The organism is Aquamicrobium terrae (assembly GCF_052978165.1).
This window is the reverse complement of sequence record NZ_JBRKLZ010000002.1, coordinates 393,549-450,786: the sequence shown is the minus strand read 5'-3', so window position 1 is coordinate 450,786 and position 57,238 is coordinate 393,549. Positions and strand designations below refer to the sequence as shown.

51 protein-coding genes and 1 pseudogene (2 of these 52 only partly in view) are annotated in these 57,238 nt (G+C 63.3%); 37 read left to right on the top strand and 15 right to left on the bottom strand.

Annotation, left to right across the window (positions count from 1 at the left end):
* Positions 1-9: the final stretch of a dimethylarginine dimethylaminohydrolase family protein gene (locus tag ACVCNR_RS19370; protein ID WP_447076119.1), read on the top strand. It extends 780 nt beyond the left edge of the window; 9 of the gene's 789 nt are visible here — the last part of the coding sequence; its start codon lies beyond the left edge, outside the window; it ends in the stop codon at positions 7-9.
* Positions 10-72: 63 nt separating this feature from the next.
* On the opposite strand, the gene ACVCNR_RS19365 is transcribed toward ACVCNR_RS19370, so the two are convergent.
* From ACVCNR_RS19365 to ACVCNR_RS19355, 3 genes are read right to left on the bottom strand one after another with little or no spacing between them, the layout of a single operon-like run.
* Complete coding sequence (locus tag ACVCNR_RS19365) at positions 73-1,449, bottom strand: FAD-binding oxidoreductase (protein ID WP_447076118.1); 1,377 nt, start codon at positions 1,447-1,449, stop codon at positions 73-75.
* A 1-nt stretch (position 1,450) separates the two neighbouring features.
* Positions 1,451-2,377, bottom strand: coding sequence for a dimethylarginine dimethylaminohydrolase family protein (locus ACVCNR_RS19360; RefSeq protein WP_447076116.1), 927 nt, complete (start codon positions 2,375-2,377; stop codon positions 1,451-1,453).
* 13 nt (positions 2,378-2,390) lie between these two features.
* Positions 2,391-3,971 (bottom strand): zinc-binding metallopeptidase family protein, encoded by a 1,581-nt coding sequence (locus ACVCNR_RS19355; RefSeq protein ID WP_447076115.1) that lies wholly within the window; start codon positions 3,969-3,971, stop codon positions 2,391-2,393.
* 95 nt (positions 3,972-4,066) lie between these two features.
* Here ACVCNR_RS19355 and ACVCNR_RS19350 point away from each other — a divergent pair, with 95 nt between their 5' ends.
* From ACVCNR_RS19350 to ACVCNR_RS19330, 5 genes are all read left to right on the top strand, one after another.
* The gene (locus tag ACVCNR_RS19350) at positions 4,067-4,966 is read left to right on the top strand and encodes a LysR substrate-binding domain-containing protein (RefSeq protein ID WP_447076113.1); all 900 of its coding nucleotides are present in this window, start codon (positions 4,067-4,069) and stop codon (positions 4,964-4,966) included.
* Positions 4,967-5,071: 105 nt separating this feature from the next.
* Positions 5,072-6,157 carry an ABC transporter ATP-binding protein gene (locus ACVCNR_RS19345; RefSeq protein WP_447076111.1) on the top strand — a complete coding sequence of 362 codons (1,086 nt, stop codon included), beginning with the start codon at positions 5,072-5,074 and terminating at the stop codon, positions 6,155-6,157.
* Positions 6,158-6,194: 37 nt separating this feature from the next.
* On the top strand, positions 6,195-7,298 hold the full coding sequence (locus ACVCNR_RS19340) for an ABC transporter substrate-binding protein (protein WP_354193785.1): 1,104 nt from the start codon (positions 6,195-6,197) through the stop codon (positions 7,296-7,298).
* 20 nt (positions 7,299-7,318) lie between these two features.
* Positions 7,319-8,152, top strand: a complete 834-nt coding sequence (locus ACVCNR_RS19335; RefSeq protein WP_447076109.1) for an ABC transporter permease — start codon at positions 7,319-7,321, stop codon at positions 8,150-8,152.
* Positions 8,149-8,961: an ABC transporter permease gene (locus tag ACVCNR_RS19330; RefSeq protein WP_354193787.1), complete on the top strand. Its 813-nt coding sequence runs from the start codon at positions 8,149-8,151 to the stop codon at positions 8,959-8,961. The genes ACVCNR_RS19335 and ACVCNR_RS19330 overlap by 4 nt, the downstream gene beginning before the upstream one ends.
* Here ACVCNR_RS19330 and ACVCNR_RS19325 read toward each other — a convergent pair.
* The 4 genes from ACVCNR_RS19325 to ACVCNR_RS19310 all read right to left on the bottom strand — a co-directional run bounded on the left by ACVCNR_RS19325 (position 8,950) and on the right by ACVCNR_RS19310 (position 15,058).
* Entirely contained in the window at positions 8,950-10,896 is a 1,947-nt protein-coding gene (locus ACVCNR_RS19325) for an oxidoreductase (RefSeq protein WP_447076107.1), read from the bottom strand. The two genes, ACVCNR_RS19330 and ACVCNR_RS19325, sit on opposite strands and share 12 nt — an antisense overlap.
* Positions 10,897-11,176: 280 nt before the next feature.
* Entirely contained in the window at positions 11,177-11,962 is a 786-nt protein-coding gene (locus ACVCNR_RS19320; protein ID WP_354193789.1) for an IclR family transcriptional regulator, read from the bottom strand.
* Between the two features lie 4 nt (positions 11,963-11,966).
* The gene (locus tag ACVCNR_RS19315) at positions 11,967-13,412 is read right to left on the bottom strand and encodes an FAD-binding oxidoreductase (protein ID WP_447076106.1); all 1,446 of its coding nucleotides are present in this window, start codon (positions 13,410-13,412) and stop codon (positions 11,967-11,969) included.
* Positions 13,409-15,058 (bottom strand): 5-guanidino-2-oxopentanoate decarboxylase, encoded by a 1,650-nt coding sequence (locus ACVCNR_RS19310; protein WP_447076105.1) that lies wholly within the window; start codon positions 15,056-15,058, stop codon positions 13,409-13,411. Before ACVCNR_RS19310 ends, ACVCNR_RS19315 begins: the two co-directional genes overlap by 4 nt.
* Positions 15,059-15,212: 154 nt before the next feature.
* On the opposite strand from ACVCNR_RS19310, the gene ACVCNR_RS19305 reads away from it, so the two are divergent.
* The 19 genes and pseudogenes from ACVCNR_RS19305 to ACVCNR_RS19215 all read left to right on the top strand — a co-directional run bounded on the left by ACVCNR_RS19305 (position 15,213) and on the right by ACVCNR_RS19215 (position 35,368).
* The gene (locus ACVCNR_RS19305; protein WP_447076103.1) at positions 15,213-16,292 is read left to right on the top strand and encodes an ABC transporter substrate-binding protein; all 1,080 of its coding nucleotides are present in this window, start codon (positions 15,213-15,215) and stop codon (positions 16,290-16,292) included.
* Between the two features lie 84 nt (positions 16,293-16,376).
* Positions 16,377-17,486: an ABC transporter ATP-binding protein gene (locus ACVCNR_RS19300; RefSeq protein ID WP_447076102.1), complete on the top strand. Its 1,110-nt coding sequence runs from the start codon at positions 16,377-16,379 to the stop codon at positions 17,484-17,486.
* A pseudogene (locus ACVCNR_RS19295) lies at positions 17,483-18,758 on the top strand (ABC transporter permease). Before ACVCNR_RS19300 ends, ACVCNR_RS19295 begins: the two are co-directional and overlap by 4 nt.
* Positions 18,759-18,767: 9 nt before the next feature.
* Positions 18,768-19,676: an ABC transporter permease gene (locus ACVCNR_RS19290; protein WP_447076101.1), complete on the top strand. Its 909-nt coding sequence runs from the start codon at positions 18,768-18,770 to the stop codon at positions 19,674-19,676.
* A 36-nt stretch (positions 19,677-19,712) separates the two neighbouring features.
* Positions 19,713-20,669, top strand: a complete 957-nt coding sequence (speB, locus tag ACVCNR_RS19285) for an agmatinase (protein ID WP_447076100.1) — start codon at positions 19,713-19,715, stop codon at positions 20,667-20,669.
* A gap of 102 nt (positions 20,670-20,771) precedes the next feature.
* Complete coding sequence (locus tag ACVCNR_RS19280) at positions 20,772-21,971, top strand: M20 family metallopeptidase (protein WP_447076099.1); 1,200 nt, start codon at positions 20,772-20,774, stop codon at positions 21,969-21,971.
* 40 nt (positions 21,972-22,011) lie between these two features.
* Positions 22,012-23,316 carry an aminotransferase class III-fold pyridoxal phosphate-dependent enzyme gene (locus tag ACVCNR_RS19275; protein WP_447076098.1) on the top strand — a complete coding sequence of 435 codons (1,305 nt, stop codon included), beginning with the start codon at positions 22,012-22,014 and terminating at the stop codon, positions 23,314-23,316.
* Between the two features lie 14 nt (positions 23,317-23,330).
* Positions 23,331-23,708, top strand: coding sequence for a nuclear transport factor 2 family protein (locus tag ACVCNR_RS19270; protein WP_447076097.1), 378 nt, complete (start codon positions 23,331-23,333; stop codon positions 23,706-23,708).
* 136 nt (positions 23,709-23,844) lie between these two features.
* The gene (locus ACVCNR_RS19265) at positions 23,845-25,359 is read left to right on the top strand and encodes an aldehyde dehydrogenase family protein (RefSeq protein ID WP_354193800.1); all 1,515 of its coding nucleotides are present in this window, start codon (positions 23,845-23,847) and stop codon (positions 25,357-25,359) included.
* A gap of 36 nt (positions 25,360-25,395) precedes the next feature.
* The gene (locus tag ACVCNR_RS19260; RefSeq protein WP_447076096.1) at positions 25,396-26,610 is read left to right on the top strand and encodes a pyridoxal phosphate-dependent aminotransferase; all 1,215 of its coding nucleotides are present in this window, start codon (positions 25,396-25,398) and stop codon (positions 26,608-26,610) included.
* A gap of 350 nt (positions 26,611-26,960) precedes the next feature.
* Complete coding sequence (locus ACVCNR_RS19255) at positions 26,961-27,818, top strand: ABC transporter substrate-binding protein (RefSeq protein WP_354193802.1); 858 nt, start codon at positions 26,961-26,963, stop codon at positions 27,816-27,818.
* Positions 27,819-27,906: 88 nt separating this feature from the next.
* Entirely contained in the window at positions 27,907-28,596 is a 690-nt protein-coding gene (locus ACVCNR_RS19250) for an amino acid ABC transporter permease (RefSeq protein WP_447076095.1), read from the top strand.
* A 37-nt stretch (positions 28,597-28,633) separates the two neighbouring features.
* Positions 28,634-29,356 (top strand): amino acid ABC transporter ATP-binding protein, encoded by a 723-nt coding sequence (locus ACVCNR_RS19245; RefSeq protein ID WP_447076663.1) that lies wholly within the window; start codon positions 28,634-28,636, stop codon positions 29,354-29,356.
* 10 nt (positions 29,357-29,366) lie between these two features.
* On the top strand, positions 29,367-30,572 hold the full coding sequence (locus ACVCNR_RS19240; protein WP_354193804.1) for an iron-containing alcohol dehydrogenase: 1,206 nt from the start codon (positions 29,367-29,369) through the stop codon (positions 30,570-30,572).
* 59 nt (positions 30,573-30,631) lie between these two features.
* A complete protein-coding gene (locus ACVCNR_RS19235; protein ID WP_354193805.1) occupies positions 30,632-31,234 on the top strand; it encodes an amino acid synthesis family protein in 603 nt (200 codons plus the stop codon).
* A 13-nt stretch (positions 31,235-31,247) separates the two neighbouring features.
* Positions 31,248-32,084 carry an alpha/beta fold hydrolase gene (locus ACVCNR_RS19230; RefSeq protein WP_447076094.1) on the top strand — a complete coding sequence of 279 codons (837 nt, stop codon included), beginning with the start codon at positions 31,248-31,250 and terminating at the stop codon, positions 32,082-32,084.
* Positions 32,085-32,140: 56 nt separating this feature from the next.
* Positions 32,141-33,604, top strand: a complete 1,464-nt coding sequence (locus tag ACVCNR_RS19225; RefSeq protein ID WP_354193807.1) for an aldehyde dehydrogenase — start codon at positions 32,141-32,143, stop codon at positions 33,602-33,604.
* 107 nt (positions 33,605-33,711) lie between these two features.
* Positions 33,712-34,413 carry a GntR family transcriptional regulator gene (locus ACVCNR_RS19220; protein WP_354193808.1) on the top strand — a complete coding sequence of 234 codons (702 nt, stop codon included), beginning with the start codon at positions 33,712-33,714 and terminating at the stop codon, positions 34,411-34,413.
* A gap of 52 nt (positions 34,414-34,465) precedes the next feature.
* Positions 34,466-35,368, top strand: a complete 903-nt coding sequence (locus ACVCNR_RS19215) for a dihydrodipicolinate synthase family protein (RefSeq protein ID WP_447076093.1) — start codon at positions 34,466-34,468, stop codon at positions 35,366-35,368.
* A 25-nt stretch (positions 35,369-35,393) separates the two neighbouring features.
* Here ACVCNR_RS19215 and ACVCNR_RS19210 read toward each other — a convergent pair whose 3' ends face one another.
* Entirely contained in the window at positions 35,394-35,855 is a 462-nt protein-coding gene (locus ACVCNR_RS19210) for a MarR family winged helix-turn-helix transcriptional regulator (RefSeq protein WP_354193810.1), read from the bottom strand.
* Between the two features lie 130 nt (positions 35,856-35,985).
* Here ACVCNR_RS19210 and ACVCNR_RS19205 point away from each other — a divergent pair, with 130 nt between their 5' ends.
* Together ACVCNR_RS19205 and ACVCNR_RS19200 are read left to right on the top strand one after the other, a co-directional pair.
* A complete protein-coding gene (locus tag ACVCNR_RS19205; protein WP_447076092.1) occupies positions 35,986-36,432 on the top strand; it encodes a VOC family protein in 447 nt (148 codons plus the stop codon).
* Between the two features lie 137 nt (positions 36,433-36,569).
* A complete protein-coding gene (locus ACVCNR_RS19200) occupies positions 36,570-37,802 on the top strand; it encodes an MFS transporter (protein WP_447076091.1) in 1,233 nt (410 codons plus the stop codon).
* Between the two features lie 68 nt (positions 37,803-37,870).
* On the opposite strand, the gene ACVCNR_RS19195 is transcribed toward ACVCNR_RS19200, so the two are convergent.
* On the bottom strand, positions 37,871-39,319 hold the full coding sequence (locus ACVCNR_RS19195) for a pyridoxal phosphate-dependent decarboxylase family protein (protein WP_447076090.1): 1,449 nt from the start codon (positions 39,317-39,319) through the stop codon (positions 37,871-37,873).
* Between the two features lie 53 nt (positions 39,320-39,372).
* The gene (locus ACVCNR_RS19190) at positions 39,373-40,461 is read right to left on the bottom strand and encodes a PLP-dependent cysteine synthase family protein (RefSeq protein WP_447076089.1); all 1,089 of its coding nucleotides are present in this window, start codon (positions 40,459-40,461) and stop codon (positions 39,373-39,375) included.
* A gap of 125 nt (positions 40,462-40,586) precedes the next feature.
* Here ACVCNR_RS19190 and ACVCNR_RS19185 point away from each other — a divergent pair, with 125 nt between their 5' ends.
* Positions 40,587-42,590, top strand: a complete 2,004-nt coding sequence (locus ACVCNR_RS19185) for a transcriptional regulator (protein WP_447076088.1) — start codon at positions 40,587-40,589, stop codon at positions 42,588-42,590.
* Positions 42,591-42,601: 11 nt separating this feature from the next.
* Here ACVCNR_RS19185 and ACVCNR_RS19180 read toward each other — a convergent pair whose 3' ends face one another.
* Positions 42,602-43,219: a LysE family translocator gene (locus tag ACVCNR_RS19180; RefSeq protein WP_447076087.1), complete on the bottom strand. Its 618-nt coding sequence runs from the start codon at positions 43,217-43,219 to the stop codon at positions 42,602-42,604.
* 102 nt (positions 43,220-43,321) lie between these two features.
* Between ACVCNR_RS19180 and ACVCNR_RS19175 the strand changes: the two genes are divergently transcribed.
* Positions 43,322-44,206, top strand: coding sequence for a LysR family transcriptional regulator (locus ACVCNR_RS19175; protein WP_354193817.1), 885 nt, complete (start codon positions 43,322-43,324; stop codon positions 44,204-44,206).
* A gap of 102 nt (positions 44,207-44,308) precedes the next feature.
* On the opposite strand, the gene phnY is transcribed toward ACVCNR_RS19175, so the two are convergent.
* The 3 genes from phnY to ACVCNR_RS19160 form a co-directional block, all read right to left on the bottom strand.
* Positions 44,309-45,766, bottom strand: a complete 1,458-nt coding sequence (gene phnY, locus ACVCNR_RS19170; protein ID WP_447076086.1) for a phosphonoacetaldehyde dehydrogenase — start codon at positions 45,764-45,766, stop codon at positions 44,309-44,311.
* A gap of 139 nt (positions 45,767-45,905) precedes the next feature.
* Positions 45,906-47,165 carry a phosphonoacetate hydrolase gene (gene phnA, locus ACVCNR_RS19165; RefSeq protein ID WP_447076084.1) on the bottom strand — a complete coding sequence of 420 codons (1,260 nt, stop codon included), beginning with the start codon at positions 47,163-47,165 and terminating at the stop codon, positions 45,906-45,908.
* Positions 47,166-47,266: 101 nt separating this feature from the next.
* The gene (locus tag ACVCNR_RS19160; RefSeq protein WP_354193820.1) at positions 47,267-48,169 is read right to left on the bottom strand and encodes a LysR substrate-binding domain-containing protein; all 903 of its coding nucleotides are present in this window, start codon (positions 48,167-48,169) and stop codon (positions 47,267-47,269) included.
* Between the two features lie 92 nt (positions 48,170-48,261).
* Here ACVCNR_RS19160 and psrA point away from each other — a divergent pair, with 92 nt between their 5' ends.
* The 5 genes from psrA (at position 48,262) to phnE (ACVCNR_RS19135) (ending at position 52,842) form a co-directional block, all read left to right on the top strand.
* Complete coding sequence (gene psrA, locus ACVCNR_RS19155) at positions 48,262-49,383, top strand: iron-containing alcohol dehydrogenase PsrA (protein ID WP_447076082.1); 1,122 nt, start codon at positions 48,262-48,264, stop codon at positions 49,381-49,383.
* Positions 49,384-49,433: 50 nt separating this feature from the next.
* The gene (locus tag ACVCNR_RS19150) at positions 49,434-50,348 is read left to right on the top strand and encodes a phosphate/phosphite/phosphonate ABC transporter substrate-binding protein (protein ID WP_447076080.1); all 915 of its coding nucleotides are present in this window, start codon (positions 49,434-49,436) and stop codon (positions 50,346-50,348) included.
* Between the two features lie 65 nt (positions 50,349-50,413).
* Positions 50,414-51,166, top strand: a complete 753-nt coding sequence (gene phnC, locus ACVCNR_RS19145) for a phosphonate ABC transporter ATP-binding protein (protein WP_354193823.1) — start codon at positions 50,414-50,416, stop codon at positions 51,164-51,166.
* Positions 51,166-51,993 carry a phosphonate ABC transporter, permease protein PhnE gene (gene phnE, locus ACVCNR_RS19140; protein WP_447076078.1) on the top strand — a complete coding sequence of 276 codons (828 nt, stop codon included), beginning with the start codon at positions 51,166-51,168 and terminating at the stop codon, positions 51,991-51,993. Before phnC ends, phnE (ACVCNR_RS19140) begins: the two co-directional genes overlap by 1 nt.
* A gap of 9 nt (positions 51,994-52,002) precedes the next feature.
* A complete protein-coding gene (phnE, locus tag ACVCNR_RS19135) occupies positions 52,003-52,842 on the top strand; it encodes a phosphonate ABC transporter, permease protein PhnE (protein WP_447076076.1) in 840 nt (279 codons plus the stop codon).
* A gap of 26 nt (positions 52,843-52,868) precedes the next feature.
* Here phnE (ACVCNR_RS19135) and ACVCNR_RS19130 read toward each other — a convergent pair whose 3' ends face one another.
* Entirely contained in the window at positions 52,869-53,243 is a 375-nt protein-coding gene (locus ACVCNR_RS19130) for a hypothetical protein (protein ID WP_447076074.1), read from the bottom strand.
* A gap of 339 nt (positions 53,244-53,582) precedes the next feature.
* On the opposite strand from ACVCNR_RS19130, the gene ACVCNR_RS19125 reads away from it, so the two are divergent.
* From ACVCNR_RS19125 to nosZ, 3 genes are all read left to right on the top strand, one after another.
* Positions 53,583-54,413 carry a DMT family transporter gene (locus tag ACVCNR_RS19125; RefSeq protein WP_447076662.1) on the top strand — a complete coding sequence of 277 codons (831 nt, stop codon included), beginning with the start codon at positions 53,583-53,585 and terminating at the stop codon, positions 54,411-54,413.
* Between the two features lie 399 nt (positions 54,414-54,812).
* A complete protein-coding gene (locus tag ACVCNR_RS19120) occupies positions 54,813-57,011 on the top strand; it encodes a 4Fe-4S binding protein (protein ID WP_447076072.1) in 2,199 nt (732 codons plus the stop codon).
* Positions 57,012-57,028: 17 nt separating this feature from the next.
* A protein-coding gene (nosZ, locus tag ACVCNR_RS19115) for a TAT-dependent nitrous-oxide reductase (RefSeq protein ID WP_447076070.1) crosses the window boundary here: on the top strand, positions 57,029-57,238 show its beginning. Its footprint extends 1,746 nt past the window's final position; only the first 210 of its 1,956 coding nucleotides appear in the window; the start codon lies at positions 57,029-57,031; its stop codon lies beyond the right edge, outside the window.

Sequence of the window (57,238 nt, the reverse complement as noted above, 5' to 3'; positions counted from 1 at the left end):
TGGCAGTGAGGACCCTGGAGACAGTCCCACCCTCAAAGCCGGTCGGCGCGGCAGCATTGCCTTCTTCCTGCTTCAGATGACCTTGCCGGGGTTGAGGATGCCGTTCGGATCGAGAGCCGTCTTCATCCGTCGCATCAGCTCGATCTCGGCAGCGCTGCGCGAATAGCCAAGATAGGGCCGCTTGAGCGTGCCGATCCCGTGCTCGGCCGAAATGGAGCCGCCACGCTGCCTCACCAGTTCGTAGGTGATGCGGCTGACCTCGGCGGCAGCTTGGTCGGTGCATGTCGGCACCGAGACGGCGACATGCAGATTGCCGTCGGCCAGATGACCGTAAAAGGAGATGTGGGCGTCGGGGAAGCGCCGTGCGAGACGCTGGCCGCAGGTTTCGGCGAAATCGCCCAGCCGGCCGATCGCCATGCTGACATCGAGGTTGATCAGCCCGGGAAGCAGGCGGTCCATCTGATGGCCCTCGCGTACTGCCCAAAAACTGTCCCGCTCCTTTTGCGACTGCGCGATGAGGGCGTCTCCGATCAGTTCTTCCTCCAGCGCATCGGCAAGGAACGCCTCGAACCGATGGGCGTCCTCTTCCGCTCCCTGCTGTTCGAGGAGGACGGTGAGGGAAGGGCGGTCAACGAAGTGGCGGATGCGTTCCGCCTCCTCGTTGAAACGGACATAGCTCTCCCACATCACCTCGAAGGCGGACAAGCCCGGCAGCGCAGCCTGCGCCCGCTTGAGCAGTTCGACGACATGGCCATAGCTGCGCAGCGCACAAAGCGCGGTATGGCACGCCGCGGGGGCAGGGCGAAGCCGCAGCACGGCGCGCGTCACCACGCCCAGCGTGCCTTCCGAACCGATGAAAAGCTGGCGCAGGTCGTAGCCGGTGTTGTTCTTAACGGCCTTGTTGAGGGAGGTAATCACGGTGCCGTCGGCCAGCACCACTTCCAGGCCCAGCACATTCTCGCGCGTCTGGCCATGGCGCAGCACACGGATGCCGCCGGCATTGGTGGCGACGATCCCGCCGATCTGGCACGATCCGCGCGCGCCGAGGTCGATCGGCAGCAGGAAACCGGCCGCCGCCGCGACCGACTGGGCGGATTCCAGAACGGTGCCGGCACCCACCGTCATCGTGCCCGACGCCTCGTCGATCTCTTCCACGCCTGCAAACCGCTCCAGCGACAGCGCGATGTCGTCTGCGCGCGGATTGGCGCCGCCCGCCAGCCCCGTCAGGCCACCCTGCGGCACCACGGACTGGCCGGCCGCGTTGCAGATGCGCAAGGCGGCGGCAACCGCCTCCACCGTGTCCGGCCGCAGGACGGCCCTCGGCAGGCATGAGCCGGTGAGACTGGCGTCGGAGCGGTAGCGCGCGCCGACCGCATCGCCCGACAGCAAGGCGCGAGGGCCGAGCGCGTCGCGCAGCGCAGCGATCACGGCATCGCCACCGCCTGTCAAGTCAGGCCTTCTCGCGCCGCAGCGCCTGCGCCATGCAGTGGATGCCGCCGCCGGTCTTGGAGATCTCGTCCGTGTCGACCGCCATCACGTCGAAGCCGCGCGCCTTCAACTGGGCGATCAACGTCTTGCTGGAGGTCGGTGCGATCACGCGGTCCCTGCCCAAGGACATGAAGTTGCAGCCGAGCGCCATCGTATCCTGGAACGGAACGTCGATGATCTCATGGCCCTTGCCCTTCAGCCAGTCGACGATGCCCGGTTCGGTGCAGGCAAGGCATACGGCCGTGAGCTTCTCGGCAATCGGTACCACCATCAGGTCGATATGGACATAATATTCATCGATGAAGGCGAGGCGGGTTTCCCAGCCCTCCTTCTCGAACCACTCCTGCACCTGGCGCGCGCCTTCCTCCTGCGTGCGGGCGCCGCCGCAGCCGATCAGCACGCACCCTTCCTCGATGACGTTGAAATCGCCGCCCTCGAAAGTGCCGGCGGTCACCATGTCGTAGATCGGGATGCCCAGCTTCTCGTAGGTGCGGATCGCGGCAAAGTTCTCGCCGCGCCGCCACCAGTTGGCCATGGCGGTGATGATGGCGCCATAGGGCGTCATGACGCTGGAGTCGCGCGCATAGACCTGCATCGGCAGTTCCGGTGTCGGTTCATGCCAGTGCACGCGCACGCCGAAATGCTCATAGGCGGCGACAAGGTCCTTGTGCTGCGCCTGCGCCGTCTGGATGTTGCAGGGGGCCTCGCGCAAATGCTTGCGCGACAGCGAACTGGTGGCCAGGTGCCGCAGATAGGCGGGCGATCCGAGCAGGACGTCGGTCAGCACGTCGGTTTCATTGGTGAAGCCCCATTTCTCCAGCGGCGGCGTGCCGCCCTGCGGATTGCGGCGCTGGAGCGTGAAAGCCTCGTTGGGCGCATGCACGTTCATGGCTGTCTCCTCTTCAGTTCGAAGCTGTAGGTATCCACCAGTCGCGACCTCGCACGGTCTCGACATATTCGGGCCAGCGGAAATGAATGGGCGGATCGTAGTCGCACAGCGGCGCGATCCACTCCGAGCCGCCGATGCCGCCGCCGGTACGGCGCACGAACTCGTCCATTGCCGCCTCGCGTGTCGCATCGTCTTCCAGCAGACGCAGCGCCGACAGCGCCAGTGTCTTTGCGGCGCATAAAACCGTCGGATCGATGGTTTCGGGAATGCCGCCGAGCGCGTTCATCGCCCAGGCCGAAGGCAATGTGCCTTCCACGTGCCGCAGGGCCGGACGCGCCACATAGAAACGTGCCGTCGGCGCATGCCAGCACATATCGGTGTAGTCGTCGGAAGTGGAATGCGTTTGCGAAGGCGGCAGATCACGGCGCAGGATCGCCTCCGCTTCCTGCGGTGTGATCAACCGCCCGCATTCGGGCAGGAAGGGTACGTCGCTGGTGCGGCCGACATCGTTGGTCTGGATCTCGCGGGCGATGGCTATGGCGCGTTCATCCCAGCGCGGCGGGCCGACCTGCGACAGAGCCTCGAAGACGGTGTTGGCCATGACGTGGTTGGCAAGGCCCGGCCGCGACTTGCAGACCCAGTGGCGCTCGAACCTGCAACCGGTCATGGCTGCGGCCGCCGCGGCGTTGCGGTCCAGCATGGCCATCGCCTGCTCGGCCATGGCAATGGTCGGCACGCGAAGCATGTACTGGATCTCGGCAATTCCGGCCGGCAGATTGTCGGCAGTCGCCTGCCCGGCGGTCAGGATCGCCTCGGAGAGCGACCAGCCGCCCTGATGCGGCAGCATCGAATCCCTGAGCGCCTTGGACGACATGTACATGGTCATCAGCGCATCGTTCGCGCCGGGCGCGCGGACGGCCGAGTGGGATTGCGGGATGGGCGTGCCGCCCGCCCCGGCTTGCAGCCAGCGCTGCGGCTCGTCGCAGACGAAGCGGTAGATCATCGACCAGGCGGCGCCGCAATGCGTATCCCAGCGTGCCGTGTTGCACAGCGGCAGCATGTAGAAGGGATGGAAGGACAGCATCGCCGCAAGGCTATCATAGTAGCCCTTGGCGGCATGGATGGGCTTCGATCCGCGCACCTTCTCGGCCGGTTCTCCGGTGAAGCGCAGCGTGCCGCCGATGCCGTGCCGCTCCATGGCCGCCTTGGTGGCCAGAAGGCCGCCCAGGCCGGCCATCCCCAGCGCGGAATGGGGATCGGTGTGGCCGCCGGCATGTTCCGACAGCCCTGGGCGCGGCCGTTTCACGGTGGCCGCGTCCTGGCAGTTGCCGGGCACCGCGTCATATTCCGCATACATGCCGATGGTCGGTCCGGAGCCGTTGGACCAGTGGGCGCAGAAGGCGGTGGGCATGCCGCCCGAGCCTTCCTCCACCGAGAACCCCTCGGCTTTCAGCCGCTCGACATACCAGGCGCTGGATCGATACTCGCGCCAGGCCGTCTCGCCAAAATCGAAGATCGTCCTCGTCCAGACCGACAGGTTCCGGCGATTGGCCTCCACATGGTCGAGCGCTGTCTGCTGGGCTGAGCTGATCACGGCATATCCCTCCGCTTCAGAAAAGCAGTGAACGCCGTCGTCAAAAAGTGATATGTTTTTCCTGTTTTTACAAATTCCATTCACCTGAGGCGTATGTGCGAATTCCTTCGACCCAGGCTCTGAGGGCTCTCGACAGCTTTGCCCGCCATGGCAGCGTGTGGCGGGCGGCCGATGAGCTGAACCTGACGCGCAGTGCGGTCAGCCACCAATTGCGCCTGCTCGAACGCGATCTGGGCTTCGATCTTCTGGAGCGCGTCGGCAAGCGGGTGGCGCTGACGCCGCGTGGCCGCCACTACGCCAACGACGTGCGCAAGGCGCTCACGGTGCTGGGCGATGCCACGGGCCGCCACGCCGGCAAGGGTGTGGGCGGAACGTTCACGGTAAGCTGCACACCGGGTTTCGCCTCGCTTTGGCTCTGCACGCATATCGGCGATTTCCAGAGGACCTATCCGGACGTATCCTTGCGCATCGTCACGCCGCGACGGCTGGACGAGGTGAGCAATCCGGAAGTGGACCTGTTCATCGCCTTCGGTGACGGAAACTGGCCGAACCGCGCGGTCGAGCTGTTGTGCGAGGTCGAGTTCGCGCCGCTGTGCAGCCCGGCGCTCGTCAATCGGATGGGGGGGTTCTCCAGACCGGTCGACCTGTTGCGCGCAACGCTCCTGCATCTGGGTGATACGGAGGACTGGTCGCGCTGGCTGGCGATGCACAAGATCGAGAACCCTAATCCGGATGCGGGAATTATCTTCTCCGATATGAACCTGGTCATGTCGGCGGCGATAGCCGGGCAGGGCATAGCGCTGGGTGACGAACTGACCGGCCGCAGGGCCCTGATCGACGGCCGGCTGGCCCGACCGTTCGACCGGTCCATCAAGTCGCCGCGCTCCTATTTCCTGGTGCATGAGCACACCAAGACAGGACATCCGGTGCTCGGCGCCTTTGCGACCTGGATCACGACTCAACTGAACGATGCGGAGCAGACGCCCTATGGCTGAAACGCCGTGAAAGGTGAATGGAATTTGCCGATCGGACGAAAATAATTCTGTTGTGGAAGGGCGGTGCACTGGCTTACGCTTTTTTGTGCAGCGCAAGGAGGCAGGATGCAAAAGTCTCGCCGAGCAGCGGAAATAAAAGCCTCGGGAATTGGCAAGAGCTTCGGCTCTTTCCAGGCGTTGAAAGATGTCGCCATCGACATCGGCCGGGGGGAGTTTCTGACCCTGCTGGGGCCTTCCGGTTCGGGCAAGACGACCTTTCTCATGATCCTCGCCGGCTTCGAGAAACCCACCACGGGCAGGCTTGTCAGCGACGGCGTGGACATCACCAACCAGCCGGCCGAGAAACGCGCTGCCGGCATGGTGTTCCAGGGTTACGCCCTGTTTCCTCACATGACGGTTCGGCAGAATGTCGCCTTTCCGCTGAAGGTGCGCAAATGTCCGGCAGAGGAGATGAAGCGCCGCGTCGACGAGATGATCAACCGGGTCGGCCTGACGGCGCATGCCCACAAGCATCCGGCCCAGCTTTCCGGTGGCCAGCAGCAGCGCGTGGCGCTGGCCAGGGCCCTGGTGTTCGAGCCGGGCGTGCTGCTGCTCGACGAGCCGTTTTCGGCCCTGGACAAGAGCCTGCGCACCCAGATGCAGGACGAGATGAAGCGGCTTCACAAGGAAACCGGAACCACCTTCGTCTTCGTCACGCATGACCAGAGCGAGGCGCTGGCACTGTCGTCGCGCGTGGCGATCTTCAATCATGGCGAGTTGCTGCAGGTCGGTGCACCGCAGGAGGTCTATGACCGCCCGGCAAACCGCTTCGTCGCCGAGTTCCTCGGCGAAATAAACCTGCTCAAGCTCAAGGACGTGCGTCACGACGGCGGAAAGGCTGTCGGGACATGCGAGGACCGGACGATCCAGCTCGACGGCACCGCCTACCGACAGAGGGGCGATGCCCTTCTGGCGATCCGGCCCGAATATATGTCGATCGCCAGCGAAGCGCCCGGGACCGGGAACGCGATTGCCGCCACGGCGACCATGTCGACCTATCTCGGGTCGGCCACCAAGCTCGATCTTGCCACGCGCGACGGTTCGAAGCTTTCGGTTTCCGTACCCAACGAGATCGCTGCCGCCGCCCTCGGCAGCGGCAATTCCGTCTGGCTGACCTGGCCTTCGGAGAAAGGTTTCCTTTTGGCAGGATAGGACCGGCTTTCAACAACAACGATAAAAGGGGAATACGATGGAAAAGGAACTGACCACACTGCAAGCGCTGACCGCCCGCGCAAGGCGTGGCGAGATATCGCGGCGTGACTTCACCATACTCGTCGCGGGTCTCGTGGCCAGTGCGCCGCTGCTGCGTTCGACGCAGGCCTATGCGCAGGCGAGCGAGCTTGTCCTGGTCAACTGGGGCGGCGACGCCATCACGGCTTACGGCGAAGCCTATGGCGAGCCCTTCACCGCAGAAACCGGGATCGTGGTGAAGATGGACGGCTCCGGCCCGACCGAAGGCGCCGTCGCCACCCAATTCAAGAGCGGCAAGCCGACCTGGGACCTCGTCGACATCGATCCGTTCTCGGCCATCGCGCTCGGCAAGCAGGGCATGCTGGAGCCGATCGATTATGCGGTCGTCGACAAGTCGAAGTTCCGTCCGGGTTTCGGCTGGGAGCACGCCGCCTCGACCTATTTCTTCTCCTATGTCATCGCCTACGATTCGGCGCAGTTCGAAACGGCGCCGACCGGCATGGCCGACTTCTTCGATGTCGAGAAGTTCCCCGGCAAGCGCTCGCTCTACAAATGGGGCGCGGCGATGTGGGAGGCCGCACTGATGGCCGACGGCGTTGCGCCGGATCAGCTCTACCCGCTCGACCTGAAGCGCGCCCATGACAAGATCGCCGCGTTCAAGGACAACGTCATTTCCTATTGGGGCGGCGGCGCCGAAAGCCAGAGCGTGCTTCTGAACGGCGAGGCCTCCATGGCCATCATCTGGTCGACGCGCGGATCGCTGATCGAGCAGGACTCCGGCGGACAGATCAAGTTCATCTGGGACCAGGGCATCATTTCGCCGGGCGCGCTCTCGGTCATCAAGGGCAATCCGGGCGGCAAGGAAGCCGCGATGAAGTTCATTGCCAGTACGCAGGACCCGAAAAAGCAGCTTGTCATGTTCGAGAAGCTGGGCCAGGGACCAGCCAATCCCGAGGCGGACGGGCTGATCGCGGAAGATCGCAAGCGCTTCAATCCGGTCGATCCGGCCAACATGGAAAAGCAGGTGGCCATGAACATGGACTGGTACGCCGAGAACTACGGCAAGGCGCTCGACGAATACACCAAGATCATATCCGCCTGAACAGCGCCTGAGGGACCAGGATGAGGGGGATCGGAAACAACTGGAAGGGCGCGGCGCTGATGATGGCGCCGCTGCTCCTCTTCCTTGGCCTTTGCTATGCCATCCCCTTCTTCGGCGTGGCGCGCTGGAGCGTGACCCTGCCCGAGCCCGGCCTTGGCCAGTATGCGGTGCTGGTTTCCGATCCGCTGGTGCAATCGGTGTTCATGCGCACCTTTCGCATCTGCATTGCCGTGACGGTCGTTTCGGTCGCCGCGGCCTATGCCATTTCGGTTGTCTGGGTGCGCGGCACGCCCTCACAGCGCATCTTCGTGGAATTCTGCATTCTCATCCCGTTCTGGATCTCGGTGCTGACCCGCGCCTTCGGCTGGGTTGCGCTGTTGTCCAATCGCGGTCTCATCAACACCTGGCTACAGGCGATCGGCGTGATCTCGCAGCCGCTTGCGCTGGTGCGCAACGAATTCGGCGTCATCGTCGGCATGTCGCATTTCCTCATCCCGTTCGCGGTATTCCCGATCGCGTCCGCCATCCGCTCGCTCGACGAGCGCGTGCTTCTTGCCGCGCGCGGCATGGGCGCCAGCCGTACGCGCATCTTCTGGACCGTCTTCCTGCCGATGACACGGGCCGGCATCGTCGGGGCGGCCCTGATTGTCTTCGTCTTCGCCCTCGGCTTCTTCGTGACGCCGGCCATTCTCGGCGGCGGCCGCAGCGTGATGATCGCCGAACTCATCTACCTGCGCATCTTCCAGAGCCCTGATTGGGGGCTTGGCGCGGCGATCAGTGTCGTTCTGGTCGTTGCCGTGGGCGCGCTCATGGCTGTGGTGATGCGTTTCGTCAACCCGAGGCGGATGGTATGATCAGCTATCGTCCCGGTCCCGTATCGCTGCTTCTGGCGCTGCTTGTCGCAGCCTTCCTGCTGCTGCCGCTGTTTGCGGTGGTGCCGGTTTCCTTCACGCCCGGGCGCATGCTTGCCATGCCGACCGGGCAGTGGTCGCTGCGCCACTACCAGACCCTGATCAACGATCCGCGGTGGCTGGAAAGCATCCTGCTTTCCCTGCGCATCGGTATCGTGACCAGCCTTCTGTCCACGGTGCTTGCCGTCACTTTCGGCTTGGCCATCTGGATGTTCCAGCCGCGCTTCACGGCACTGCTTGTCGGCTTCGTCATCCTGCCGATGATCGTGCCGCCGGTCGTCTCGGCCATCACGCTCTATTTCCTGCTGACGACTCTGTCCGGGCTGGTGCCGGCAATCGGCTACGACACATGGCTGGGCGTCGCGCTGGCGCATACGGTCATGGCCGTGCCTTTCGCCGCCGTGATGATACTGGTGGCGCTGAGCCAGGTGGATCGGAACATCGATCTCGCCGCCCGCGGGCTTGGCGCCAGCGTCTGGGAGCGCGCAACCAGGGTGATCCTTCCCAACATCAGGTTCGGGGTGGTGACGGCGGCTCTGCTGTCCTTCATCCTGTCGTGGGAGGAAATCGGCGTCACCCTGTTCGTCACCAGCGTCAACGCCATCACCTTGCCGAGGCTGATGTGGATGGGCCTGCGCGACAACATCGATCCGGCGGTGGCGGCACTGTCGGTCATCCTGATCCTGATCACGCTTGCCGTGCTCATCCTGCGTGCCGTGGTGCAGTATCGCCGCGCTCCGTCAGATCGCTGAGGCCACCTTTACCGCTTCGTAGATCGCTTCCTCGGCCGTGCGGGGGATGAAGCAGTCGCCGATGATGTGCTGCTCGCCCCGAAGGCCTGCGAGCGCATCCGAAAGCGTCATGTCCGGCGCATGGCCCTGGCAAAGCACGAGCGTGTCGATGTCCTCGATGATGAACGGTTCTCCGCTGGCGGTATGCTGGAGGTAGACCGTTCCCGTATCGCAACCGTAGAGGCGCGCATAGTCGATGACCTCGACGCCGAAGCGATGCAACGTCGCCATCGATAAGAAGCGCACATAGGACGGGATCGACTTGCCGGCCATCTCGCTCGACACCGCCAGCTTGACGACACTGCCCTGCCGCGCCAGCAATTCGGCGATGCCGATGCCGATCCAGTCGCACCGCCAGTCGGACACCAGCACCGAACGCCCGACCGTGACCTCACCCTTGAGCACCTGCCAGGCGTCGACGACCTGGATTTCGCCTTCCTGCACGAAATCCGGCCGATAGGGCGTGGCGCCGGTTGCCATGATCACCACATCGGGTGCCTCGCGCTCTACCAGGGCACGGTCGACCCTTGTGCCCTTGACGACACGCACCTGCGACAGTTCGAGTTCGCGCAACAAATTGGTCACCAGCCCTCCGAATTCGGATCGACCCGGTAGCAGCTGGGCCAGCAGTGCCTGGCCGCCGAGCCTCGGGCTGGCCTCGTGGAGCGTGACGTCATGACCACGCTGCGCGGCGATGATCGCCGCCTTCATGCCGGCCGGCCCGCCGCCGGCGATGAGGATGCGCTTCGGCCGCGCGGCAGGTATCAGAGTGCCGAATTGCAGCTCCCGGCCGGTCGCCGGATGCTGGATACAGGAGATCGGCACGCCTTTCTGGAAATGGCCGATGCACGCCTGGTTGCAGCCGATGCAGGCGCGGATATCGTCCACGCGGCCCTCCAGCGCCTTGTTCGGCATTTCCGGATCGGAAATCATGGCGCGCGTCATGCCGCACATATCCGCCTGTCCGGCCGTAAGCACAGCCTCGGCCTCCTGCGGCTGGTTGATCCGCCCGGCAACGAACACCGGTATGTCGACCCGGCTTTTGACCAGCCCGGCAAAAGGGGCCAGATAGGCGTTCCTGACACTCATCGGCGGCACGATATGCACCGCGCCGCCGGCCGTCGCACTGGTTCCGGCAATGACGTTGAGATAATCCAGCTCGGGCGCCAGCGCCTCGATGACGGCCAACGTGTCCGTTTCCGTCATCCCGTCCGGGTCCATCTCGTTGCCGGATATGCGCAGGCCCAGGACAAAGCCTTGCGGTGTCTTGGCGCGAATGTCGGCGATCACCTCACGGGTGAAGCGCAGGCGGTTGTCGAACGAGCCACCATAGTCGTCCTCGCGCTTGTTCACCCGTTCGCTGAAGAACTGGGCCGGCAGATAACCGTGGCTGGCGACGATCTCGACACCGTCCAGCCCGGCTTCGGCCATGCGCCGGGCCGCATCGCCGAAGCCGGAGACGATGTCGCGGATCATGGCATGGCTGAGCGGACGCGGGATGACGAGGAACCGCTCGCTCGGCGACACCGAGGGCGCGTAGGCGATCGGCGCCATGCCGCCCGCCGCCTCGACGATTTCGCGGCCCGGATGGAAGAGCTGGCCGAACACGGCGGTGCCGTGGGCATGCAGCCTGTCGGCAAGCCTGCGATAGCCGGCGATCGCATGATCTTCCGTCGCCATCAGCATATGCGTGGTGTAATGCGCGGTTTCGTGCACGCCCGAGACCTGCAGCACGATCAGGCCGGCGCCACCGGCCGCACGGGCCTCGTGATAGGCGATGAGTTCCTCATTCACCGTGCCGTCCGTCGGCAGCATCGTATCGTGCCCAGTGGACAGGATGCGGTTGCGGATGGTGACGTTGCCGATGGTGATCGGCTCGAACAGATGCGTGAACATTCTTCATCCTCCCGACGCATCTAAACAAAGGTGGGGCGTGGATTGAAGCGGCCAGTTGCCGAATACGGTTTGGGACATCGAATTCGTGGAAGGCCGGACGCCGGTCTCAGCCACCCCTATCTGCATATCGACGGCCCTGGATATCGGTCCGGCATGCGTTTGACCGGATCGCCCGAGATGCAGCCGACGGGGTCTTTCAGATTCGCTCCTTACGCTTTAACTCATTATTTTCATGCATACCGTTGTCCTGAAAGCACTTCTGACTTTCGGGCAGCATGATTTAGCGATGGTTTGAGAGCAGGTGCGACAATCTGCTGGCCGTCGCCTTCAGCAACTTCACCATGAACGCCTCATCGAAACGCGCGTGCATTCTGGCGCCCATTCCGACGATGCCCACCGTCAGGAAGACGCTCCCATGCTCGAAGGTTACCGGTGCTGCGAGGGCGAACACCCCGGGATCGAATTCCATGTTGTTGACCGCGAACCCCTTGAGGCGCACCTCCGCAAGCTGTTCCCGGATCGCTGCCTTGTCGACCATTGTCTCGGCCTGGTAGCGGGGAATATCGTGGCTCAGTATTTCCTCGATGAAGTCCTCGGTCTGGAACGCCAGGATCGCCTTGCCGCTCGCCGTCGCGTGAAAGGGAAACTCGTACCCCGGATGGATCAATGCGAACGGCGCCTCCTGCGGAAGCGCAAATGCTTCCAGCTTTATCTTTCCGCCCACCAGACGGCAGATGAAGGCGACCTCCTGGAGCTTGTCGGCCAGTTCCGAAAGCAGCGGCGAGGCGACCTTCTCGATGGGAGCATCGCCGAAACTCAGGTTCAGAAGCCGTCTCAGACGCGGTCCGATAAGGTAGACCTTCTTGTTCGGCGCGGCTTCAAGATAGCCGACATCGAGAAGGGTGTTGGTGATCCGGTGCGCGGAAGAAACCGGGATCTGCGCCGCGTTCGCAATGTCCTGAAGCGTCATGCCGGACGATGAGAATGCGACGGCATCAAGGACGGTCGCAATTCGCCGCAGCGGATTTGATCCTTTTTCAGAGCCGTTTTCGTTCAATTTGGCCATTTTCTCATTCCGGGGTGTCATCTATAGGACCGCGATCTTCGAAGCCAATGGGCGCGGGCAGAAAGATCTTGCCCGGGTTCATGATGTCCCGGGGATCGAGTGCCCGCTTGATCGTCTTCATTACGGTGAGGCCGGATCCATGCTCACCTTCGAGATACTGCCTCTTGCCCAGTCCAATGCCATGTTCGCCGCTCACTGTTCCTCCGAAACCGACGGCTCGGTCAACTAGCCTTGCGTGAAGACGTTCCGCTTCCTCAATCTCTGATTGAGATTCCGGATCGATCAAAATCGCCAAATGAAAATTTCCGTCGCCGATATGGCCCACAATGGGAGCGCATAACCCGGTCTCCGCCAGATCGCGTTGCGTTTCGGTGATGCAGTCCGCCAGGCGGGACAGGGGCACGCAGACATCGGTCACCATCGCCTTTGCACCGGGCCGCAGCAATGGCTCGGCATGGGCCGCATTGTGGCGAGCCTTCCAGATTTCGGCGCGCTGTTCGGCATCCTCGGCAAAGTGCACCGCATCCACGCCACAATGCTCGAGAAGTTCCTGGATTGCCTGGCGGATGTCTTCAAGCGGCGTCACGCTGGAATGGAACTCGAGGAAGATCGTGGGACGAAGCTCGTATTCCAGTTTTTCATATTTGCACACAGCCTCGAGCGCGCGCTCGTCCATGAACTCCGCACGGGCGACCGGATAACCCATCTGCATCAGCAGGACGACAAAATCTATCGCCGCACCCGTGTTCTCGAACACGGCGCGAAGCGCCAGCACATGTTCGGGTATCGGATGAAGCCGCAAGGTCAGTTGGGTGATGATGCCGAGCGTGCCCTCCGAACCGACGAACAGTTTCGTGAGGTCATAACCGGAAGAGGACTTTCTGGCGCGCCCCCCCGTTCGCACGACCGTGCCGTCGGCCAGCACGACCTCTAGGCCAATGACATTGTCGCGCATGGAACCGTATTTCACGGTCATCGTCCCGGATGCGCGCGTCGCAGCCATTCCTCCAAGCGTCGCATCGGCGCCGGGGTCGACAGGAAAATTAAGCCCGGTGTCGCGAAGAAACGAGTTGAGCATGGAGCGGGTACACCCGGCTTCGACCGTACAATCCATGTCGGTCGCATTGACGGCAACGACCGCGTTCATGCCGGACAGGTCGATCGTCAGGCCACCCTGGACAGCATTCACGCTTCCTTCCATGGCGCTTCCGGTACCGTAAGCGATGACGGGAACGCCGAATCTGGCGCAGATGCGCACCGCATCGATGACATCCTCGGTCGTCGCGGCAAAGAGCACCCCGTCTGGCCTGGCAGGTGCGTGCCAGCCTTCGTCATGGCCATGGTGGTCCCGGACGCCTGGCGCGATGGTGAATTTCGACGCAAACCGCGCTTCCAGAGCGCCGCCGGCACTTTTGAAATCGAAAGTCCTGGAACGGATATCATCGCTCATCGCAGATATTCCGAGCTCTGCCTGACAATGATCAGCGTGGGGCGGTCGGCCGACAAGGCGGCGCGCACCTCACGCTCGATATCCTCCAGAGACTGCGGTTCGGCGGTGAGGCATCCAAACGATTCGGCAAGCGCCTTGAAGTTCGGATTGAGCGGCCGGACGCTGACTTCGGGAATGCCGCGAGCCCGCATGAAATCGGCAATCTCGCCAAGTCCGTCATTGTCCCACAGGACGATAGGAAGCGGCAATCGCTGCTCGACCGCCGTCGCCAGTTCCTGCACCGTAAAAAGAAGGCCGCCGTCGCCGACGATGGCCACGCAGGCCCGGCCGGAAGCGCCGAGCGCGCCTCCGATCGATGCGGGCAGGGCGTAGCCCAGCGTGCCGTAACCCATCGGAAAGTGCCAGGTTCCGGGCACATCGACGGGAAAATAGACGCAGCCGGTATAGGCGATCTGTGTCATGTCGCCATAGACGAGGGCATCGGCGGGCAACGCGTTTCGAACCGCGGTCAGCACCGCGATGTGCTGACGTTCGAGCGGCGAAACATCGTTCCTGACATGATGTCGGATCGCCTCAATGTCGGTGAGCCACGGGACGGAACGAGGAAATTCCGCGCGCGCCAACTCCTCGGCAAGGGCGTCGGCGGCGAGGGCCGCATCGGACACCATCGCCGCATCCGGCGCGTAGGTCCTGACCGTCGTGGCGGGATCGATGTCGATTCTCACGAATTTCCCGGCGATGGAAAGGCGGGTCGCATCGGCAACCGGTGGCGCATCGCCGGCAGCTTCGCTGTCGGCGGTCACGTAGAGGTCAGGCTCGGCGATTTCGGTCCCAATTGCCAGCACGAGGTCGGCCTCGACCTCGACCAGCCTTCGGATCCTGGCCCTTTGCAGCGTCGAGCCGAGGGAAAGCGGATGAGATTCGGGCACCACGCCCTTGCCCGCGACGGTCGTCACGACGGGCGCCTGGAGCATTTCGGCAAGGCGGGTCAATTCGGAACCGGCATTGCGGCAGCCGCCGCCTGCCAGGATGACCGGGCGCGCCGCCTTGCGGATCAGATCCGCGGCGGCCCTGACATCGGCCAGATTCGGGCCGGGTGGCTGGGGAAGGAATTTTCGGCTGCGCCTTGCCTCGACCTCTTCGTCGAGGACATCGAGCGGGATCGACAAATGGGCCGGGCGGGGGCGTTCGGTCTGGAACGATGTCATGGCCTGGGCCAGGTGTTCGCCGATCTGCTGACCGGTCAGTGCCGTTGCGCTAAAGCCTGTGATCGGCGCGCTCACCGCCTGCTGATTGGTGATCTCGTGCAACATGCCGCGGCCGAGGCCGATGTCGTCGCGAGCGATCGCGCTCGTGACGGCAAGAAGGGGGATGGAGTCCGAATAGGCCTGGCCGATGGGCGTGGCAACATTGGTCACACCCGGGCCACTGATGATCAGGCAAACGCCCGGCTTCCCGGTGGCGCGGGCATAGCCGTCCGCCATGAAGCCGGCGCCTTGCTCGTGGCGTGCGCCGACATGCCGGATGCCGCTGGCAGCCAGCGGCTCGAAGAAAGCCAGCGTATGCACGCCCGGCATGCCGAACACCGTGTCGACGCCGTAGCCTTCCAGTTGCGCTATCAGTTCTGCCCCACCGGTATGCTTCATTTTCCTCCCCTTCCGTTTTTCGGAAACAGTTTCTGTTATTTTGAATAGATCGTTGACAAGGCGCCGACAACCCCCTAATCATCCTGAAAAATGAAAATAGTTTCCGAAATACGGAAATCGTGAAAACCGCAAACAACAATGGGGAGCCCAGCTCATGAAGCGTTTCTTGACGTCTGTCGCCGTCCTGGCAATCGCCGCAGGCGGCCTGTCCGCGCCGGTCTTTGCAGCAGATGCGATCACGGTCGTATCCTGGGGAGGAGCTTATACCGAGGCCCAGAGGCAGGCTTTCTACGAACCTTTCACGAAGGCGACCGGTATCACTATCAACTCGGTGGACTACAATGGTGGCCTCGGCCAGATCAAAGCCCAGGTTGAAGCCAAGAACGTAACCTGGGATGTCGTCGTCGGCGAGAAGGCGCTCGCCGAAATCGGCTGCTTCGACAACATCCTCGAAAAGCAGGACCCGGCATTGCTTCCGGCCGCAAAGGACGGCACACCGGCCGACCAAGACTTCATCGAGGGCACGATCAGCGACTGCGGCATCGGATCGGTGATCTGGTCGACAGCCATAGCCTACAACACCTCCAAGCTGGCGGACGGCCCGAAGACGATCGCCGACTTCTTCGATCTGAAGAAGTTCCCGGGCAAGCGCGGCCTTCGCAAATCCGCCGACGTCAACCTCGAATGGGCGCTGCTGGCCGATGGCGTCCCCGCGGCCGACATATACAAGGTGCTGGCGACCAAGGAGGGCGTCGACCGGGCCTTCGCCAAGCTCGACACGATCAAGTCGTCAGTGGTCTGGTGGGAGGCGGGATCGCAACCGCCGCAGCTTCTGGCCGATGGCGAAGTCGTCATGACCTCTGCGTACAGCAGCCGCATCTTCAACGCTATCAACGACGAGAAGCAGCCGTTCACAATCGTATGGGACGGACAGGTCTGGGATCGCGATGTGTGGATGATCCCAAGGGGCACCCGCAATCTCGATGCAGCGAAGCAGTTCGTCAATTTCTCCAGCGAGACCGAGCAGCAGGCGGCGATCACGAACTCCAGCTCCTATGGACCGGTGCGCAAATCCGCCATCGCGCTGATCGGCAAGAATGCAAAGACGGGTGTCGAAATGAAGGATTTCGTCCCGACGGCGCATCTCGACAATGCCGTGGAATCCGACAGCGAATTCTGGTCGACCTATCGCGACGAGCTTTTTGCGCGGTTCAATTCCTGGCTGGCCAAATAAGCGGCTACCCGGTTCGCCTCGAACGAATGACTGCTGGCAACGCGCGTTGCCAGCAGGGTGAATACTTTGCCTGGAGGAGAAACATTGGCGTCGGTTTCCTTTGCAAACGTTAGCAAGACCTACGATGGCAAGACATCGGTCGTCGACAACCTGAACCTGGACGTCAAGGAAGGTGAATTCCTCAGCATGCTGGGGCCTTCGGGGTCCGGCAAGACGACGTGCCTCATGATGCTTGCCGGGTTCGAGACGGCTACGTCGGGCGAGATCTATCTGGACGGACGCCCGATCAACCGGGTCGCTCCGCAGCGGCGCAACATCGGCATGGTCTTCCAGAACTATGCCCTTTTCCCCCACATGACGGTCGCCGAGAATCTGGCGTTTCCGTTGCAGGTCAGAAACATCTCCAAGGCGGATATTGCCCAGAAAGTGAACCGGGCGCTGGAAATGGTCGAGCTTCCCCATCTGGGAAACCGTCGGCCGGCCCAGCTTTCGGGCGGGCAGCAGCAGCGCGTGGCCGTCGCCCGGGCGCTCGTCTTCGATCCGAAACTCGTATTGATGGACGAGCCGCTCGGCGCTCTCGACAAGCAACTCCGAGAGCAGATGCAATATGAAATCAAGCGCATCCATGAGCGGCTGGGCGTGACGATCGTCTATGTGACCCACGATCAGGCCGAAGCCCTGACCATGTCCGACACGATCGCGGTCTTCAACTTCGGCAAGATCCAGCAACTGGCCAAGCCGGCGGAGGTCTACGAGACGCCGAGCAACAGCTTCGTTGCCCAGTTCATCGGTGAGAACAACATGCTGCCCGGCACGATTGTCGAACGCAGCGGCAACCTTTGCAAGGTCATGCTCGCCAATGGCGACACGATAGCCGCGATGGCCGTAACCGATGCGCAGGCCGGGGGAGCGACGCAATTGTCCCTGCGACCCGAGCGCATCGTCGTCGATCCGGCACCGGACGGCGGCGATCGCACCTTGGTGACAGGCAAAATCGTCGACCAGATCTATGTCGGCGACCATTCCCGGATTCAGGTGCGCGTGTTCGGCGGACATGAATTCATCGTCAAGGTTCAGAATGCATCGCTGCGCCGGACCTTTAGCAAGGGCGAGGCCATCACGCTTGGATGGCACGCCACCGATTGCCGGGCCCTTGATGCCGCAGCCGGCCATTCCTCGGGGCCGGTTCAATGAGGGGAAGCGTGGCGGCCTCTTGGCTCCAGACCGCCGGCACGGATGCGTCCCGGAAAAACCTCATCCTGCGGCAGCACCGCCGCTCGCGGAGGCAGACCCGACTCAGGGCGCTGGCCCTTGTCGCCCCGCTTTGCATCTTTCTGGCGGTGATGTTCGCCTGGCCCCTGGCCACGATGCTGACGAGAGCGGTCAGCAATGACGAATTCGGCGCGGTCCTGTACCGGACGTCCGCCTCCCTGGCCGATTGGGACGGCAAGGAGACGCCGCCGGAGGAGACCTATGCGAACCTGGCCGCTGACCTGAAGCAGGCCGGCGAAGAGCAAAAGCTCGGCCAGGTCACCTCCGCGCTCAACTTCGACTGGACCGGCGCGCGGCCGCTGATCATGAGAACGGCGAGGCAGCTCTCTTCCGAGCCCGAGAATGGCTGGAAGGAGAAGCTGATCGAAATTGCGCCCGACTGGGGAAATCCGGATCCTCTGGGCCCTGATCAAGCGGCTGAGCCAGCCCTACACGTCGCGGCATTTCCTGGCGGCCCTGGACCTTCAGCAGGCGGCCGACGGGTCGATCCACGGCGTCGACGCGAACAAGGCGATCTACGTGACGCTCTTTTGGCGCACGCTATGGGTCAGCGCCGCGGTTGCCGGGCTCTGCCTGCTGCTGGGTTATCCGGTCGCCGCATTGTTGGCACGGCTTCCTCTCAAAACGTCCAATCTCCTGATGATGCTCGTGCTGCTTCCCTTCTGGACCTCATTGCTGGTGCGCACCACCTCCTGGATCGTCCTTTTGCAGGGGAACGGGGTCGTCAACGACCTGCTCGTCTGGCTCGGGATCGTCGGTGAGGGCGGCCGGCTGTCGCTGATCTTCAACGTCACGGGCACACTCATCGCGATGACGCACGTCCTGCTGCCGTTCATGATTCTTCCGCTCTACAGCGTGATGAAGGCCATCCCGCCATCCTATGTGCGCGCCGCGCTTTCGCTGGGCGCCTCTCCGGTCACCGCATTCCGGCGGGTGTACCTTCCCCAGACGATCCCGGGCGTGCTTGCCGGCACGCTGCTCGTCTTCGTTCTCGCCGTTGGCTACTACATCACGCCCGCCCTGGTCGGCGGTCAAAGCGGCCAGCTGATCTCCAACGTCATTGCCTACCACATGCAGCAATCCCTGAACTGGGGCCTGGCTGCGGCCCTGGGTTCGATCCTGCTGGTGGGCGTCCTCCTTGTTTACTGGCTCTTCAACCGTCTCACCGGCGGCCAGGGCCTGCGGATGGGCTAGGAGCGTACCATGGCACTGCCTGCACACACCTCTCTCGTCGGCCGGGTTGCGCACTACAGCTACCTGACTGTCTGCGGACTGATCCTCCTGTTCCTGATCGCACCGATCCTGATCATCATTCCGCTGTCGTTCAACACGTCGCCCTATTTCACGTTCTCCAGCGAAATGCTGCGGCTCGACCCCTCGGCCTTCTCGCTGAGATGGTACTGGGACATTCTTCAGAACGGCATGAACGACCCAAATGCGTCTTTCGGCTGGGGCTACATCGCCGATAGCTGGAACAATGCGCAGTGGATCCACTCGCTCAAGAACAGCTTCGTCATAGCCATCGCCACGACCCTGCTTTCCATGCTGCTCGGCACGCTGGCGGCGCTCGGCCTGACGAGCCCCAGCATGCCTGCCCGGGGTCTGGTGATGAGCCTGCTGATCTCGCCCATGATCGTGCCGCTGGTCATCACCTCGGCGGGCATGTACTTCGTGTTCTCGATGCTCGGGCTGACCGGAACCTTCGCCGGTCTCATCATCGCCCATACCGTGCTCGGCACGCCGTTCGTGCTCATCACGGTCGCCGCGACGCTCGAGGGGTTCGACCGGAACCTGATCCGTGCCGGCCTCAGCCTCGGCGCATCGCCGATGCGGGTCTTCTTCAAGGTCATCGTGCCGCTGATCCTGCCCGGCGTCATCTCCGGCGGGGTGTTCGCCTTCGCTACATCCTTCGACGAGGTCGTGACAGTCATCTTCCTGGCCGACTACGATCAGCGAACCGTTCCAAGGCAGATGTGGGCCGGTATCCGCGAACAGATCAGCCCGACCATTCTCGCGATGGCGACGATCCTCGTCTTCCTCTCTCTCGGCCTTCTCACGGCCGTCGAGTTGCTGCGACGCCGCTCGGACCGGATGCGCGGCGTAAGCACGTAACCACAAAGAATTACAGATAGAACTCAGGAGACATCCATGCTCGACAAGAACGACTTCCAGCCGGTTGACGCTGCGGTGACACCGCGCTTCTCGGATGTCGCGACCTTCATGCGTACCCGGCGCCACGACATCCAGCCCGGCATCGACATCGGCCTGTGCGGCGTTCCTTTCGATCTTGGCCTCAACTACCGCTCCGGCCCCCGCCAGGGACCAGCCGGCGTGCGCGAGGCATCGCGCATCATCCGCCGCATCCATCCCGTCACCGGGGTGCGTCCCTATGATCTCTGCACCGTCGCCGACATCGGCGATGCGCCGATCAATCCACTCAACAAGGACGAGTCCGTCGAGCAGATTCAGGCCTATTTCCAGGCCGTGAAGGATGCCGGCATTCGGCCGATCGCCATCGGCGGCGACCACACGATCCCGACGCCGATCCTGCGCGCGCTCGCTTCCGACCGGCCGGTCGGCATCCTGCACATCGACGCCCACGCCGATGTCATGGACACGATGTGCGGCACCAAGGTCAACCACGCTACCTTCATGCGCCGCGCATATGAAGAAAAGCTGATCGATCCCAAGCGCGTCGTGCAACTCGGCCTGCGCGGCAGCCGCTTCGGCGACGACGACGTCCAGTTCGGCTACGACATGGGCTACAACGTGATCACCCTCGACGACTACGAGGAGATGGGCCGAGCTGCGACGATCGAGAAGATCAATGCAGTGCTCGGCGACGGCCCGTTCTACATCTCCCTCGACATCGACAGCATCGATCCAGCCTACGCGCCTGGCACGGCGGTTCCCGAGATCGGCGGCTTGCTGCCGCGCGACCTCCAAGTGATCATCCGCGCCCTCCAGGGCAGGGACCTGGTCGGCGCCGACATCAGCGAGGTCGCGCCCTGCTACGACCCGACCGGGATCACCTGCGTCACCGCCGCGAACATGATGTTCGAGATTCTGTGCGTGATGGCCAAGGCCGTCGAAAAGGCACGCTGAGACGTGAGTGGCCGGCGCGGGGCCATTGGTCCCGTGCCGGCGCTCACCGAAGCAAACATCCTGAAGGACTTTGGTTCCCAAACCGCCAGAGGCACGTCCATTATGAGCAATGAGAATGTTTTCGCCGCCATCGACAGTGCGCTCGATATCGACCGGATGGTCGCGGCCTGCCAGGAGGTCGTCAGAACGCCGAGCCTTTCCTTCGAGGAAGGCGCCGTCGCCCAGATCTATGCCAGGCACCTGAAGGACCTCGGGTTCGACACGGTCGAGATCGACCCGAACGGAAACGTGATCGGCGTGCTGAGCGGGGAGGGGAACGGCCCCTCGCTGATGGTCAACGGTCACATCGATCATGTGCCGACCGGCGACATGAAGGATCCGTTCAGTGGCGAACTGGTCGACGCCGGGCGTTGGGGTGAGGTCGGCACCGCCATCTACGGCCGCGGCACCTGCGACATGAAGTGCAACGTCATGGCCAGTGCCTATGCGCTCGGCTCCATCAGGAAGGCAGGGGTACGGCTGCGCGGCGATGTCGTCCTCGTTGCCGATGTCGGCGAGGAGGTGGATTCGCTGCTTGGCGTCCCCTCCGTCATCGCCCGTGGCGTGCGCACCGATTTCGGCCTGAACACGGAATCCAGCCGGGGCCAGGTCCATATCGGCCATCGTGGCAAGATCGATGTCGAGATCACCGTCTATGGCCGTACCTCCCATGCCTCTGAGCCCGGCAACGGCATCAATGCGGTGTTCGAGGCTGCTCCCTTCCTCGCGGAGCTGCAGAACTATGCCACGCGAATGAAGGACGACGACGTTCTCGGCCCGGCCACGGTAACCTTGATTTCCATGAAATCGGCGCCGGACAACGGCACCGCCGTCGTGCCCGACAGGTGCGTCATTCGCGTTGACCGGCGCTATGTTCGTGGCGAAACCACGGAATCCTGCGAACGCGAGCTTCGGGAAATCCTCGACGGCGTTGCCCGCGCCAGCTCAAGTTTCAAATACGACCTCGATGTCATCACCCACTACCCGCTGATGTGGGTCGAGCCTGACAACCCCGTCGTGCTGGCGGCGCTGCGCGGGCGGGAAAGCGTGACCGGACAAAAAAACGGCGTCGCCTCATGGCGCTTCGGCGTTAACGGCACCTTCATGTGCGCCGCCGGCATCCCCACCGTCGGCCTCGGCCCCGGCAACGAGAAATGGGCCCACACGCCCGATGAGCATATCCTCGTCGATGACCTCGTCGAGGCCTGCCGCATCTGGACCCGAACCATTGCCGACGTGTGCGGCGTCGCATCCTCGAGCTGACACGTTCCCCAATTCATCCAACACTCCAAGGAGGCTCGACATGAGCAGACTTCTGCAAACCGGACTGAACGCCGGCAAGGACCCGCTGATCAAGGTGGTCGATGGCGAAGGCGTCTATTTCATTCTGGCCGACGGTCGACGGCTGATCGACGGAAGCAACACCGGCGGCCCGCTGGGCCATAAGCACCCGGCCATGGTCGAGGCCATGAAGAAGGCGGCTTCCAATCCGGTTATCAACGAAGGCTGGTTCTGGGCCGAGCGCGAGGCGGCAGCCGAGGACCTTATCAACATCGCCTTCGGCGAGGAAAAGAGCTGGGTCGGTGCCGTGCGGTTCTTCCTCAGCGGCAGCGAAGCCAACGACCTCGCGCTGACGTTCTCGCAGGCGCTGACCGGGCGTAAGGAGCTCGCCACCCGCGAGCGCGCCTATCACGGCATGGCCGGCCTTGCCCGCCAGATGACGGTGCAGCCGCACTGGCATGGCGGCCTCGCCATACAGGGTGGCGGTAGCAAGCCGGTGCCGGCACAGGTGCCGGTTCGCATCATCCCGGCACCGGTCAACGCCAAATATGGCAGCGTCTCCGACAACAGGCCGCTGGCGGAACGCATGGCTGGCAGCCAGGAAATGCTGTCGTCGGTGGCGGCCACCATCATCGACTACACGCAAGGCGGTATCTACTACGATCCCGAATATCAGGACTACGTGGCCAACGCCGCGCGCAAGGCGGGTTCGCTGTGGATCGCCGACGAGGTGGTGACCGGCCTCGGCCGCAGCGGCCGCTGGTTCGCTTTCCAGGGCGGCGAAACCCGGCCGGATATCGTCACGCTGGGCAAGTGCCTGGCGGGCGGTTCGGCGCCGGCCGGCGCGGTCGTCATGTCGAAGGAAATCGTCGAGGAGATGAAGGACAAGAGCTGGCAGACCTATAGCACCTTCCGCGCACATCCGAGTGCGGTAGCGGCGATCCGCGCCTATCTTTCCGTGATGGCCGACGGCGAGATCATCCGCCGCGTCAAGACGCTGGAAGGCAGGATGCACAAGGGTTTGGTGGAGATTGCCCGCAAGCATCCCAGTGTCGCCCGCGTCGATGGCTTCGGCCTCCATTGGACGGTCGAGCTTCACGGCCCCGACTGGCGCAACTGGTATGCCGATACTGCCGAATCCCCGCTCGCCTCCCGGGTTGCGGCCCGCGCCGTCGAGGCTGGAGCCATCATCGGTACCAGCGGCGAGCAGACCTCCCTGTTCCTCGCACCGTCGTTCATCATTTCCGACGCCGAACTCGACGCCTTGCTGGCGGCCCTCGACCACGGCCTGGAACTGGCGGACGCCGAATTCGAGCGCGCGGCATAGGGAGCGGTGGCAATATGAGCACGACCAACGCGGTAGAGGAAAACGTCCGCGCGGCGACACAGGTTTACCTGGACGCCCTGTTCTTCGGCGATGTCGAGAGATTTCGCTCGATCTTTCACCCTCAGGCGCAGCTCTACTCCGCCACCGAGGGCAAGTTGGTGAACCTGAACGTTGACGCCTACATGGATCTTGTCGCCAATCGTCCGTCGCCCCACGACAAGGGAAACGAGCGGCAGGATGAGATCGTGTCGATCTCGGTCGGCAGCCCGACGACGGCGCATGTCCGCGTCAAGGACGTGTATCTGCCGAAACGGTTCGTCGACGAGCTCACTTTTGTGCTGCTGGACGGCAAATGGCAGATCGTATCCAAGGTCTGGCACTTCGACATCTAGTCCTGCAACGGCGCCCGCCCTCTTCGGGGCGGGTCGCTCCTTTCGACGCGAATGCCATTGCCGGATGGTTGCCCCGATGGGGAGCGCGAATGGCCAGCCGGATGAAATTCCACTACCACGCAAGGAACGCAGACATATGGACCAAAGCATCGGCAGCTATTTCGATGAATTTTCGGTCCCCGCCGAGGTCGCTGCGTTCGTCGATCGTACGATAGGTCACTTCATTGACGGCCACGAGATTGCGGCCAGTACCGATCAGATAGACCTGATCGAGCCTTTCACGCAGGGCAAACTGACGGGACTGGCCAGCGGCAGTGCGCAAGACGTGGATCTTGCCGTAAAAGCGGCCCGAAAGGCCCTTGCCGGGCCTTGGGGAAAGATGCCGCCGCTGCAACGCCAGAAACTGATCCTGCGGCTGGCTGAGGCGCTGGAGGCGGAAACGGATTTCTTTGCCCATCTGGAAGCTATCGACGTCGGCAAGTCGATTTCCGATGCAAGGACCATCGATATCCCAGGCGCGGTTGCGAACCTTGAATATTTTGCCGGCTGGACCAGCAAGCTCGATGGCAGGACGACCGGCGCCGTTGCGCTGCCCGGGGAGACCCTGACCTATACGGTCAAGGAACCGGTGGGTGTCGTTGCGGTCATCGTTCCCTGGAATTTCCCGTTGCAGATATTGTCCTGGAAGCTTGCGGCCGCACTGGCGTGCGGTTGCACGATCGTCTGCAAGCCGTCGGAGCTGACGCCGCTTTCGGCGATGCGGCTCGCCCATCTGGCGACCAGGGTCGGGTTTCCGGACGGCGTCATCAATGTCGTGAACGGCTTTGGCCAGGTCATCGGGCAAGCCCTGGCTGCCCATCCCGGCGTCGACAAACTCTCCTTTACCGGCTCGACCCCGGTAGGCATCGCGGTCGGCAAGACCGCCCTCGACACGATGAAGCGGCTGACGCTCGAACTCGGTGGAAAGTCCCCCGTCATTGTGACGGACAAGGCAAACCTCGACACGGCCGCAACGGCGATCCTCTCCGGAATATTCATGAATTCAGGGCAGCTTTGCGACGCCGGGTCGCGGGTCTATGCGCATGCTAGCGTTCACGACGAGCTGGTGGAGAGGCTGAGGGTCGGTGCGAAAAACCTGCCGGTCGGGCCGGGACTGGACCCGGACGCCGCGATCACGCCCCTTGTCTCGGAAACCCACAGGAAACGCGTCCTCGACCACATAAATGCGGCACATGCCGAGGGCGCGGTTCTCGTTACCGGCGAGCCCATGGATGGTAATGGCCGCCATGATGGTATCCTTCTCCCGACGATATTTGACCGCTGTACCGAAAACATGCGGATTTTCCGGGAGGAGATCTTCGGTCCGGTTCTGGGCGTGGCGCGATTTGAAACCCTTGATGAAGCGGTAGAAAGGGCCAATTCGAGCGCGTACGGCCTTGCGGCGGCCGTCTATTCCGAAAATGTCGACGAAACGATCCTGTTGGCGCGCCGCCTCAAGGCCGGAAATATCTACATCAATGCCCATGGCCTCGTGGACCCGGCGATGCCATTTGGCGGACTGGGAGCGTCCGGTTTCGGAAAGGACATGGGGCCGGAACAGCTCGACAGTTTCTTGTCCACGAAGAGCGTCTACACGCAACTTCGAAATTGAGGCCGAATGCCGGCAAACGGTGGTGAGGAGACACGGATGGAAAAGCCGCACCAGGTTGAGAACCGCAAGGAGCCGCCCCGTTTTTCGGACCATACAAGAGCCATCGCCAGCGAGGGTGCGGCGGGCTGGGCGATCGCGGATGCGGCGGCCGACGCCCTGGAAAGAGGCGAGGACGTCATAAGCCTGTGTCTTGGCGACACATCCTTCGATACACCGGGCAGGATCTGCGAGGCGGCAAATCAAAGTCTCCGCAACGGCCGGACGCACTATGCGCCTGTTCCGGGCACGCTGGACCTTCGCAAAAACGTCGCCGCCGCGCAAAAGCGGTTTGACGGGCAGGACTGGACCGCGGATCAGGCCGTGATTTTCGGCGGCGCCCAGAATGCGTTGTTCGCCGCGGTGATGACCGTGGCCGGGGCAGGGGACGAGGTGCTGTATCTGGAACCTTGGTACGCGACATATGAAGCGACAATCCGTGCCGGAGGCGCGATCGCCAAGCCGATCAAGCTTGCGCTGGAAACGGACGGCCAAAAGATCTCGGAAGACCTTCTTCTGGCCTCCATCGGGGAGAGCACGCGGGCGATCCTGCTCAACTCGCCCAACAATCCCGGCGGGTATGTTCTGGATCGGCAGGACCTCGAAGTCATTGCCAAGGTCGCCGACCGCTTCAATCTGTGGATCATCAGCGACGAGGTCTATCGCAGCACGGTCTTCGACGGCGTGTTCCTCTCGATTGCCTCCCTGCCGGGTGCCCGCGAACGCACGATCGTCGTAAACAGCCTTTCGAAATCTCATGCGATGACCGGTTGGCGGGTGGGCTGGACACTCGCGCCCCTGACGGCCGCGCAGCATCTCCAAAACCTGGCACAGTGCATGCTTTTCGGCTCTCCTACCTTCATCCAGGATGCGGCTGCGGTGGCATTGCAAGAAGCCGGGGATGAGGAAATGCGTTTCTTTGCCGGTGAGTTGTTGCGAAGGCGGGACATCATGTGTGCCCGGCTCTCCGATATGCCCCGCCTGAAGTTCACCCGTCCCGGTGGCGGCATGTTCTGCTTCGTCGACGTCAGCGCCACCGGGCTTTCCGGTACGGAATTTGCCGATGAACTGTTCAGGGCCGAAGGCCTGGCGGTCGTTCCGGGTGTCGCATTCGGGCCCAACATGAGCAACTTCATCCGGCTGTCGTTTTCCAGCTCCGACAATCTTGTCACCGAGGGGCTGAAACGACTTCACCGGTTTTGCGCCAGACTCTGACCTATTGGCCTCTGGGGCCGTTTGACGGCCAGACGTAATCGTCTCGCGTTGCTTGAGTGCGACCAGGCAAATCAAGCTGAAGCGGTGGATCGTGGCAACTGGAGCATCTGCTGCTCCGGCAACTGCCGTCCCGGGTTTACCCGGCGGCACTCCTCCTTCTGCGGCAGTTTTCTGCTCGCGCTGCCAGGTATCTTTGCCGCCCGTTCCTTTCGATGACCTTTTCACCTGACGGTTGCCCCGTGATCTCCAGAGGACGTGGAACGTCCGGCCAGAGCTACGATTCCTGTTGACTCCGCTATGCTCAGTATGATGGTATACCATAATATGGAATTCATATATGAGGGAGGAGCATGAAACAGCACCACGACACTGCACCGCGCGGCAATTTCGCGATTCATGGAATCCTGGCCGGCATCGCCTTGCTGGCGTCCGCTTTTGCGGCTCAGGCGCAGGATTGCACGCCCCGCATCGCCGATGAGCACCTGGTCAAGGCGGGCCATCTGCTCATGGCCACCAGCCCGACGCTGCCGCCGATGGCTTATGCCGACTCCGAAGGCAATCTGAAGGGTCTGCGCATCGAATTGGGCGTCGAGATCGCCAAACGGCTTTGCCTGACGCCGGAGTACATCAGCATCGAATATGCGGCGATGGTGCCGGGATTGCAGGGCGGCCGCTGGGACCTGATCGACGCCGGCCTCTTTGTGACTCCGGCCCGTCGCAAGATCCTTCTGATGATCCCCTACGAGAACCTTGCCATTTCGATCTCGACCAATTCCGGGGACACCTCGGTCACCAAGCCCGAGGATCTGGCCGGCAAGACCGTCTCCACCGATATCGGCGGCTATGCCGAGGTGAAGATCAAGGAACTGAACGCCGAATTCAAGCAGCGCGGCCTGCCGGAAATGCGCATCAGCCTGTTCGACAACTACGCCACCGTCTATCAGGCACTCCGCGCCGGGCAGGCGGATGCCGCGGTCTCGATCGACCCGGTGGCCAAGCAGTATGACGACCGCGGTGAATTCACCCAGGCCATCGCAGGCATGTATCCGACGCCCGGTTCGCTGGCCATGGTGTCACCCGAGGTCGCCCAGGCCGTTTCCGATGCGTTGAAGGAAATGAAGGCCGACGGCACGTTTGATCGGCTGATGAGCCAGTATGGCGTCAATCCGGCCGACGGCGATCTGAGCTATCTGCCGATCGAGAACTGATCGGGGCGCAGCCCTTGCGCTCCCCCGATAGGCCCGGCCGCTTCCCGGCCGGGCGCGAGACGATCTTCTGTGCAAAAGGATGCATGTGGTGAAAGGCTGGAACTGGGAAGGCTTCTTCGAATACCTGACGAACTATTACCTCTTCGAAGGGGCGATGGTCACCCTTGGCCTGACGGTCTTTGCGATCAGTTCGGGCCTGGTTCTGGGTTTTTTCATCGCATTGATGCGGATGTCACGGCATCATTTCCTGTCGGCCCCCGCAAGCTTCTACATCTGGATCTTCCGTGGCACGCCGCTGCTGGTGCAGCTCATAATCATCTACACCGGCTTGCCGCAGCTCGGCATCCGCTTCACCGTCATTCAATCGACCTTGCTGGGCCTGGCGCTGTGTGAGGCAGCCTATCTGGCCGAAATCATCCGGGCGGGCATTTCGGCGGTGCCCAAAGGGCAGGTCGCGGCCGCGCGTGCCATCGGCATGACCGAATCCCAGGTCATGCGTTATGTGATCGCCCCCCAGGCCATGCGGATTATCATTCCGCCGCTGGGCAACTCGGTCAACAGCGTCCTCAAGACCACCTCGATCGCCTCCATCATCTCGATGGAAGAGTTGCTGCGCCGTACGCAGGTGCTGATCCAGGAGAAGTTCCTCGTACTCGAGCTCTTCGTCGTGGCCGCGATCTACTACCTGATCATGACCACTGCCTGGGACCTGATCCAGCGCCGCATCGAGCGTCGCTTCGGCAAGGCCTATGGCCCGATGTCGGTCGGCAATCACTGAGGGAACCATCATGGCGGACAACAGACCCGTGATCGAGATGCAGTCGGTCAACAAATGGTACGGCCCGAACTTCCAGGTTCTGAAAGATTGCAGCCTGACCGTGAAGCGTGGCGAGGTGGTCGTTATCTGCGGCCCTTCCGGTTCGGGCAAGTCTACGCTGATCAAATGCGTCAACGGGCTGGAGCCGGTGGACAACGGCCGCATCACGGTGACCGGTACGGACGTCACCGACAGGAAAACCAGGCTGCCCGCCTTGCGTGCCAAGGTCGGGATGGTGTTCCAGCATTTCGAGCTGTTTCCCCACATGACCATTACCGAGAACCTTTGCATCGGGCAGGAGAAGGTTCTGGGACGCAGCCCGGCCGAAGCCAAGGCCAAGGCTGCGGCCCTGCTGGAACGGGTGGGACTGTCCGCCCATGCCGGGAAATACCCGGGCCAGCTCTCCGGCGGCCAGCAGCAGCGCGTCGCCATCGCCCGCGCTCTGGCGATGGACCCACAGGCCATGCTGTTTGACGAGCCCACCTCGGCGCTCGATCCCGAGATGATCAACGAGGTGCTCGATGTCATGGTCGCGCTGGCGCAGGAGGGCATGACCATGATGGTTGTCACCCATGAGATGGGTTTTGCCCGCAAGGTGGCGGACCGGATCGTCTTCATGGACCAGGGCGAGATCGTCGAGATCGGCGACCGCGGAACCTTCTTCGACAATCCGAAGACTGAACGCGCCCGTTCCTTCCTCTCGAAAATCCTGGTGCACTGAGGGCGGCGACATGATGCAACAGTCGATCAACCGGGTGCTGGCCCCGCGCGAGTTGCTGATCGGAGGCGGCGCGCGCCACCGGCTGGCGGGCCTGCTGAAATCGCTTGGTGTCTCCCGCCCGCTGCTGGTCACCGATCAAACGATGGTTACGGTCGGCCACGCGGCCGCAATCACCGAAGGCCTGGTGGCGGAGGGATTGAGCTTCGGCCTGTTTGCCGATGTGGTCGAGGACCCGACCGATGTTTCCGTCGCCGCGCTGGTGGTGCAGGCCCGCGAAGGCGGCCATGACGGTCTGGTCGCCCTTGGCGGCGGCAGCGCCATCGACACGGCCAAGGCGGCAGGCATCGTGCTTTCGACCGGCGAGCCGCTGAACGCGCTGAAGGTACCGCGTATCGTCGATCAAGACGTGTTGCCTCTGGTGGCCATTCCGACCACGGCCGGCACCGGGTCCGAGGTCACCCGTGCTGCGGTCGTCACCGACGTGGCGGCAAATGAGAAGATGCTCATCCTTGGCACGGCGGCGCTGCCCGCAGCCGCCATCGTCGACTACGAACTGACGCTGACCTGTCCTTTCCGGGTGACGGTGGATACCGGCATCGACGCTCTGACCCATGCGCTCGAAGCGCTGGTGAACCGCAACGCGAACGCGCATTCGGACGCCTTGGCGGTTTCGGGCCTGCAACTGATCGGAGCCCATCTGGAAACGGTGGCGCAAGAACCTGCCAACCGTGCTGCTCGTGAAGGAATGATGCTGGGCGCCACCCATGCCGGGCTGGCGGTATCGAACACCTCGACCGCCCTGATCCATGGCCTCAGCCGGCCGATCGGTGCCTTCTTCCACGTCCCGCATGGCATGTCCAATGCCATGGTTCTGCCGCTGGTCACGCAGTTTTCGCTGGCGCGGGCGCCGGGGAAATATGCCATGGCAGCGCGGGCGCTGGGCATTGTGCCGCCCTCCACGGGCGACACCGAGGCCGCCGCTGCACTGGTCCCGGCCTTTCAGGCGATGAACCGGCGACTGAAAGTGCCGACGCCGGAAGGCTTCGGCATCGACCGCGCCCGCTACATGGAATTAATCCCCGAGATGGCCCGTCAGGGGCTGGCCTCGGGAACGCCGAATAACAACCCGCGCCTGCCAACACCCGATGAAATGGCGCGCCTTTATGAACTGGCCTTCACCGGCGGGCTCGATCCTGCCCTCCCAGCCACCGCCTGATCCCATCTCCCGGGCCCGGTACAGGGCTCGGCCAGCACCTACTGTTGACGGAGCGTGTCATGTCCCTGGAAATCCGCAAGACCCTGTTGCAGGTCGAAACCACCTTGATCGAGGGCGGGCGTCCTGCTCGCCAGCCGCTGAGGTTGTTCTCGGCCTTCGCGGTGATTGCAAATCCGTGGGCCGGGCGCGGCTATGTCGAGGATTTGAAACCCGAAATCCACGCCGTCGCCCCGGAGCTCGGCAAACTGCTGACCGGTATGATCATCGACGCCGTCGGTTCGGGCGAGGCGGTCGAGGCCTACGGCAAAGCCGCCGTGGTGGGCCTGGACGGTGAACTCGAACATGCCAATGCGCTGATCCACACCCTCAGGTTCGGCAACCATTACCGCGGCGCGGTGGGGGCAAAATCCTATCTCGCCTTCACCAACACCCGGGGCCCGGCGAATGCGCCGATCATGATCCCCCTGATGGACAAGAACGATGAGGGACGCCGTTCGCATTATCTGACGATCCAGAGCGCAATTCCCGATGCCCCGGCCGCAAACGAGATCGTGGTGGCGCTCGGCGCCTCGGTTGGCGGGCGGCCGCATCACCGCATCGGTGATCGCTATCAGGACCTGAAGGATCTGGGTCAGGACGCGTCCAATCCGGCCGGTGTCTGAAAGGCGCAAGACGATGGAAGCCGGGGTTCAATCCCTTTCTCTGCCGGACTGCGTCGCCGCGGTCCGGGAAATCGGGCGGCGCCGGACACCGGCGGGCACCGCCTATACGATGGCCGGCGAAGGGGAGACGCTGGTGCTGATCCACGGGGTCGGCATGCGGCTCGAAGCCTGGGCGCCGCAGATCCTGCACCTGGCGAAAACCCGCAAGGTGATCGCCCTGGACATGCCCGGCCATGGGGAAAGCGTCGCCCTGCCGGTCGGCAGCGGGCTGAAGGATTTCGTTGCCTGGGTCGGCCGCACGCTGGAGGAACTGGGTGAAGCCCGCGTCAGTCTGGCAGGGCATTCGATGGGGGCGCTGATCGCCGGCGGCGCAGCCGCAAGCCTGCCGGACAGGATCGCCCGCGTGGCCTGCCTGAACGGCGTGTTTTGTCGTGAGCCGCAAGCCAAGCGTGCCGTGATGGAACGCGCCGCGGCCATCTGGACCGAGGGCGTCGACACCCTGGGCCCGATGCGGCGCTGGTTCGGCGAGGATGCGACCGGGATTGCCGCGCGCGATCTGGTGGTCCGCTGGCTTTCGGCGATGGACCGGCGTGCCTATGCGATAACCTATACTGCCTTTGCCACCGGCGACGAGACCTTTGCCGAGGCCTGGCCAAGAGTGACCGCGCCTGCACTGTTCCTGACCGCCGATGGAGACCCGAACTCGACCCCCGAGATGACACGGCACATGGCATCCCTGGCCCCTCGCGGCAGGGCCGTGGTGATCGAGGGGCATCGCCATATGGTGAACCTGACGGCACCGGACAAGGTGAATACCGAACTGGAGCGCTGGCTCTCCGAGCCGGTCTGATAAGAACGACGGCGACGCGGCCGGGCGGTCGCGCCGCACCACCCAGGGAGCAGGCCATGCAGCGTTTCCAATACTACATCGACGGCACCTTCTCGGATGGCGAGGCCCGGTTCGAAAGTCTCGATCCCGCGACCGGCACCCCCTGGGCCGAAATGCCCGAGGCCCGGGCGGCTGATGTCGAGCGCGCAGTGGCGGCGGCATACAGGGCCTTGCATGAGGGTGAATGGCCCCGTTTGACCGCCACGCAGCGGGGCAAGCTGCTGTCGCGGCTGGCCGATCTGATCGCGCAGAACGCGCAGCGGCTTGCCGAACTGGAAACCCGGGACACCGGCAAAATCATCCGCGAAACAGCAGCCCAGATCGCCTATGTGGCGGATTATTTCCGCTACTATGCCGGGTTGGCGGACAAGATCGAAGGCGCGCATCTGCCGATCGACAAGCCGGATATGGAAGTCTGGCTGCGCCGCGAACCGATCGGCGTCGTCGCCATGATCGTACCGTGGAACAGCCAGCTTTTCCTTTCGGCGGTCAAGCTGGGTCCGGCACTGGCGGCCGGCTGCACCATGGTGTTGAAAGCTTCGGAGGACGGGCCTGCGCCGCTCCTGGAATTCGCCCGCCTCGTGCATGAAGCCGGGTTCCCGCCCGGAGTGGTCAACATCATAACCGGTTTTGGCCCGACCTGCGGCAGCGTGCTGAGTTCGCACCCGAAAGTGGCGCATATCGCGTTTACCGGGGGACCGGCGACAGCACGCCATATCGTGCGCCACTCTGCGGAAAACCTTGCCTCGACCTCGCTGGAACTCGGGGGAAAATCACCCTTCATCGTCTTTGCCGATGCCGATCTCGACAGTGCCGCTAACGCGCAGGTGGCCGGAATTTTCGCCGCCTGCGGTCAGAGCTGCGTCGCGGGATCGAGACTGATCGTGGAACGCGGCGTCAAGGATGTCTTTTTGTCGAAGCTGAAGGCCAAGGCAGAAGCCATCCGCATCGGCGGCCCGCTGGACATGGCGACCGAGGTGGGCCCCTTGGCCACCCTTCGGCAGCGCGAGCATATCGACGCCCTGGTCGGCCGCGCCTTGCAATCCGGTGCGCGGCTGGTCTGCGGCGGGTCCGCACCCCGGCGGGAAGGATACTATTACCTGCCTACCATTCTGGATTGCGATGGAACCGACTCGCCCTCATTGGTCGAGGAATTCTTCGGTCCTGTTTTGTCGGTGGTATCTTTCGAAACCGAGGAGGAAGCCATCCGTATCGCCAATGACACCGAATTCGGACTGGCCTCGGGCGTCTTCACCCGTGATCTGGCGCGGGGCCATCGTTTGATCCGGCGCATCAGGGCAGGTGTGGTCTGGGTGAATACCTACCGCGCAGTTTCGCCCATAGCCCCGTTCGGCGGCTTCGGCATGTCGGGACACGGGCGTGAGGGCGGACTTGCGGCGGCGCTCGATTACACGCGCACCAAGACGGTCTGGGTGCGCACCTGTGACGATCCGTTCCCGGACCCCTTCGTGATGCGCTGATCCGGCACACCATTGAGAATATTGTGAAAACCGGGCAAGGGGATATGGTGTCCGGGCCCGGATTCCACAGCGCACCGGGCGCGGGAGAAGAGGACGACGGAGCGGGAATGGATCAGGAAGGCGCAGCCACGGAGCTTCGGGTCGAACGGCCGGGCAAGACCTTGCGCGAACTCGCGCTCGGCAACCTGCGCGATGCGATTCTCCACGGCGTCTTCCGTCCCGGCGACCGGCTCGTCGAGCGCGATCTGGTGGAACGCATGGGCGTCAGCCGCACCATCGTGCGCGAAGCCCTGCGCCATCTCGAGTCCGAAGGACTGGTCAGCACGGAGGGCAGCAAGGGGCCGATCGTCGCGCGGCTCGATCTGGCTGTTGCCGAACAGATCTACGAGGTGCGCGGTGCGCTTGAGGCCATGGCCGCGCGGCTTTGCGCGGAAGCCGACGATCCGACCATCGTGCCGGAGCTGGAAGCCGCGCTGGCCGGGATCCGTGCCGGCTATGCCGCTCACGATCTGGCCGAGGTGCTGAACCAGACTTCGGAGTTTTACCGCATCCTGTTCGGCAAGGTGAATCGTGACGTCGCCTGGGATATCGTCAAGCTTCTGACGGTCAGGATCAACCATCTACGGTCGATGACGATCCAGACGGAGAACCGCAACGTCGAGGGACCGGCCCAGATGGCCCGTATCGTCGAAGCGATCCGCGACCGCGACGGTGAGCGGGCCGCCGCCGCCGCGCGAGATCATGTCCGCAGGGCCGCCTCTATCGCGCGTGAGGTCTTTCTGGCCAGCAGGGACGAGAGGATAGACTGACGCAGCCGCTCACGTTGCCGGGTGTACGGTGTTAGCCGGCAGGAAGACGATGATGACCCTGTTTACCGGCCTTTCGGCCTTTTCCATCACTCCGACGGATGTGGCAGGACGCGTCGACGCGACCGCGCTTTCGGGTCTGCTCGAACGGATCAGCACAGCCGGCGTCAATTCGATCGGCCTCCTCGGCAGCACGGGCGGCTATGCCTTCCTGTCGCGTGAGGAGCGGCGACGTGCCGTCGAGATCGCCAGGGACAGCGTCGGCGGCAGGGTCCCTGTCATCGTCGGTGTCGGCGCGCTCCGCACGGATGAGGCGGAGACACTCGCCCGCGATGCAAGGACGGCGGGGGCGGACGGATTGCTGCTTGCGCCGATGTCCTACACGCCGCTCACGGAGGAGGAGGTGTTCCAACATATATCGGCGGTCGCCGGGGCCGGCGATCTGCCGCTTTGCATCTACAACAACCCCGGCACCACGCGCTTTGTTTTCAGCGAGGACCTGATTGCACGTCTGGCGCAGATGCCGAACATTGCAGCCATAAAGATGCCGTTGCCCGCCGATAACGACTTCCGCGGCGAGTTGGCACGACTGCGCGCCCATACACCGACGGACTTTGCCATTGGCTACAGCGGCGACTGGGGCGCGGCAGAATCGCTGTTGGCTGGTGGCGACGCCTGGTACAGCGTCATCGCCGGGCTTCTGCCGGCTCAGGCACGGGCGCTCGCGACCGCGGCCATGGCCGGGGACCGGCTTGAGGCGGAGCGACTCGACCGGGCGTTCCAGTCGTTCTGGGATCTTTTTCGCGAGTTCGGCAGCTTCCGTGTCATGTACGCCCTCGCCGAGGCTCTCGGCCTGTGCCGGGCAATCCCGCCCCGTCCGATCCTGCCGCTCGATGCGGGCGCGGCGGCACGGGTCGAGGCAGCGCTTGAACATATCGGAGCCAACATCCGGCCTTGATCTCCCGGCGTCGCGGCAGGACCTATCAGGCCTCCTGATCGTCAGGCTTCGAAAGAAGGGCCAGATCGGAACGCAGGCGGTCCGGGTCGGGCAGGGTCGTTTCGATCGCCGCATGGACACGCATCCAGATCGGCACCGCTTCCACCAGCACGGCCCGGCCGGCAGCGGTCAAACGCAGCAGGCGGGCACGCCTGTCCAGCGGATCGGCCACCATCTCGACAAGGCCGCGGCGCTCCAGCGGCTTGAGATTGGCCGTCAACGTCGTCCTGTCCATGGCCAGCAGGGATGCCACGCTGCCAATGCTTGGCGGCGCTGGCCGGTTGAGCGACATGAGAAGTGAAAACTGCCCACTGGTGATGCCGGCCGGTTTCAGCTCGACGTCGAAGCGGCGTGCAAGCGCCCGCGCCGCTCTTTGCGCATGCAGGCAAAGGCAGGTGTCGCGCACCAGGAGCGTGGTTTGGTGGCCGGGTTTGTCAGGAGCATTCATTGGGAAGGTTGACAGTGTTGAATCTATTACGTTGATATCAACATAACCAAGGAGGCACAATCGGCATCGACGATCGCTTCCCGCGAGCGCTGGGCACGCACGCAACCCCCAATCAGAAGAGGAGATGACCATGAAGATTGTGACGAGCCTCAGCTTACAGGGGCAGTGCCGCGAGGCATTCGAGTTCTACGCCAGGGTTCTGGGCGGAAAGATCACCGCTGCCATGGAGTATGCCGATGCGCCTCCCGGCATGCCGATCACCGACGAGAAGTACAAGACCTGGCTGATGCATTGCTGGCTCGAAGTCGGAGACCAGGCGCTCATGGGCGCCGACATGGATGCCCAATGGGCCCCCAATATCGACAAGCCCAAGAACGGTTTCGACGTCACCCTGCACACCGCGGACAAGGCCGAGGCCCAGCGCTGGTTCGACCAATTGTCCGAGGGGGGCAGGGCGGTCATGCCGTTCAGCGAAACCTTCTGGTCGCCCGGCTTCGGCTCGCTGGTCGACAGGTTCGGCGTTCCCTGGATGATCAACACCATACCTTCGACAGACTGGAAGCCGCCGCAGGGCTGATCCTGTATTCAGGAAGTGCCGATAAAAATCCAACCGGATGTCGGCACCGGCGCTCCTGACGCGTCCTTGGGGCATCAACCACCGTCCGGCGGCCGAGCAGGGCGCCGGGCGGTACAGGGTAGCTCTGGAGTGTCCCCATGAACCATCCCTATCGCTGGGTAATCGTCGCGGCGGGCGGCCTGCTGGGCTGTGTCGCGATCGGCGCCATGTTCTCGCTGCCCGTCTTCCTGCGGCCGATGGCGCAGGCGACCGGCTGGTCGGTCACCGGCATATCCACGGCGATGACGATCGGCTTCCTCGCCATGGCCGCGGCCAGCATGGTGTGGGGCGGCCTCTCCGACAAGTTCGGGCCGCGCCCGGTGGTGCTGACAGGATCGGTGGTGCTGGCCGCGAGCCTGGCGCTCGCCAGCCGGGCGGGATCGCTGGTGGAATTCCAGCTCCTGTTCGGCCTTCTGGTAGGTGCCGCGACCGCCGCCGTCTTCGCGCCGATGATGGCCTGCGTGACCGGCTGGTTCGACACGCAGCGCGGTCTCGCCGTCTCGCTGGTCTCCGCCGGCATGGGTATGGCGCCGATGACCATGGCGCCGCTCGCGGCCTGGCTGGTGACGATGCATGACTGGCGCACCGCCATGCTGATCATCGCCGGCATCGCGGCCGTCCTGATGATCCCCGTAGCACTGCTCGTGCGCCGCCCGCCGGCGCTGGAGGGCGGGCAGGCCTCGACGGCAACCGACGAACCGCGATCGGACATGACGGTCGGACAGGCGGTGCGCTCGCCGCAGTTCATCACGCTGATGCTGGCAAACTTCTTCTGCTGCGCCACCCATTCCGGCCCGATCTTCCACACGGTGAGCTATGCGGTGACCTGCGGCATCCCGATGATCGCAGCCGTGTCGATCTACAGCGTCGAGGGGCTTGCCGGCATGTTCGGCCGCATCGGCTTCGGCCTTGCAGGCGACCGCTTCGGTGCGCAGCGCGTCCTCGTCATTGGTCTGCTGGCACAGGCCTTCGGCGTGCTCGCCTATGTGTTCGTCTCGACGCTCGGCCCCTTCTACGCAGTGGCGGCGCTTGTCGGCTTCATCTATGCCGGCACCATGCCGCTCTATGCCGTCATCATCCGCGAGAACTTTCCACTCAAGATGATGGGCACGATCATAGGCGGCTCGGCGATGGCCGGCAGCCTCGGCATGTCGACCGGCCCGCTGCTGGGCGGCCTCGTCTACGACCGGTTCGACTCTTACACCCTGATGTATATCGGCTCCTGGGGCATGGGGCTTGCGGCAATGCTGATCCTGATGACGTTCCGGCCATTCCCCGAAAGGCAGAAAGATGAGGTGATGGCCGGAGCTCCAAAGGCAGCAGTGTCCTGACGAGTACGATCCTTTGGGGGCGGATGATCGCCCCCTATCGCCAGACCCCGGCGCATCGCCCGATGCCTTTACGAGCCAGCCAACACCGACCCCAGCTTCAAGGTTTCGGCGACGAGCAATTCCAGATCCTCGGGGCGCGTCCGGTGGTTGCAGATGGCCGCGCGCAGGCAGTGCTGGCCGCCGATGACCGTGTCGGACAGCGCGGCCACGCCGGTTTCCTGAAGCCTGATCATGATTTCGGTGTCCAGCGCCTTCAATTCCTGTTCTGTGAGGCCGGCAGGCGCATAGCGGAAGCAGACGATGTTCAATTCCGGCTCCGCCATCAGTTCGAGGGGCACGTTGTCGCGAATGAGATCGGCAAGGTGACGGGCCTGGGCAATGTTCTGGTCGATGAGCCGGCCGAACTTCGCGGTGCCATGCTCCATCAGGGCCATCCAGACCTTCAGCGCCCCGAAGCCCCGGCTGGTCTGGAGCCCGTATTCGTGCAGCCATTCGCCCGAGGCCAGCCCGCGCGCGGTGCCCTTGAGATATTCGGGCGAAACCGCGAAGGCTTGGCGATGCGCCTTGCGATCCCGCACGAGGACGCATCCGACCTCGAAGGGCGCATGCAGCCATTTGTGCGGATCGAGCGCAACGGAATCGGCGCGCTCGATCCCCTTGACCCGCCATGCGTTGTCGTGGGCAACAGAAACCAGCGCCCCGATACAGCCGTCGACGTGGAACCACATGCCTTCCTCGGCAGCGAAGTCGGCAAGCGCATTCAAGTCGTCAACGGAACCGGTGTTCACGGTCCCGGCCGTGCCGATGATGCAGGCAGGCTGGAAACCGGCCTCCCGGTCCTCATGAACGGCCGTTCGAAGGGCTCCGAGGTCGATGCGGAAGGCGGCATCGGTCGGAATGCGGCGCAGTGCCCTGTTGCCGAGGCCGAGGGTCTCGACCGCCTTGCGGTGGCAGGAATGAACTTGGTCGGAAGCATAGAAGCGAAGCGGCCGCTCCAGCGCACCCACTCCTTCCTCGCGCAGGTCGATCCCGGCCATGGCATTGCGGGCCACGGTGAGGCCAACGAGGTTGGCTACCGAGCCGCCATTGACCAGCGTGCCGCTCGCCGTCGGCGGCAGGCCGATCATGTCGCGAAGCCAGCCGACCACCTGCTGATCGACGAGCGCGGCGGCATGACTGCCGCCGCCAAGGTTGGATCCTTGCACGGCGGCGAGAAAATCGGCGAGCGCGCCGGTAAAATTGCCGGCTCCCATGTACCACGACCAGAAGCGCGGATGGACGTTGCCCATCGGATAGGCAAGCACGGTGCGTCGAACGATCTCGTATACCTCGTCCAGCGGCATGGGGCTCCAGGGCGGCGCCCCATGGAAAGCCGTCTCGACTTCCTCCGGCATCGGCCGCCATACCGGCCGGTCGCGCACGGTGCGTACATGCTCCACCGCATCATCCATCATCCGGTGGGCCAGTTCCGCCACGCGCGACCAGTCGACCGGATCGAGCGTTTCGGTGGGGTTCATGGCCGACGGAATCCATCTTGCGGGCGACAAGATTCGCCATGACGGCCTCCCGCTCAGGCTGCGGCCAGCTGAAAGCCGGGCGTGGAGAGCGAAAGGGCCAGTTCCTCCTCGTCCATGTCGGCCGGGATCGTCTCGAACAGCGGCGTGGAGAGATAGCGCTCGCCCGTGTCGGGCAGCATGCACAGGATGACGGAGCCAGCCGGTGCGTTCTCCGCCACCTGCCGCGCGACGCCGAAGCTCGCGCCGCCCGAGATGCCGGTGAAGAGCCCTTCCTTCTGCGCAAGCATCCTGGTCCATTCCATGGCTTCCGGACCTGATATCGGCCGCACCTCATCATAGTACTTCCTGTCGATCGCTTCCTGCAGCACGTCGGGAATGAAGTCCGGCGTCCAGCCCTGGATCGGATGCGGCTCGAAGGCCGGATGGCTCACAGCCGGCTGGCCCTGCGCACCGCGCTGCTGGGCGTGGCCGCTGCCGATGAGCTGGGCATTGGCCGGCTCGGCAAGCACGATCTTCGTCTCCGGGCGCTCGCGGCGCAGGACGCGCGACACGCCCACCACCGTGCCGCCGGTGCCATAGCCGGTGACGAACCAGTCAAACCGCGAGCCCGCGAAGTCGTTGACGATCTCGCGCGCGGTCGTCGCCTCGTGGATTGCGGCATTGGCCTTCGTCTCGAACTGGCGGGCAAGGAACCAGCCGTTCTTCTCGGCAAGCTCGACCGCCTTCAGATACATGCCGAAGCCCTTTTCCATGCGCGGCGTAAGCACGACCTTGGCACCGAGCATGCGCATCAGCCGCCGGCGTTCGACAGAGAAGCTGTCCGCCATGGTGACGACCAGCGGATAGCCCTTCTGGGCGCAGACCATGGCCAGCCCGATGCCGGTGTTGCCGCTGGTCGCCTCGACCACGGTCTGGCCGGGCTTGAGTGCGCCGCTCCTCTCGGCGTCCTCGATGATGGCGACGGCCAGCCGGTCCTTGACCGAGGATGCGGGATTGAAGAACTCGGCCTTGACGTAGATCGTCCGGCCGTCGACGCCGAGATTGTTGATGCGGATCGTCGGCGTGTCGCCGATCGTCTCCACCACGCTGTCGAACAGCCGTCCGCGGCCGCTCGTGGTCCTCGAAGCTTCCTTCATTGACATGTCGTCCTCCCTGGATGCGGCGCTCGCGACCGTCGGGCTCGGCGTCGATTGAGATTTTGCGATTGCAGGACCGATGCTAGAATGCGCGCTGGCGCCGCGGCGTGGGAGCCGGCGTTGGAGCGAGCATGGAATCGGATCGTTCCGCTTCAAAGCCGTCGGTGGCGGCGGTTGAACTGCGGCTGCTCGGGCCGTTGAGGGTGTTGCGCGCCGGCGTGGCGGCACCATTGCCCCCGTCTCGGAAAATCCGCCTGCTGGTCGCCTATCTGGCGTTAGCGTCGCACCCCGTATCGCGCGAGCGCCTCTGCGAACTCTTGTGGCAGGCGCCAAACGACCCGCGTGGCGAACTCAGATGGTGCCTGACCAAGCTGCGTGCGCTTCTCGATGAGCCCGGGCGGTTGCGGGTGATCACCGATGAGGGCCGGGTGGCTCTCGACCTGCGCGATTGCGACGTTGATGCGCTCAGGGTTCTTTCGCTGTCAAAAAATGGGATCGGACAGCTCTCCGATGACGAGTTGGAGAGTTTGTCCGCCGCTTTCACAGGTGACCTGCTCGACGGTCTCGACGTCAACGGCAGTCCCGATCTCCAGCATTGGTTGACCTCGAGGCGCAGCGAATTTCGCTTGATCCAGGCAGAGATCGTCGTCGAGATCGGCCGCCGGTCGACACCGGGGACGTCGAAGGGACTTGCCGCAGCGAGGAACTGGCTGGAATGCGCGCCGTTCGACATCGAGGGCAACCAGCGTTTTCTGACGGAGCTCTTCCATCGGCACATGATCGAGGAGGGCGATCGTTACGTCGACGCAGCCGCGCGCAGCTTCGCATCGGAGGGCATCGACTTCGCTCCGGTGCGGGCCGCATGGGCGGCGATGCGGGTCGCCTCGACCGCACCGGCAGCAGCGGCATCAGGAGTTTTTGCCAACACTGGAAATGCCGTTTCGCGGCGCGCCTCCATTGCCGTCATGCCATTCACAGAGTTCGGCCGCGGCACGGGAAGACGCAGCGTGCTGGGGAATGCGCTGACCCACGACATCATCAGCAGGCTGGCGCGATTGCGCAGCCTGTTCGTCATTGCACGAGGCTCGGTCTTCGCCATCGCCGACGAGGCGCTCAGCGTGCGCGAAATCGGCGAGCGGCTCGCTGTCGACTACATCGCCAACGGCTATGTGCAACGCAGTGCCGACAACACCATCGTGACCGTGGAGGTTGCCGAGGCCGCCACTTCCCACGTCCTGTGGGCAGACAAGCTGGAGGCGGATGCCGTCGCCCACCTGCCGGTGCTCGATCACCTATGCGACGGCATCGTCTCGTCGATTGCGGCGGAGATCGAGACGGCCGAACGCAATCGCGCCCTCTTGAAGCCAGCGGACTCGCTCGATGCGTGGGAGTGTTTTCATCGTGGCCTGTGGCACATGTACAATTTCACGGCCGAAGAAAACGCGCGGGCCGCCGATTTTTTCCGGCAATCCGCCAAACTCGATCCAACTTTTTCGCGCGCTTACGCCGGTCTGTCTTTCACGCATTGGCAGAACGCCTTCCAGCGCTGGGAAGATCGGAACGCCCAGACAAAGCAGGCGCTGGAGGCGGCGGGCCACAGCCTGCAAGCCGACAGCCTGAACCCCAGCGCGCACTGGGCGATGGGACGTGCGCTCTGGCTCTGCGGGGAGGCGACCGAGGCTGTCCATGCACTGGAGCAATCCGTCGAACTCAGCCCGAACTTCGCGCTGGGGCATTATTCCGTCGCATTCATTCACTCCCAGAACGGTGATCCCGATGCGGCAATCGCCTCGTCGGACCATTCCCGCCTGCTCAGCCCCTGCGACCCGCTGCTGTTCGGCATGCTTGGTGCACGCGCCATGGCGCTGGTACGCCTGGGCAGGTTCGAGGAGGCTGCCGAATGGGGCATGAGAGCCGCGTCACGCCCAAACGCGCATGTGCATATACTGGCCATCGCGGCCCACTGTCTCGCCCTCGCCGGAGATATTGACGGAGCGCGGAGTCACGTGACGCGGATCAGGCGGCAGATCCCGGATTACGACGTGACGCACTTCCTTGATACATTCCGCTTCGACAAGGACATACAGTCCCTCTACAGGGGTGCGGCCCGACGGATCGGCCTCGCAGGGTCCTGAACTTCCTGTCCTTAGACATAGCGCAGCACGATGGCGATACTCAGTCCGACGAGGATGACACCGCTCGCCCTCGAAACCCAGGCAAGGGATCCTTTCGACGAGATTTGCGGCGAAGCAACGGATGCGATTCCGACCGAGGCGAGATCGGCGATCGAGAACGCGCCGTTGACGATGACGCCAAGTACCAGGAACTGCAGCCAACTGGGGAGCGCCGCTTCCGGGTTCACGAACTGCGGAAGGAACGTCAGGAAGAACAGCGCGGTTTTCGGATTGAGGACCTCCACGATGATGCTGTCCCGCAGCACCCTTGGGTGCGGGGCAGGGGTCTCTGCTCCATCCTGACGCTTCGGGGAAAACACCATCTTGCTGCCCAGCCACAACATATAGAGCGCGCCGGCAAATCTGATGGCGGAGTAGAGAACCGGTGCATGATGGAGAAGCGCGGCCAGCCCGGCAGTCGCTGCCATGATATGCACATAGCAGCCAAGATGGACGCCAAGAGCGGCCATGAGGCCGGCCCTGTGACCATAGGCCAGCGTCTGTGCCGACATATAGAGGATGGCCGGTCCAGGCATGCAGGCGAAAGTCATCGTTGCAAGAGCAAAAGGAATCCAGGCTTCAAACGACAAGGTGACAGATCCCGTCTTTCGAGGGGATCAAGTCAATCAGCCTTCATTGATCATGAGAAACGATTTATTATCATGATATTCAGTGCGTCATGAGGTAAATCGATGTTCGATATCCCGTTGCTTCGCACCTTCGAGGCAGTTGCGAACCTTTCGAGTTTCACCAAGGCCGGTCAGCAGCTGAACCTGACCCAATCCGCGGTCAGCGCTCATGTCCGCAGGCTTGAAGATCAGGCCGGATGCACCTTGTTCGAACGCAACACTCGAACGGTGGCTCTCACGCCGCAGGGGCAGGCGCTGCTCGGTTATGCGCGGGCAATCCTGCGCCTGAGCGAGGATGCCCGGAGCCTCATGAAAGGAAGCAGCAGCGCGTTCAACTTGAGGATCGGCGCGTCGGACGATTTAACGAGCACTTGGCTGCCGTCGGTCCTGAAGAAATTTCACGACGCGCGCGCGAGCAGGACACTGGAGATTCACATCTCGAACACCACGCTGCTGCTGGAGAGCATGGAGCGGGGAGAACTCGACTTGATAGTCGGGTGCAGATGCAGGGGGGAGCAGGCCGGCACGCATCTGTGGAGCGAACCGCTGGTATGGGCGTTCGGAAAATATCCGCTGGATCTCAGTGGCCCCATCCCCCTGGCCGTATTTCCCGAGCCCTGTCCCTATCGGGACGCAGCGCTTGCAGCGCTCGCGGCCATGAACCGCGCCTGGCAGATAACGACCGTCAGTCCCAGCCTCGGCAGCTTGACGGCAATGGCTGCGGCCGGGCTTGCCGTAACACCGCTCAACTCCAGCTCGGTTGCCCCATCGCTCTATTCTTCGGAGGTAAATCGTCAACTGCCGCCGCTGCCTGCCGTAGACTTTGTGGCCCATGTCCGGCCCGGCCTCTCGGAAGAAACCGCTCTCCATACGCGTTCGGTCATCGACTGGATCACGACCCACAGGCCCAGAGCCGATCTGGGACGCAGAGGTGAGGGGAAGATATAAGAACACCAGTGTTGAAGATGAGAACGCCTGACAGGGAGGCGATCCGCTCTCGCTCTTGTCCGGGAGCAGTCGGGTGCCGGCCAATTCGGGGTCATGTCCGGGTCAAGCCCAGGGGAGGGAGAAGGTCTTGACGTTGGTGAAGGACTTCATGGCCTCGATGACGCCTTCCTTGTAGCCGTTGCCTGAGTCCTTGATGCCGCCGAAGGGGCTCATCTCGATGCGGTAGCCGGGCACCTCCCAGATGTTGACGGTGCCGACCCTGAGGCCGGCGATGTATTTTTGCATGCGCCGGAAATCGTTGGTGCACACGCCCGACGACAGGCCGAAGGCGGTGGAGTTGGACAAAGCGATCAGGTCGTCGTCATTGTCGGGGGCGCGGATGATCGGGATGATCGGCCCGAACGTCTCCTCCATGACCAGTTCCGAACCGTGCGGCACGCGGTCGACCACGATGGGGGGAAGCAGCGCCCCCTTGCGGCCGGGATCGTAGAGCACTTCCGCACCCTGTTCGGCCGCCATGTAGACGCGCTTCTCGAACAGGGCGGCGGCCTGTTCGTGCACCACGGTGCCGAGGTCGGTCGACCGGTCCATCGGGTCGCCGAAGCGGATCTTCTTCGCCCGCTCCAGCACCAGGGGCACGAAGCGGTCGGCCACCTTCTCCTGGACCAGGATGCGCTTGACGGCGGTGCAGCGCTGGCCCGAATTCCTGGTGGCGCCGGCGACCGCCAGATCGGCGGCCCTGGCGAGGTCCTCGTCGGACAGGTCGTTGAGGATGATGAGCGGGTCGTTGCCGCCCAGCTCCAGCACCTGGCGCCTGTAGCCGGCCTTCGAGGCGATCAGCTTGCCCACCGGCACGCCGCCGGTGAAGGTGATCAGGTCGATGTTGGGATTGGTGATCATCTCGTCGCCGATGTCGGCGGGCCAGCCGGTGACCACCGACAGCATCTGCGGCGGCAGGCCGGCCTCGTAGAGGATGTCGGCCAGCACCAGCGCCGTCATCGGGGTCAGTTCGGTCGGCTTGACCACCACGCAATTGTTGGTGGCGATGGCCGGCGCCACCTTGTGCGAGACCATGTTGAGGGGATGGTTGAAGGGGGTGATGGCCGAGATGGCGTTGAGCGGCTCGCGCAGGGTGAAGATCTTGCGCTGCTTGCCATGCGGGGTGAGGTCGCACGAGAAGATCTCGCCGTCGTCGCGGATGCACATCTGGCCGGCCAGCGTGAACACGTCATAGGCGCGGCCGACCTCGTAGAGCGAGTCGGCCTTGGAGATGCCGAGCTCCAGCGTCACCAGGTCGGAGATCTCCTCCTTGCGCGCGGCCAGCGCCTCGGCCGTGCGAAACAGGATCTGCTGGCGCTCGTAGCGGGTGAGCTTCGACGTATAGCCGGCGGCGATGTCGAAGGCGCGCCGCGCATGCTCGGCGCCGCCGGCCGGCACCGTGCCGATGACGGTGTCGTTCCACGGATAGCGCACCTCGACGACGCCGTCGGCATCGACCTTCTCGCCGGCGATGCGCATCGGCTCGTGGCGGAGCTTGAGGGAAGTCTCGGGCTTGTTCATATCTGGCTCCTTCACCCTTCCCGCTTGATGGGGAGGGACGGCGCATCGGCGCCGGGGTGGGGTTGGAAGGCCAGGCAGGGCCCTTCCGCCCCGCCGGCCCGGTTGGCGATCCTCCCCATGAAGGGGGAGGATGAAAGTGTCATCCCACCTGCGCTGCCGCCAGCACCGCATAGTAGAAGGCATCGAAGTTGCGCAGCGCCGGCGCGCCCGGCTGGTCGGGCAGCACGCGGTTGGTGATGAAGGGCACTTCCTGCTCGGTCAGCCCGCCATGCGAGCGCAGCGGCTCGTCGAGCGCGGCAAGGTCATGGCGGTGCGCGCTGGTGCCGATGGTCTTGTTCTCGCCCGACACCATGACGATGTCGCCGATGCGGTCCTCCGGCAATTCGAAGCGGGCGCAGCCCTCCTCGCGCGAAAGCACTAGCGTGATGCCCTCGACCTGGCGCAGCCGCTCCATCACTGCCGCGCGGTCTGCCCCTTGCGGCAGGTAGGCGGTGGCGAAGGAGCCGAGCGCCCCGTGATGCACCACATAGGGATCGGTGATCGGCAGGATGACGCGGGCCGCGTCCTTGCCCAGCCATTCGTCGAGCAGGTCCTGCACATAGACCACGTTGGGGGAGCCGTCGGCATGGTGCTTGGGCTTCATGCCGTGGTCGGCGGTGACCACGATGGCCGCGCCCAGCGCATCGAGTTCGGCCAGGTATTTGTCGAACATCTCGTAGAAGTCGTTGGCCTGCTTCACGCCCGGCGCATATTTGTGCTGCACATAGTCGGTGGTGGTCAGGTACATGACATCCGGCCGGAATTCCTTGAGCAGCTTGACGCCGGCGGCGAAGACGAACTCCGACAGCTCGGCCGAATAGACCTCCGGCACCGGGCGTCCCAGCCATTTGGAGGCATTGTCGATGCCGTGCTCGGCCTTTGTCGTGGTGGCCGACTTCTCCGAGGAGAAACACACGGCGCGGCCGTCGTCGAACTTCAGCCCGTGGCCGAGCAGGGCGCGCAGCTTGTCCTTGGCCGTCACCACCGCCACCCTGGCACCGGCGTCGTAGAAGGCCTGGAAGACGGTCGGGGCGCGCAGGAACTTCGGATCGTTCATCATCACCTCCTCGCCCGTCTGCGGGTTGTAGAGGTAGTTGCCGCAGATGCCGTGCACGGCCGGCGGCCGCCCGGTGGCGATCGACAGGTTGTTGGGGTTGGTGAAGGAGGGGATCACCGAATGGGCGGTGCGCACCGTGCCCCTGGCCTTGATCTTCTCAAGCGCCGGCATCAGCCCCGCCGCAATCGCCGCGTCCAGATAGGCCGGCTCGCAGCCGTCAAGGCAGATCGCAATCGCAGGCACACGCGGCCACGCATAAGTCCGGCCATTCGCGGCAACAGAAACAGGAGTGTGCTGGTTCATCAGAGGAGGTCCTTCCTGCCTTCGAGGAGAGTCATCTTCTGTTTGAACCAGCCATACCTATTTGCCAAATCGCAATTTTGAATTTGAACGATTGATGAAAGCTATGGATCAGACGAGTGCTGCGCGTTGAGCAACTCCGCCTCGGGCAACACGCTGCGCATGAAGGCCTCGATCTTCGGCGACTCGCGGCGTTCCTGCAGACAAGCCAGCCTGTATTCCGTGCGCACCTCGACGTCGGCAATCCGTATCGTCGTCAATCGCGGGTGGGCGACGAACTCGAAATCAGCGACAACGCCGATACCAAGCCCACGCTCGACCGCCTTCCATATACCTTCGCGGCTGCCGATCTCGAGGAAAGGTGTGATGGTCGTGCCGGTGGCGGCGGCCCCTCTCTCAAGGGCCCTCCGCGTGGTGGAGCCAGTTTCACGCAAAATGAGCGGCTGGTCGGCCAGTTCGGCCATTTCGACGCTTTCGCGGCCATTCCAGGCATGATCGGCATTGACGAAGACCACTACCTCATGGGAGCTGAATGGCACCGACAGCACGCGCGGATCGTCGACGATGTGAGCGAGGATGGCGACATCGGCCTCGAGCTCCAGAATCCGTTGTAGCGTCTGGTCGGAGTTGCCGAGCAGCATGCTGACCTTGATGGCCGGGTAGGCGGCCAGGAAGCGTGCCACCATTTCCGTGGCATGGAAGGGACCGACAGCGGCGATCCGTAGCTGGCCCATCGTCAGACGGCCGCTGCTCAGGAGCAGTTCGTCGGCTTCCTCATGTAGCTTCATCAGCCGGCGGCTGATGTCGAACAGCGCGGCACCCGTCTCGGTCAACTCGACACGCCGCCCGCGTCGGACCAGGAGTTCGACCCCGTAACGTTCCTCCAGTTCCTTGACCTGGGTGGTGACAGTCGGCTGGCTGATGTGCAGCGCCTGCGCGGCGGCGGTGAAGCCGCGATGTTCGGCGACTGCATGAAAGGAACGAAGATGGGAAAATACTATAGCCATTATCTATGATAAGCTCTGGAAATATGTATTAGTCAATAGACGGCAAAGCGGCCACGCTGTGAGCATCAGGAAACTCAGCGCAGGTAGCAGCCGTGTGGTCTTATCGTAATCCCGTCGATGTCTGGTTCGGACAGGGCAGTTTTGCAAAGCTGGGCGAACTCCTGGGTGGACGCAGCTATGCGCTCGTCACCTATGGCGAGCCGGCTTTCCACAAGCTCGGGGCGGAACTCGAACGTAAGGGCGGCAAGCCGCTGCTGGTGGTCGACGATATCGCTCCCAATCCCGACATCAGCCATTTGGAGCAGCAGACAGCGCGCTTCCGCGACCTGTCAGCGGCACCTGAGGTAATCGTGGCGCTGGGCGGCGGTTCGGTGATCGACTCGGCCAAGGCGTTCGCAGCCGCCCGCGGCGATTTCGGCGTGGTGGACGCCTATCTGAAGAAGCGTTCTGGCGCCGGCACCCTCGATCCCTGGCCGCTGATCGCGGTGCCGACCACGGCAGGCACCGGCAGCGAGGTGACCTGTTGGGGAACGGTATGGGACAACGCCAACGGGCTCAAATATTCTCTCGCCCATCCCGGCCTCTATCCGCGGCAGGCGCTGGTCGATCCCGAGCTGATGCTCGGCAAGCCACTGGCGCTGACCGTGCAGACCGGGCTCGATGCCTTGTCGCATTCGCTCGAAAGCCTGTGGAACCGCAATGCCAATCCTGTCTCGATGGCGCATGCCGTAGCCGCGGCCCGGGGTGTTCTGTCCACTCTGCCGGCGCTGGTCGGCGACCTCGGCAATCTGCAATTGCGCGAACGCATGGCGCGCGCCGCCACGCTTGCCGGTTTCGCCTTTTCCAATACCAAGACCGCGATCGCTCATTCCCTCTCCTATCCGATCACCTTGCGGTATGGCGTGCCGCACGGCATCGCTTGTTCGTTCACATTGCCGATGATCATCCGCTCGGTCGCCGACCGGGGAGGAATTTGCGAGGAAGCATTGCGGTCGATCTTCGGTTGCGAGGCACAGGGAGCGGCCGAGCGGCTCGAGACAACTCTCAACAAGCTGGGAGTGGCCACAGACCATCATGCCTATGGCATCGAACTCGCCGAATGGCGCGCTCTGATCGAGGCTGCCTTTGCCGGCGAGCGTGGACAGAATTTCATCGGCTCGCGCGAGGAACTGCTGGCGGCAGCCGGAATGGAGGCAAAAGCATCGGCCGCATAAGCGGTCCAGCACACAAAGCGTACTGTCGAACTTTCATCATGGAGGAGAAGATGAAATCGTTGAAACAGCTTTCCATTGCGCTGCTTGGCGCAAGCGTGTTGTCCACCATTGCTGCTGCCGTCCTGGCGCAGGACTGCAAGGACCCAGGCCAGCTCGTATTCTCGATCATTCCGACCGAGGAAACGACCCAGGAACTGGATATCTATCAGCCCCTGCTCAAGGCCTTGAAAGAAAAGACCGGCAAGAGCGTGGAATTCTTCATGCCGACCTCCTATGCTTCCGTCATCGAGGGCATGGTTAACGGATGGGTCCATGTCGGCGTGCACGGGCCCAACTCTTATGTGCTGGCCCGCGAAAAGGACCCGACGCTGGAGGTCTTCGCCACCTACACCAAGGCCAAGGGGCACTTCCAGGAAGAAGGGCCGGGCTACAGGGCGGTTCTGGTCGTCAAGGCCGACAGCAAGTTCGAAAATCTGGACTCCCTGAAGGGGACCGTGACCGGCCTCGCCGATCCGGCCAGCACCTCCGGCAACCTGATGCCCCGCATGGTGTTTGGCGATGAGATCGGCACCGGGCCGGAACTGGAGAAGTACTTCTCCAAGGTCGTCTATACGGGCGGCCACGATCAGTCTGCACTGGCAGTCAAGGAGGGGCGCGTCGACAGCGCCTTCGTCGCAACCCACCGTCTCGACAATGTCATCGACCGCGGCCTTGCTGCCGAGGCCGACTATCGCGTGCTGTGGCAGTCAGGCATCATCCCGCAGGACCCGATGGTCTATCGGTCGGACCTGTGCGAACCGATCAAACAGGCCATCCGCGAGGCCTTCCTTACCCTGCATGAGAATCCGGAAGCGAAGTCGTTCTTTGAGGGCATAAACTCGACGAAGTTCGTGGCCATGCAGGATTCGGACTACGACATCATCCGCAAACTGGTGGCGGCCGAAAAGGCGGCAGAAGGCCAGTGAGACATGAAACCGGTATCGTGGGTGGAAGCGTGCCGTGCGCTTCTGCCCGTGAAGGGGAGGTTGCCATGCCCGTCCTCGAAGTCCGGAACCTGAAAGTGCGGTATGCGGCAACCGGCCCGCAGATCCTCAAGGGTGTCGAATTTGCCGTTGATGATTCGGATTTCTGCGCCGTCATTGGCCCGAGCGGAGCCGGCAAGTCGACGCTGATCCGCTGCATCAATCGCCTGGTGGAACCCAGCGAGGGCGAGATCATCCTTTTTGGGCAACATGTCTGCCGGTTGGCCGGAGGCGACCTGCGCAGGCTGCGGCGACGTATCGGCATGATTTTCCAGGAGTTCAATCTGGTCAACCGCATGTCGGTTATGGACAACGTCCTGTCGGGACGGCTTGGCTACACGGGCGCATGGCGCAGCCTGTTCAAGGCGTTTCCACGCGAGGACATCGAACGCGCCCTCCATCTTCTGGAGCGCGTGGGTCTGCAGGATCATGTGGACAAGCGCGCCGACGAACTGTCGGGCGGCCAGCGCCAGCGCGTCGGCATCGCCCGGGCCCTGATGCAGCAGCCCGAGATTCTCCTGCTAGACGAGCCCACTTCGGCGCTCGATCCAAAGATTTCTCGCAGCGTGATGGCACTGATCAAGGAACTGGCCGAGGAATTCAAGGTGCCGGTCCTGTGCAACATCCATGATGTGCAACTGGCCCTCGAAAGCTGCAACCGCATCATCGGCATGCAGGACGGCTACAAGAAGTTCGATGGTCCTTCCAGAGACATGCGCAAGGAAGACCTCGACGCCATCTATGCCATGGAGGTGCTGTGATGAGCACCACTACAGCACCCATGCCCGATCGCGGCTTCGAAGCCTGGCTGGCGCATGGGCGCAGCCGCCGCTTCAAGAATCGGGCGATCCTCGTTCTGTCCCTGGCCGTCCTGGCATGGTGCTTCCATGACACGGTCATGTTCGACACGGACTGGACGCGCATGGGCGGCGCGCTCGGCGTCGTCGGCACGCTGGAGCGCTTTCTGTGGCTCGACTGGTCGCTGGCGCCCTCCCTGGTGGTTCCGGCATTGGAAACGCTGATGATGGCGACGCTCGGGACACTGCTCGGCTGTGTACTGTCTTTGCCTGTTGCGTGGTTTGGTGCGGCCAACGTCACGCCCAGCAGATATGTATTCTACCCGCTCGGCCGCTTCCTGATGGTCTTGTCGCGCTCCATCCACGAAATCATCTGGGCGCTGCTCTTCGTCGGGGCGGTCGGTCTCGGCGCCTTGCCGGGTATACTGGCGGTGGCCATGCGGTCCATCGGATTCATTTCCAAGATCACCGCCGAGGCCATAGAGAATATTGATCCCAAGCCGGTGGAAGCCATCCGGGCCGTGGGCGGTAACCAGTTCCAGGTGATGTATTACGGCATCGTGCCGCAAATCCTGCCGGTGATCATCGGCACCATCATCTTCGAATGGGACATCAATATCCGCCGCTCGGCGATCATGGGTCTGGTCGGCGCCGGCGGGCTTGGCCTCGTCTTCTTTCGCCAGATGGCGATGTTCAACTATGGCGGCGTCACGCTGGTAGTACTGGCGGTGCTGGTGCTGATCGCCTTTGGTGAGGTGGTATCCCACTATGCCCGCAAGGCAGTGATTTAGGAGAGAGCGATGACGCTTGCTTCATCGGAGCCGATGCGGCTTTCAGGCCGGAAATGGTCTCGTTACCGGCACCCGGAATCGACACTACGCCTTGCCGCGCTGCTGGCGGTGCTGACCTTCCTTTTCTGGTCGGTCCGCTTCCTCAACATCGATGTGGTGCGCATCTTCGGCGCATTTCCCCGTCTGGCCGACATTCTTGCCACCCGCTATTTCCCACCGGACCTCAACTATGTGTCCGATGCCGGTTTCCTGCGCTCGGTGTTGCGCACGCTGGAAATGTCCCTGCTGGGCGGCGTCTTCGGAGTGCTGGTCTCGATTCCTCTGGCCTGGATGGCGGCCCGCAACATCACATTCAGCCGTGCCATCGCCTATCCGTTCGGTCGCTTCGCCATCATGGGCAGCAGGTCGATCCACGAGACGATCTGGACCATCCTGTTCGTCACCATTCTCGGTTTCGGTATGCTGGCCGGCACCTTGGCGCTGACGGTCTTTTGCATCGGCTTTGCCGGAAAGTTGTTTTCCGACGAGCTGGAAGCGATCGACATGGGGCCGGTCGAGGCGATGCGCTCGGTCGGCGCCAGCCACCTCCAGATATTCCAGTATGCGGTGCTGCCGCAGGTGCGGGTGGCCTTCACCGGCATCACCATCTACACTTGGGATGTGGCGTTCCGGGCCGCGACCGTGGTCGGCTTCTTCGGCGGCGGCGGTATGGGCTGGTACCTCAAGCGCACCACTCAACAACTGGAAAGCACCCGCGTCGCGGCGATCCTGCTGATAATCATCCTGCTGGTGCTTCTAGCAGAAATAGGATCGGGCTGGTTGCGCAAGAAAATTGGACGGATGCGGTGAAATGCCGGGGAAAGACGGAATAGCCGTCAAGACGGTGTCGAAACATCCGCGATGCGGTCAATCGCGACACAGCCTGCCGTCGTGCGCACATTGATACGCCTGCTGCTGGCGTAGCCGTGCGTGGCAATCGCCGCCAGATCGTCCCCCGCCCGGATGGGCCGTGACCACCAGCCATCCCGAAGCGACCATCCAGCCTTGATCGCGGCCTCCGCATCCTGGCTGTCCGGGCGAAGGCTCGCCACCTCGTGCACGATGCGGGCACTGGGGGAACGCTTGCTCAGCAGGTCGCGTGTTTCGACAAGCGCGGCCTGCTTGTCGTCAGCCACAACGATCTGGTGGAAGTAGCGCCGCGAATGCCGGTACGGCGTGAGATATGCGATCTTGACCTGAAAAGCCGGCACGACACTTCTCGATCTCACTCGGTTCCTACCTGAAGATTGGAGAAAAATGCCGAATTACAAGGGCGAATCCGGCATATGAGAAGTATTGCCTGAGCTTGTGCCGCAATGAATTCCCGCCTGCTGGCCTTTTATGAGACAGAATCGTGGATGTTACACGAAATACCTGCACATGTTGGATTTCGCTGGCGCGGCGCCGGCCAAACGCGGATACATGGCTCACAAAACCGTCTCGCTGGCGCGCGTCGGCGTTCATGACAGGCGGCACGCGCGGTTCGAGAGGTCGACTTGCAGATTTCCTTCCACAAGCAACAGCAATACAGCGTGACAAGCGGCGTCTTGATGATGTGCGCCGGAATTGCGCTCCTGACGACGAACGATGCCATCGCAAAAGCGCTGACGGACAGGTATTCGCCCCTCCAGATCATCTTTCTGCGCAACATCATAGCCTTGCCGGTTGCCCTGGCGATCACGCTGAAAATGGGAGGCAGGAGCGCGCTTCGTTCCTATCGGCCCAGCGCCCATCTGTTTCGGGGAATGCTGTGGATCGGTGCCGCGCTGCTGTTCATCACCAGCATGAAATATCTGGGGCTTGCCGAAGCCACCACGCTGGTCTTTGCCGCACCTCTCATCATTACGGCGATTTCTGCCATTTTCCTGGGGGAGTATGTCGGTTGGCGACGATGGTCCGCGGTCATCGCCGGCTTTATCGGCGTGGTCGTCGTTGTGCGGCCGGGAAGCGCGACCTTCCAGCTGGTCTCGCTGCTGCCCATCGCCACGGCCTTCGTCTACGCCATGTTGATGGTCGGCGCGCGCTGGGTCGATCCACGCGACAGCGTGTGGACACTCATGCTGTACCTGACCGGCATCGGCGCGTTGCTCAGCGGCCTGACCATGCCCTTCGCATGGACCGCAGTTCAGGTGGACGACCTATGGCTGTTCATCGGGATCGCGGTTGTCGGAACGGCCGGCGTGACAATGGTCACCCAGGCGTTCCGCCTTGCGCCAGCCGTCGTCATCGCTCCTCTTGAATACACAGCCCTTCTGTGGGCCGTGGCTCTTGGCTGGCTGATCTGGAGCGACGTTCCGGACTTCGTCACCTTTCTCGGCGCGGCCATCATCATTTCGAGCGGCGTGTTTATCGTGTTCCGGGAACAGAAGACGAAGGCGTGACGGGGCAGGGTGCGGATCAGGGGAATCTGCTGGCCGCCCAGGCTGAGGCTTCCGTAAGGGCACTGCAACCAGGTTGGCCGCCGCTCCGGTCGACCTCGCCAGCCTCCTTTGTCGCCTTAAACATGCCGCCCGCAAGCGGAAGCTCAATTCGGGACCGCGACACGCGCAAAAACAAGGGCTTGATGCTCAAAGCGAATCCAAAGGATCACACCGTCTTCGCTCAGAAACGTTTCGACCTTGGCGGGCAGGGTCGTCAAATCCGACCCGGACTCCGGCATGCCTTGCCAGCACCTTCGTCCATTTTGTCGCAGATGAATTGTCCCGCTCATTGACCTAGCGCAAGGGCGCTTGGGGGAAACTGTATAACGTCGCGGCCGGGAATTGCCGGAATGCCGCTCGATGAAATTTTTGCGTTTTCTGTTTTTGCTTTGGGCGGTGCTGGGCTTGGGGACTGGCGTCTCCGCGGCTAGCGTGTTGCAGGAATATCTACCGACCTCCCTCGCCTCCGATCTGGTTGCCGACGCCGATAGCTTTGGGCCGATCCGCAGCGATCTTGCCGTCGCGCCTGTCATGAAGGGCGGCGAGACGGTCGCCTGGGCATTCATCACATCCGATTTCGTCGGGACGACCGGGTATTCGGGCAAACCCATCCATTCTCTCGTAGCCGTCGACAAGAACGCCCGGATCGTCGGCGTGCAACTGGTGAAGCATTCGGAGCCGATCGTCCTGGTCGGCATTCCCGAAGCCAAGGTCAAGGCGCTCGTGGAAGGCTATGCCGGCCTCGATCTTCTGGCCGAGGCCAAGGCCGGCGGGACGGCGCACGAGGTCGACATCATCTCGGGCGCCACCGTGACCGTGATGGTTATCGACGATTCGATCATCCGGTCGGGCCTGAAGGTCGCGCGCGCGCTCGGCCTCGGCGGATTGGCGCCCGAACAGCCGGATGCCGGCCCCCGGTTCGAGATCGATCCTGACGCGGCAGCGCCAGCGGACTGGTTCGAGGCCGAGGGCGACGGCACGGTGAGAAGGCTGTCGCTGGATGTCGGGCAGGTTAATGACGCCTTTGCAACGCATGCCGATACGAGAGCGCGCGAGCGCGCATTGACCGAGCCGCCGGAAACCCTCTTCATCGAATTGCAGGCGGCGCTGGTTTCCGCACCGCCGGTCGCCGAGGGACTTCTCGGCACCGCCGAGGCAGCAAACCTGAAGACCTGGCTAAAGGAAGGAGAGAACGCCATCGCGCTGATGGGGCGGGGCCTCTATTCCTTCAAGGGATCGGGTTATGTGCGCGGCGGCATCTTCGACCGGGTCGTCCTGATCCAGGACGACGTGTCGGTGCGTTTCCGCGACCGCGACCACCGGCGTCTTTCGACCATAGCTGCCGCAGGCGCACCCGGCTTCACCGAAAAGGACCTGTTCCGTATTCCGGCGAATGTCGGTTTCGATCCGACGAAGCCGTTCCGCATCCAGTTGCTCGTCCAGCGCGAGGTCGGGCCGATCGAGAAGGTCTTCCACACCTTCGATCTCGCATACCAACTGCCACAGAAATATCTGCGCGCCATAGCGGCGGCGCCTGCGCCGTCGCCTTCGGCGACAGCGCCTGTTGCCGAGCGCAATGAAGGCACAGCGCAGGCGGAGTTGTGGAGGCGGATTTGGGGGGATTCGAAGCTGAAGATCGCCGTGCTCGGCGCCATGCTGACGGTGCTGACGGGCGTCTTCTTCTTCCAGACCTTCGCGGTCAGGAACGAACGGCTGTTCTACATGTTCCGCATGAGCTTCCTCGCGGTGACGCTGGTGTTCCTTGGCTGGTACGCCAATGCGCAACTGTCGGTCGTCAATCTCATGGCGCTGTTCGGCAGCCTGGTGAACGGTTTCAGCTGGCAGGCATTTCTGCTCGATCCGCTGACCTTCATCCTGTGGTTCGCGGTGGCGGCCGCCCTCCTGTTCTGGGGGCGCGGTGCCTATTGCGGCTGGCTGTGTCCGTTCGGCGCTTTGCAGGAACTGACCAACCAGATCGCCCGCAAGTTGCGCATCCCGCAATGGACCTTGCCATGGGGGCTGCACGAGCGGCTTTGGCCGGTCAAATACATGATCTTCCTGGCCCTGTTCGGCGTCTCGCTGGTCAGCATCGAGCAGGCCGAGCACCTGGCCGAGGTCGAGCCGTTCAAGACCGCGATCATCCTGAAGTTCCTGCGCGCATGGCCTTTCGTCGCCTACGTCGCAGCACTGCTGATCGCCGGGCTGTTCGTTGAACGCTTCTACTGCCGTTACCTGTGCCCCCTGGGCGCGGCGCTGGCGATCCCCGCGCGGCTGCGGATGTTCGACTGGCTCAAGCGCTATCACGAATGCGGCAATCCCTGTCAGACCTGCGCGAACCAGTGCCCGGTGCAGTCGATCCATCCGACCGGCGAGATCAATCCGAACGAATGCATCAACTGCCTGCATTGCCAGGTGCTCTACCAGTCGGAGACCACCTGTCCCGTCGTGATCAAGAAATTGAAGCGCCGGGAGAAACTGGCGGAAAGCACGCCCCCGGGGCCGCGACGTCCTTCCGTCGGCCAGCCCACTGTCACTCGAGCCACCATTTCCGAAGTTTAACAAAAGGAGTTTCGACTATGGAATCCAACGAGAAAAAAGGCGTCAGCCGTCGCACCCTGCTGGGCGCCACCGCCGGCGGTGCCGTGGCGGCGGGCGCGTTTGGCGGCCGCCTGTCGATGGGCCCTGCAGCACTGGGCCTTGGCGTGACCGGGGCTGCCGTCACCATGGGCGGCGGCGCACGGGCGGCGGGAGCCGACGGCTCCATCGCGCCCGGCCAGCTCGATGAC

Excerpts from the sequence above, each read along its gene's own strand:
- ACVCNR_RS19320 (WP_354193789.1), bottom strand. The coding sequence starts at position 11,962 with ATGGCCAAATTGAACGAAAACGGCTCTGAAAAAGGATCAAATCCGCTG.
- ACVCNR_RS19330 (WP_354193787.1), top strand. The coding sequence starts at position 8,149 with ATGATCAGCTATCGTCCCGGTCCCGTATCGCTGCTTCTGGCGCTGCTT.
- ACVCNR_RS19270 (WP_447076097.1), top strand. The coding sequence starts at position 23,331 with ATGAGCACGACCAACGCGGTAGAGGAAAACGTCCGCGCGGCGACACAG.
- ACVCNR_RS19175 (WP_354193817.1), top strand. The coding sequence starts at position 43,322 with ATGTTCGATATCCCGTTGCTTCGCACCTTCGAGGCAGTTGCGAACCTT.
- ACVCNR_RS19210 (WP_354193810.1), bottom strand. The coding sequence starts at position 35,855 with ATGAATGCTCCTGACAAACCCGGCCACCAAACCACGCTCCTGGTGCGC.
- ACVCNR_RS19340 (WP_354193785.1), top strand. The coding sequence starts at position 6,195 with ATGGAAAAGGAACTGACCACACTGCAAGCGCTGACCGCCCGCGCAAGG.
- ACVCNR_RS19345 (WP_447076111.1), top strand. The coding sequence starts at position 5,072 with ATGCAAAAGTCTCGCCGAGCAGCGGAAATAAAAGCCTCGGGAATTGGC.
- ACVCNR_RS19150 (WP_447076080.1), top strand. The coding sequence starts at position 49,434 with ATGAAATCGTTGAAACAGCTTTCCATTGCGCTGCTTGGCGCAAGCGTG.
- phnE (WP_447076076.1), top strand. The coding sequence starts at position 52,003 with ATGACGCTTGCTTCATCGGAGCCGATGCGGCTTTCAGGCCGGAAATGG.
- ACVCNR_RS19185 (WP_447076088.1), top strand. The coding sequence starts at position 40,587 with ATGGAATCGGATCGTTCCGCTTCAAAGCCGTCGGTGGCGGCGGTTGAA.
- ACVCNR_RS19245 (WP_447076663.1), top strand. The coding sequence starts at position 28,634 with ATGCAGTCGGTCAACAAATGGTACGGCCCGAACTTCCAGGTTCTGAAA.
- phnE (WP_447076078.1), top strand. The coding sequence starts at position 51,166 with ATGAGCACCACTACAGCACCCATGCCCGATCGCGGCTTCGAAGCCTGG.
- ACVCNR_RS19215 (WP_447076093.1), top strand. The coding sequence starts at position 34,466 with ATGACCCTGTTTACCGGCCTTTCGGCCTTTTCCATCACTCCGACGGAT.
- ACVCNR_RS19260 (WP_447076096.1), top strand. The coding sequence starts at position 25,396 with ATGGAAAAGCCGCACCAGGTTGAGAACCGCAAGGAGCCGCCCCGTTTT.
- speB (WP_447076100.1), top strand. The coding sequence starts at position 19,713 with ATGCTCGACAAGAACGACTTCCAGCCGGTTGACGCTGCGGTGACACCG.
- ACVCNR_RS19265 (WP_354193800.1), top strand. The coding sequence starts at position 23,845 with ATGGACCAAAGCATCGGCAGCTATTTCGATGAATTTTCGGTCCCCGCC.
- ACVCNR_RS19225 (WP_354193807.1), top strand. The coding sequence starts at position 32,141 with ATGCAGCGTTTCCAATACTACATCGACGGCACCTTCTCGGATGGCGAG.
- ACVCNR_RS19190 (WP_447076089.1), bottom strand. The coding sequence starts at position 40,461 with ATGTCAATGAAGGAAGCTTCGAGGACCACGAGCGGCCGCGGACGGCTG.
- ACVCNR_RS19280 (WP_447076099.1), top strand. The coding sequence starts at position 20,772 with ATGAGCAATGAGAATGTTTTCGCCGCCATCGACAGTGCGCTCGATATC.
- ACVCNR_RS19315 (WP_447076106.1), bottom strand. The coding sequence starts at position 13,412 with ATGAGCGATGATATCCGTTCCAGGACTTTCGATTTCAAAAGTGCCGGC.
- ACVCNR_RS19255 (WP_354193802.1), top strand. The coding sequence starts at position 26,961 with ATGAAACAGCACCACGACACTGCACCGCGCGGCAATTTCGCGATTCAT.
- ACVCNR_RS19220 (WP_354193808.1), top strand. The coding sequence starts at position 33,712 with ATGGATCAGGAAGGCGCAGCCACGGAGCTTCGGGTCGAACGGCCGGGC.
- phnA (WP_447076084.1), bottom strand. The coding sequence starts at position 47,165 with ATGAACCAGCACACTCCTGTTTCTGTTGCCGCGAATGGCCGGACTTAT.
- ACVCNR_RS19195 (WP_447076090.1), bottom strand. The coding sequence starts at position 39,319 with ATGAACCCCACCGAAACGCTCGATCCGGTCGACTGGTCGCGCGTGGCG.
- ACVCNR_RS19230 (WP_447076094.1), top strand. The coding sequence starts at position 31,248 with ATGGAAGCCGGGGTTCAATCCCTTTCTCTGCCGGACTGCGTCGCCGCG.
- ACVCNR_RS19240 (WP_354193804.1), top strand. The coding sequence starts at position 29,367 with ATGATGCAACAGTCGATCAACCGGGTGCTGGCCCCGCGCGAGTTGCTG.
- ACVCNR_RS19205 (WP_447076092.1), top strand. The coding sequence starts at position 35,986 with ATGAAGATTGTGACGAGCCTCAGCTTACAGGGGCAGTGCCGCGAGGCA.
- ACVCNR_RS19305 (WP_447076103.1), top strand. The coding sequence starts at position 15,213 with ATGAAGCGTTTCTTGACGTCTGTCGCCGTCCTGGCAATCGCCGCAGGC.
- ACVCNR_RS19360 (WP_447076116.1), bottom strand. The coding sequence starts at position 2,377 with ATGAACGTGCATGCGCCCAACGAGGCTTTCACGCTCCAGCGCCGCAAT.
- ACVCNR_RS19200 (WP_447076091.1), top strand. The coding sequence starts at position 36,570 with ATGAACCATCCCTATCGCTGGGTAATCGTCGCGGCGGGCGGCCTGCTG.
- ACVCNR_RS19325 (WP_447076107.1), bottom strand. The coding sequence starts at position 10,896 with ATGTTCACGCATCTGTTCGAGCCGATCACCATCGGCAACGTCACCATC.
- ACVCNR_RS19125 (WP_447076662.1), top strand. The coding sequence starts at position 53,583 with ATGATGTGCGCCGGAATTGCGCTCCTGACGACGAACGATGCCATCGCA.
- phnC (WP_354193823.1), top strand. The coding sequence starts at position 50,414 with ATGCCCGTCCTCGAAGTCCGGAACCTGAAAGTGCGGTATGCGGCAACC.
- ACVCNR_RS19275 (WP_447076098.1), top strand. The coding sequence starts at position 22,012 with ATGAGCAGACTTCTGCAAACCGGACTGAACGCCGGCAAGGACCCGCTG.
- ACVCNR_RS19310 (WP_447076105.1), bottom strand. The coding sequence starts at position 15,058 with ATGAAGCATACCGGTGGGGCAGAACTGATAGCGCAACTGGAAGGCTAC.
- ACVCNR_RS19290 (WP_447076101.1), top strand. The coding sequence starts at position 18,768 with ATGGCACTGCCTGCACACACCTCTCTCGTCGGCCGGGTTGCGCACTAC.
- ACVCNR_RS19235 (WP_354193805.1), top strand. The coding sequence starts at position 30,632 with ATGTCCCTGGAAATCCGCAAGACCCTGTTGCAGGTCGAAACCACCTTG.
- ACVCNR_RS19120 (WP_447076072.1), top strand. The coding sequence starts at position 54,813 with ATGAAATTTTTGCGTTTTCTGTTTTTGCTTTGGGCGGTGCTGGGCTTG.
- phnY (WP_447076086.1), bottom strand. The coding sequence starts at position 45,766 with ATGAACAAGCCCGAGACTTCCCTCAAGCTCCGCCACGAGCCGATGCGC.
- ACVCNR_RS19335 (WP_447076109.1), top strand. The coding sequence starts at position 7,319 with ATGAGGGGGATCGGAAACAACTGGAAGGGCGCGGCGCTGATGATGGCG.
- ACVCNR_RS19160 (WP_354193820.1), bottom strand. The coding sequence starts at position 48,169 with ATGGCTATAGTATTTTCCCATCTTCGTTCCTTTCATGCAGTCGCCGAA.